The sequence below is a fragment of the Cnuibacter physcomitrellae genome, assembly GCF_014640535.1.
Lineage (GTDB): Bacteria > Actinomycetota > Actinomycetes > Actinomycetales > Microbacteriaceae > Cnuibacter > Cnuibacter physcomitrellae.
In genome coordinates this window covers 1,654,504-1,710,156 of sequence record NZ_BMHD01000001.1, presented here as the reverse complement: position 1 = coordinate 1,710,156, position 55,653 = coordinate 1,654,504, and the positions used below count along the sequence as shown (strand labels likewise).

The window sequence follows — 55,653 nt, the reverse complement described above, 5'->3', positions numbered from 1 at the left end:
CACCATCGCGATATCCGGATGCGCGACCAGCGCGGCTCCGGTGTCGGCGTCCCCGTCGACCGTGACGACCACATCCTCCGGCAGAGCGCCGGCGACGAGCTCGCCGAGCCTGCGACCGAGGTGCGGGCAACGCTCGCTGGGCTTGAAGACGACGGTGTTGCCCGTGACGACGGCGGCGCCGAGGAGGCCTGCGGCGACGGCGACCGGGTCGTTCCAGGGCGTGATGACCGCGACCACGCCGCGCGGCTCCGCGATCGTGTAGTCGACGGAGGTGACGGCCCCCCGCAGTGCGCGCCCGGTGTGCAGGGGACCGAGCTCGGCGTACTGCTCGAGGGTGGAGACGCCCGCCCTGATCCCCTCGAGGGCCTGCGTGAACGGCTTGCCCGTCTCGCGCTGGTTGAGGTCGGCGAGCTCGGCCTCGTGCTCGCGCAGCACGGCCGCGATCCCGTGGAGGGCGGTGCCACGCCGGGCGGGAGCCGTGGCAGCCCAGCCGGGGGCGGCGGCCCTCGCGCGGTCCACCGCCGCGGCCACCTCCTGCTGTCCGGCCGGCTCGATGGCGCCGACGAGGGCCCCGGTCCGGGGGTCGGTGATGACGATGGTCCCGTCGGCCGGGGTGAGGCCGGGGGAGTCGTCGAGCGGGGTGGTCGGTGGCAGCATGCCTGCCCCGTACCCACTCGGCGGGGCCCTCACACCCGACACGCCGGATCGGAGGGCACGGGTTTCGATCGGGGATGCGCGGGGAACAGATCAGGCGACCGAGAGGAACGATCGCATGCCCTCCAGACCCGCCCGGAGCCGCCGGGACCCCTTCGACGACGTCCTCCGCATCGCGGTGCTGAGGGGAGGCGGACTCGGCGACCTCCTGTTCGCGCTCCCGGCGATCGACGCACTCGCGGCCGCCTATCCGGAGGCGGAGATCGTGCTGCTGGGCACGAGGATGCACGAGGAGCTCCTCCAGGGCCGGCCCGGGAGCGTCTCCCGGGTGGAGGTGCTGCCCCGCGCGCGCGGCGTGAACAGCCCCGACGACTCCGAGGACCGCGGCGAGATCGCCGACTTCCTGACCCGGATGCGGGCCCGGCGCTTCGACCTGGCGTGCCAGCTGCACGGCGGCGGACGCCACTCGAACCCGTTCCTCGCCGAGCTGCGTGCCCGACACACGATCGGGACCGCCACGGACGACGCGCTCGCCCTCGAGCGGACGATGCCCTACGAGTACTACCAGCACGAGGTGCTGCGCTGGCTCGAGACGGTGGCGCTGGCCGGGGCGGATCCGGTCTCTCTCGACCCGCGCATCATCGTCACCGACGGCGAGCGGACGGCCGCCGCGGGACATCTGGCCCACGGCACGGCAGGCCGCGCCGTCATCCACCCCGGGGCGAGCGACCCGCGGCGGCGGTGGCCCGCCGAGCGGTTCGCGGAGGTCGCGGGACGGCTCGCCGGCGAGGGCATCCAGGTCCTCGTGGTCGGCGAGGGAGCGGACGCGCACGTGGCCGACGGGATCGCCGACCTGGCGTCGAGCTCGCTCGTGACCTCGCTCGGCGGCCGCCTGAGCCTCGGCGAGCTGGCCGGTCTGCTCGCCCAGGCCGACGTCTTCGTGGGCAACGACAGCGGACCGCGTCACCTCGCGCAGGCGGTCGGGTGCCCCACGGCGTCGGTCTTCTGGGTCGGCAACCTCATCAACGGCGGGCCGCTCACCCGCACCCACCACCGCGTGCAGCTCGCGTGGACCACTCGGTGCCCGGTCTGCGGGACGGACGCCACCCAGGTCGGCTGGACGGCTCCGCGCTGCGAGCACGACGACTCGTTCGTCGCCGACGTCTCGGTCGACGCCGTGTGGTCCGACGTGTCGTCGCTGCTCGACGCCCGGCCCGTCCATGCGGTCGTCGCGACGACGTTCCTGGGCGCCTGACGGCGACCGTCCGGCTCGCGACGGCCTCTCCACAGAAGGGAGGCCGTCGCCGTCAGGACGTCAGACGCGCCACCAGGTGTCGAACGGGGTGGCGGGCACGGTGCGCTTGTGCCGCGTGGCGAGGAAGCGCTGCTCGATCGCCTCGGCCACCGACTCCTCCACCTCGCGACCCTCGAGGAAGTCGTCGATGTCGGAGTAGGTGAGCCCGAGGTTCGCCTCGTCGGTCTGGCCGGGCTCGTGGTCGAGCAGGTCGGCGGTCGGCGCCTTCTCGTACAGCCGGGCCGGGGCGCCCAGGTACGCCAGGATCTGCTTGCCCTGGCGCTTGGTCAGCCCCGTGAGCGGGGTGATGTCGACGCCGCCGTCGCCGTACTTCGTGAAGAACCCGGTCACCGCCTCGGCCGCGTGGTCGGTGCCCACCACGAGCAGGCCCCGCTCGCCGGCGAGGGCGTACTGCGCCACCATCCGGGTGCGGGCCTTCACGTTGCCCTTGGTGAAGTCGGACATGTCGCCTCCGACGGCCTCGGCGTAGTCGCGAGCGACACCGTCGACGCCGTGCTGGATGTTGATCACCACACCCGGCCCGGCCTGGATGAAGCCGAGGGCGAGCTGAGCGTCGTCCTCGTCGGCCTGGACCCGGTACGGCATCCGGACGGTGACGAACTCGACCTCGCGTCCCTCCTCACGGAGGCGTTCGACCGCCAGCTGGCAGAGGCGACCGGTGAGGCTGGAGTCCTGGCCCCCGCTGACGGCGAGGACGAATCCCCGGGCGCCGCTGGCGCGGAGGTAGTCGCAGAGGAACGAGACGCGGTTCTCGACCTCCTGGGCCGGATCGATCTCGGGCTTGGCCTCGAGCTCGTCGATGATGGTCTTCTGAAGTGGGCGCACGTCTCCAGTATCGACGTCTCTGGCCGATAGTCGAGACCTCAGGGCCAGGACGGCTCCTGCTCGGGGGCGATCACCAGTTCGCGCACCTCGACTCCCTCGGGTCGGGTCAGCGCGAACACGACGGCGTCCGCCACCTCCGAGGCGTCGACGAGCTGCGCGTCCGCCCCGGGCTTGTACTGCTCGTCCCGTCCGTCGAAGAAGCGTGTGTTCATCCCGGCCGGGATGATCGTGGTGACGCCGAGCTGCCCCTTCGTCTCGGCGGCCAGGGAGCGCGAGAAGCCGAGGACGCCGAACTTGGACGCGCAGTACGCCGTGGCGTCCCCGAGGGCACGCAGGGCGAGGGACGACGCGATCGTGACGACGCGGCCATGGCTCGCCTTGAGGTGCGGCAGCGCGCCCCGGACCGCCGCGACGGTGCCGAGCAGGTTGACGCCTACGATGCGCTCCCAGTCGGTGCCGCTGATCCCGTCGAGCGGGGCGGGCCGGTCGACGCCCGCTGCGGTGACCACCGCATCCAGGCCGCCGAATCGGGTGGCGAGCTCGTCGACCAGCGCCTCGGTCGCTCGGGTGTCCGAGACGTCGCAGGCGAAGGCGTGCTCATCGGTCAGGGCGCTGACGTCGAGGTCGAGCACGAGGGCGGTGCCGCCCGCCGCGCGCACGGCGGCGGCGACGGCGGCCCCGAGTCCGGAGGCCCCTCCGGTGACGATGACGGTTCCGAGCTGTCGGGTGTCGGGCATGGCGGTCCTTTCGGGAGACGGATGGAGGAGCGGTGGGGAGGCGGCGAGGTCAGCCGACCCGGGAGAGCGCCCCGGCGAGGCGGGTGGTGGAGCGGCCGGGGACGTAGGGCACGGTCACGGTGCGACCGCCCCACTCGGCGATGACCGCGGTCTCCGGCAGCTGGTCGGCGGTGTAGTCCCCGCCCTTCACCCAGAGGTCGGGCTCGAGCCGGCGGAGCGCCTCGACGGGGGTGTCCTCGTCGAAGACCAGCACCGCGTCGACGCACTCGAGGGCGCTGAGCAGATCGCTGCGGTCCTCCTGGCCCATGATCGGGCGTTCGGCGCCCTTGAGCCGGCGCACGGAGTCGTCGCTGTTGAGGCAGACCACGAGGCAGTCGCCGAGGGCGCGTGCGGCGGCGAGCGTCCTCGCGTGGCCGGCGTGCAGCAGGTCGAAGCAGCCGCCCGTGGCGACGACCGTGCCGCCGCGAGCCCGGATGGCGCGCACCACCGTCAGGGCGGCATCCCCATCGCCCCCGAGGGGACGCGCGTTGTCGGGCAGCACGAGGGAGCTCACGCCGCCCTCGGCGAGGAAGCGGCCGACCGAGGCGACCGCGGACTGCACGGCGGAGGAGAGGTCCGCGCCGCGCGCCAGCGCCCCGGCGATCGAGGCCGCGAGCCTGTCGCCGGCGCCGCAGGTGTCCGCTCCGCGCACCTCGGTGGTGGGGACGAGGTGCGGGGGAGCGTCGGGACGGTGCAGCAGGGCTCCCTCGTGTCCGAGCGTGACCAGGACCGCGCCGGCTCCCCACTCGTCCGACAGCCTCGCGGCAGCCTCGGCGGCGGCGCGGCGGTCGTCTCCGGCGATGCCGGAGAAGCCGCGGGCCTCCGCGAGGTTCGGCGTCACGACCGCCGCCGAGCGGACCGGTCTGCTCCCTCTCGGATGCGGGTCCCAGACCAGCGGGATGCGGCGGCCCGCGTCGTCCAGGGCGGTCCTCAGCCGCTCGTCGGCGGTGAGGCCGCGGCCGTAGTCGGCCACCACGATCGCGTCGGCGCCGCCGATCGCGGCGAGCATGTCCGCGGTCACGGGGGGCGGGGTCGTGAGCCCGCAGTCCTCGTCGAGGCGCGCGACGACGTGCCCGGAGCTGCGGATGCGCGACTTCGACGGCGTCGGCGCCCCGCTCCTCGCGGCGATGACCCGCACGCGCCCAGTCCTTGCGAGGTCCTCCTCGATGTCCGCGGTCCGGTCGTCGTCGCCGAGCACGGTGACGAGGTCGACGTCGTGCCCGTCGCGCGCGAGCAGCGATGCCACGAGCCCGGCTCCGCCCGCTCGCGAGAGACGCTCGCTGACGGTCACGACGGGAGCGGGGGCGTCGGGGGCGAGGCGATCGGAGGAGCCCTCGACGTCGACGTCGAGCAGCGTGTCGCCCACCACCACGATCCTCATGAGCGGCCTCCCTCGAGCAGCGATCCGCACGATCCGCTTGTCGCCGACGGAGGCGCACCCGCGTCGTGCGCGTGGACCCGGGCGTCGAACACGCGGCAGAGCAGGTGGAGCACGACGAGCTGGGCCTCCTGCACGGCGGCCCCCGTGCCGGGCAGCGCGATGTGCTCGTCGCACGCGAGGCAGAGGGCGTTCGGTCCCGAGCCGGTCAGGGCCCAGGTGGCGGCCCCCACCTTCCGGGCGGCCTCGGCCGCGGCCAGGAGGTTGGGGCTCGTCCCGCTGGTCGAGAACAGCATCACGACGTCCCCGGCGCGGGCGTGCGCCAGCACCTGACGGGCGAAGACCTGGTCGTAGCCGTAGTCGTTGCCGATCGCGGTGAGGCTCGACGACTCGGCGTGGAGCGAGATCGCGGAGAACGGCCTGCGCTCGCCGTCGAACCGTCCGACCAGCTCGGCGGTGAGGTGCTGGGCCTCGGCGGCCGAGCCGCCGTTGCCCGCCGCGAGGAGCCGCTGGCCGTGGAGGAGCCGGTCGGCGAGCCGCTCGCCCCAGGCGGTGATGTCGGGGAGGCGGTCGCGGAGCGCCTCGATCGTCTCGAGGTGGTGCTGGAGATGCTCCTCCAGCAGGGCCCCGGCGGTCAGCTGCTCCCGGGTCTCGACGATGGTCACGAGTGGGCCTCCTTCCGTCGGCGGCTCCGCGCCGATCGGGCTCCGGTGAGCTGGTCGTAGACGGACTCCGTGTCGCGAGCGACCCGCTGCCACGAGTACCGGGAGACGGTGCGGGCGTGCCCCGCCAGCCCCAGTCGCCGCAGGCGTGCCGGGTCGTCGAGGAGCGCGCCGAGGGCGGAGGCGATGGCCTCCGCGTCGCGCGGGGGCACGTGGACGCCGGTGACGCCGTCGACGACGCTGTCGATCAGCCCGCCGACCGCGGCGGCGACGACCGGGGTCCCGGTCGCCATGGCCTCGAGGGGCACGATGCCGAACGGCTCGTACCACGGAGCGCAGACCACCACATCCGCCGAGCGCAGCGCCGCGGGCAGATCGGCCTGCCGGATCTGGCCCCGGAAGGTGACGAGGTGCTCCACGCCCAAGGCCCTGGCGTGCGTGCGCAGCCGCTGCACGTCCGCATCCTCGTCGACCTGGCCCGGCGGTCGCGATCCGCCGAGGACCACCAGCTCGACGTCGTCGCGGCCCTCGTCGACCAGCTGCCTGAGCGCGGAGATCGTCAGTCCCACGCCCTTCCGCTGCACGAGCCGCCCCACGGTCATGATGCGGTGCTTCGGTCCCCGGGGCTCGGTCGGCCCCTCCGGGCTGAAGAGGTCGAGGTCCACGCCGCAGGGCACCACGGAGATGTGCGAGGTGTCGACGCCCATCGCCTTCAGCTCGAAGGCCTCGTCAGAGCAGGTGGCGATGACCACGTCGGCGGCGGTGCCGACCATCGGCTCGAGGACCGCGCGCTCGGCCGGGGAGGTGTCCTCCAGCCCCTGGTGGCGGCGCTTCACGGTCCCCAGCGCGTGGAATGTGTGCACCACCGGCACCGGGCGCGGGAGGCGCCGCACCGCGCCCTCTGCGGCGAGGCCCGACATCCAGAAGTGGCTGTGCACCACATCCGGCGTCTCCTCCCGCCAGTGCTCGACGAGGTGGTCGGCGAAGACGTCCATGAACGGCAGCAGCTCGTCCTTCGAGATGCGTTCGGGCGGCCCGGCGTCGACGTGCACCACCTCGACGCCGGGGCACAGCTCCACCCGGTCGGGCAGGGTCGCGTCCTCGCGCCTCGTGAACACCGTGACGGTGTGGCCGCGTGCGGCGAGCTCCCGGGAGAGCGCCGCGACGTGGACGTTCTGGCCGCCCGCGTCCACTCCGCCCAGCGTCGCCAGCGGGCTGGCGTGCTCCGAGACCATCGAGATCCTCATCGGGACTCCCTTCCAGATGAGCCGGTCGCCCGCAGGCTCCGGCGATGCGCGTGTTCGTCGATCAGGTCGGCCAGCACCGCGTCCCACCGGGCGTGGAACGCGGCGAGCCCGTAGTGCGCGAGAGCGTGCGCTCTCGCGGCGTCGCCCTTGCGTCGGGCGAGGTCCGGATCCTGCATCAGCGCCCGGGCCTCCGCGTGGAGGGCGTCGAGGTCGGCGGAGACCAGGCCGGCCTCCGGGGGCACGGCACGCGAGGCCTCCGTGGCGTCGAGTGCGACCACCGGCATCCCCGCGTGCATCGCCTCGAGGAGGGAGAGCCCCAGGCTCGTCCACCGCATCGGATGCAGGTAGAGACGACGCCGGGCGAGCTCGCGGTGCAGCCTCGACGTCGGGACGTCGCCCTCGATCCGGAGGCGGTCGCGGTCGAGCTCGAGCGCCTCCGGCAGCGCCTCCGCGCCCATGCCGAACACGTCGAGCGGCGCGACGTCGGCGAAGCCGGGGAGGAGATCGGTGCCGGTGACCCGCCAGCGGCGGACCGGTTCGTTCACGACCACCCCGATCCGCTCCAGCTCGCCCGTGTAGAGGTGCCCCGGATCCGCCACCCCGTGCTCGACGACGAGCGTCGGCGCCCGACCGCCGTCCCACAGCATCCGGTTCACGTGCGTCACGTGCACGATCGGGATGTCGCGCTGGTCGGCGAGGGGATGCACGCTGTTCGGCACGTCGCCCCGGGGGGTGTTGTGCTCGACGAAGACCGCGGGGACGTCGATGCCGGCGCGGCGACCGGTGAGGCGCTCGACCGCGTCGAGCTCGTCGGTGCGCTGCAGCAGGACGGCGTCGAGGTCGGCGCTGCGCAGCTCCTCGAGAGGCACCTCGACGGCGTTCGGCGGCCAGTCCCGGCCTCCGCGGCCAAGTCCCCAGCCGTCCCGATCGGGGCTCGTCGGCAGGAGGTACTGGTGCTCGCCGCGGACGAAGGCGTCCGTCCATCCGCCGTGCACGTGCCAGAGCAGGATCCTCATACGCCGCTCCTCTCCCGCGTCCGGCGCTCCGACAGCGCCGGCGCCAGCGCGAGCACCGCCTCGCGCACGGCCGCCGGGGTCACCGAGGTCAGGCACGGATGCCCGGGCACCGGGCACTCGGTCGCCCGCGTGCCGCGGCACGCGGCGTGCTGGTCGCCCAGCAGCACGTGGGGCACGCCGTACGGCGCCCAGCGCTCCGGTGGGACGACCGGCGAGAACAGGCTGACGACCGGTGTGCCCACCGCGGCGGCCAGGTGCGCGGGACCGGTGTTGCCGCAGACCAGCACCGCGGCGCGGCGGACCACGTCGGCGAGCACTCCGAGATCCGTGTCGCCACCGAGGTCGACGCCGTCGCGTCCCGCGACGCGGGCGGTCAGTTCGCGTTCACCGGAGCCGCCGGTCACGACGCAGCGCACGCCGTCCTCGGCGAGCAGGCGCACGAGCTCCCGATGGTGCTCGGCCGGCCACCGGCGGGCGGACGCGGAGGCGCCGGGGTGGACGACGACGAAGGGATCCGGCGCGCGGAACAGCTCCTCGCCACGCGGGTCGGTCCGCATCCGCAGCTCGCCGTCGTCGCCGGGCGGCAGGTCGAAGCCCGCGGCGCGGGCGAGGGTGAGCGCGCGCACCGGTTCGGGCTGGTCCTCGGGGAAGTCCTCGCCGGGCTTCAGCCGCACGTCGAGGAGCGAGCCGGCGAAGTCGACCGACGCGCCCGCGATGCGGCGCACGCCCGCGAGTCGCAGCTCCAGCGCGAGCGGGAGCGGGGACTGATGGAAGGAGGTGAGGATGACTGCCACGTCGGGTCGAGCCTCGGCCAGCAGCGAGCGGAGGTCGGCCATCGTCTCCGGGGTCGCCGCGGGGGTGCTCGCGGTGATCCACGGGCAGTCCCAGACGAGCACCCGGTCGACCCCGGGGAGCAGTCGCGCCGCCGGCGCGCCGACGGCGCTGCAGAGCAGCCATACCTCGTCGACCTCGTCCGAGGCGGCGATCGCGCGGATCGCCGGCCCGCAGAGGAGGACGTCGCCGACGCTGTCGAGCCGGGCGACCAGGGCGCGCCGGGTCATGCGGCCGCCTCCGGGTGGTCCTCCCGGCCGGCGTCGGACTGCGGCGCCCCGAGGAGCAGGTCGAGGGCGCCCGCGAGATCGTCCGCCACGAGGGGAGCCGCGTCGATCTCCTCCTGCCGGGTGAGCGGCGTGGGGACGAGCACCGCGCGGGCCCCGGCGGAGGTCGCCGCACCCACGTCCGCTCCGATGTCGCCGATCACCGCCGTCTCCGTCGGGTCGACGCCGAGAGCGCGCGCGGCCCTCAGCACGAGTCCCGGCTGCGGCTTGCGGCAGGTGCACCGCGCCTCCGGCGCGTGCGGACAGCACTGCCAGGTGTCGAACGGGCCGACGAGCTCGTCGACCCGCTCGTTGACGGCGTCGACCTCCTCGAGCGTCAGCAGGCCGCGCGCCACACCCGACTGGTTCGAGACCACGCCGACGGCGATGCCCTCCGCGCGCAACCGCGCGATCGCCGCGGCGGCCCCGGGCATCGGGACCACCGCCTCCGGGTCGCCGTTGTAGGGCACGTCGACCACGAGGGTGCCGTCGCGGTCGAAGAGCACGGCGCGGAGGAGAGCGGTCATACTCCTGCTCGTCCCCACTTCTCCTGCTTCTCAAACCTCGCGAGGGAACTCCTTCTGCTCGGGGGCCACCTCGGGCCCCGGGGTGGCTGAGCCGGGCGATGTGGCCATGCTGGAGGGGTGACCTCTCCGCGGTGGCCTGACGATCGGCCCGTCCTCCTCGCCCTCCGGACCCTGAAGCTCGGCGACCTCCTCGTCGCCGTGCCCGCGGTGAAGGGGCTGGCCCGGGCGTTCCCCGCGCACCGGATCGTCCTGGCCGTCCCGGGCTGGCTCGAACCGATCGTCCGCCTCGTCGACGGCGTCGACGAGCTGCTGCCCACGCCCGGTCTCGACGATCCGCTGCCTCTCGCGCCCGGCGAGGTCGACATCGCGGTTAACCTCCACGGGAGCGGTCCGGAGTCGCGGACCCTCATCGACCTGCTGCAGGCGCGGTCGTCGATCGTCCACCGCGTCCCGGAGATCGACGACCTCGTGGCGGGCGACCCGAGGATGCCCGACTGGCAGCCTGAGCTGGGCGAGCGCGATCGGTGGGTGCGGCTGCTCGCCGCGTACGGGATCCCGGCCGACGCCGACGACGTGGCGCTGCTCTCTCCGGCCGAGCGGGTCGACGTCGTGGGGGCCGCGGTGGTCCACGTCGGGGCGTTCTACCCCTCCCGGCAGTGGCCCGTGGAGCGATTCGGTGTGGTGGCCCGCGCCCTCGAGGCACGCGGTGAACGCGTCGTCCTGACCGGCAGTTCAGGGGAGCGCGAGCGGGCGCTCGCGGTCGCCGCCGCCGCCGGGCTGCCTGCCTCGCGGGTGCTGGCGGGAGAGCTCGGACTGGCGGAGTTCGCCGGGGTGATCGAGGACGCCCGCGTGGTGGTCTCGGCCGACACCGGTGCGGCCCACCTGGCGTCCGCCTACGGCCGCCCGTCCGTCGTCCTGTTCGGTCCGGCGTCCCCGCAGAACTGGGGGCCGCCGCCCGGCCCGCACGTGGTGCTCACCGACGAGTCGAAGCGGCGCGGCGACGCCTTCGCGCTCGACCCGGACCCGGCGATCCTCGCCGTGACGCCCGACGACGTCCTCGCCGCGGTCGGACGCCTGCTCGCCTAGCGCCCGCGACGCCCGGCGCGCTCACGCCGTGCGGGCGGTCTGCTCGTCGGCCCCGACGCCGATGGCGACGCGGAGGCGGTCGAGGGTCTTCGACAGGATGCGCGACACCTGCATCTGGGTCACCCCGATCTCGCGGGCGATCTCCTGCTGCGTGCGGTCCTCGAACCACCGCAGCTGCATCACCCGGCGCTCCCGCGGGGTCAGGGCGCGACTGCCCGACCAGAGGATCGCCGCCGCCTCGCTGCGCTGCGCGTCGTCGTGCTCGTCGGCGATCAGGTCGCCGAGCGTGTCGTTCTGGTCGGCTCCCACCCGCACGTCGAGCGACGCGGCGGTGATGTTCTGCTGGCAGGCCACCGCCTCCTCGACCTGCGCCGTCGTGACACCCAGCTCGACCGCCATCTCCGCGGCGCCCGGGGCGCGTCCGAGGCGCTGGACCAGCTCCGGAGTGGCGTCCCGGACCCGGGCCCGCAGCTCCTGCACCGCGCGCGGCGGGCGGATGAACCAGCCGTTGTCGCGCAGATGCCGCTTGATCTCGCCCGAGATCGTCGGCACCGCGAACGCGGCGAAGGCGTCGCCCTTGGCGGGGTCGTACCGGCGCGCGGCCTTCACCAGACCGATGTAGGCGACCTGCAGCAGGTCCTCGTCCCGGGCGGCGTCGTGGCGGTAGTACCGCCGGGCGACGGATTCCGCGAGCGACAGGTTCCTCAGGGCGAGCTCATCACTCGACCGTGTCGTGCTCGTGGCCTGGGTCGAACGGCCGGATGACGACGTGTGTGCGCGGAGTGGGGTCACGCTCCCCATTCACATCCGCGGGGGATGCGGGCCCAGGGGGGTTGTGCGTGTGCCCCGTCTGAGGCACACTGCTCACGCTGCGGGCGGGGTCGGGCTCCGAGGTCAGACCCAGAAGCCCCGGTGGGGCTCCGCGGCCTCCTCCTCCAGGTGCGGCCCGGAGACGGCGATGGGCCGCTGGCCGCGGGCGAACACCTCGCGGCACGGCAGCGAGAACGTGGGGTTCTCGGGATGGTCGCCGGTCAGCTCGAGGAGCCGGCGCTCGCTGAGCGCGTAGACCACGCGATCCACCCCCGTCCAGTAGACGGCGCCCGCGCACATGGCGCAGGGCTCGGCGCTCGTGTAGAGCGTGGTGCCGCGCATCCCCTCGGCGCCGAGGGCGCGGAAGGCGGCGGCGACGGCCACGAGCTCGGCATGGCGGGTGGGATCGCCCTCCGGCGGGAGCGAGTCGTTGCCCGCCTCGGCGACGATCGTGCCCGACGCATCCGTCACCAGAGCCCCGAAGGGATGCGTGCCCGCGGCCCGCGACCGCTCGGCGACGCGGATGCTCTCGCGCAGCAGCGCGAGGTCGGCGTCGGAGAGCCCGGTGCTCGAGGGCTCCGCTCCGTCGCTCACGACAGCTGGTTCGCCTCGACCCAGGCGAGGTACTCGGGCGTGACGGTCCCCGTGACGTACTCGCCGGTGAAGCAGCTCATCTCGAGGCTCTCGACAGACGAGCCCTCGATGATGGCGGCCTCCAGGTCGGCCACCTCCTGGTAGATCAGGTTGTCGGCCCCCAGCGCGGCGGCGATCTCGGGGATCTTGCGGTCGTGGGCGACCAGCTCGTGCCGCGACGGCATGTTGATGCCGTAGACGTGCGGGAAGCGGACCGGGGGAGCGGCGGAGGCGAACGTCACCTTGTTCGCACCGGCCTGACGAGCCATCTCGACGATCTCCTTCGAGGTCGTGCCGCGCACGATCGAGTCGTCGACGATCAGGATGTTCTTGCCCTTGAACTCGGTCGACATCGCGTTGAGCTTCTGGCGCACCGACTTCTTGCGCGCCGCCTGGCCCGGCATGATGAAGGTGCGGCCGACGTAGCGGTTCTTGTAGAAGCCCTCCCGGTACTCGACGCCGAGCTTCTGGGCCACCTGCATGGCGGCCGGACGCGAGGAGTCGGGGATGGGCATCACGACGTCGATGTCGCCCATCGGCGTGTAGCGCGCCACGGTGTCGGCGAGGCGGTTGCCGAGCCTCAGCCGGGCCTCGTACACGGAGATGCCCGACATCACCGAGTCGGGGCGCGCGAGGTACACGTACTCGAACGAGCACGGGATCAGGGAATGCCGCGGGGCGCACTGGCGCGACACCATCTCGCCGTCCATCGCCACGAAGACCGCCTCGCCGGGCTCGACGTCGCGCACGATCTCGTAGCCGAGGCTCTCCATCACGAGCGACTCGGAGGCGACCACCCACTCGGTGGAGCCGTTCTCGAGCATCCGCCGACCGAGGGTCAGGGGGCGGATGCCGTACGGGTCGCGGAACGCGAGCAGTCCGTGGCCGGCGATCATCGCGATCGTGGCGTACGAGCCCTCGACCCGCTCGTGCACCCGCTCGACGGCGGTGAAGATCTGGTCGGGGTCGAGCGCGACGCCGGTGACCTGCTGCTGGAGCTCGTTCGCGAGGATGTTCAGCAGCAGCTCGGTGTCGGACGTGGTGTTGAGATGGCGGCGGTCGATGTCGAACAGCTCGCGCGTGAGCTCACGGGTGTTCGTGAGGTTCCCGTTGTGCACGAGGATGATGCCGTAGGGGGCGTTCACGTAGAACGGCTGCGCCTCCTGCTCGGCCGAGGCCTTGCCCTGCGTCGCGTAGCGGACGTGCCCGAGGCCCATGGTGCCGAGGAGGCTGCGCATGTCGCGGGTGCGGAACGCCTCGCGCACCTGCCCGCGGGCCTTGTGCATGTGGAACATGTTGCCCTCGGCGGTGGCGATGCCCGTCGAGTCCTGGCCGCGGTGCTGGAGGAGGAGGAGGCTGTCGTAGATCGACTGGTTGACGGGCTCGGCCGAAACGATGCCCACGATGCCGCACATTTCGCCCAGTCTACCGGCCGCCCGCATTGTGGGATCGGCTCCACGCGTCGCCACCGAGCGCGGGCGCGGGTTGTGGTGATCCGCAACGGATGATCGCGCATGGCTGTCGTTTCCCTACGATCGCGGTCGTGCACTTCCTGTTCCGCACCCTGCTGCAGCTCGTCCTCGGTCCGCGCCGACGCCGCGTGGGCGTCTGGGACGTGACACGGACGCCGTTCCACGTGCTGCCGACCGACCTCGACGTCAACAGGCACATGAACAACGGCGTCTACTTCTCCGTGCTCGACCTGGCGCGCATCGACTTCCTGCAGCGCTGCGGGCTGTGGCGCGACCTGCAGCGCCGCGGGTGGTATCCCGTGGTGGCGGCCGAGACGATCACGTTCCGCCGATCGCTCACGCTCTGGCAGCGCTTCGAGGTCGAGACGCGGCTGACCGGATACGGGCAGCGCTCCGTCTACATCGAGCAGCGCATGGTGGTCGACGGCGAGGTGTGGGCGAGCGCCCACATCCGCGGCCGCTTCCTGCGGAAGAGCGGTGGTGTGGTGCCGATGGAGGACCTCGTCGCGGTCACCGGTCCGGCGCCCGACGACGGTCGCATGCCGGAGTGGCTCGGCCGGTGGGGCGACGACACCGCGCTGCCGTCGACGAAGGCGCCCGCGCCGAGCGACTGGTGAGGCCCTAGCCCGCGGCCTCGGGCCCGGCGTCGTCGGATCGGGCGTCATCGGACCCGGCGTCGTCCGGCTCGTCCTCGACCACCGGATGCAGCGCGACCGGGATCCCCGGCGCGATGAGCAGCTCGACCGGCTGGGGTCGCCCCTCCCCGTGGTTCACCGTGATCCACGTCACCGTCCCGGTGCGGTGGGCCTCCTCGACCGTGCGCTTCAACGCCTCGTAGTCGCGGGCTCCTGCGGTGTACAGGACCCCGTCGTACCCGATGTGGATGCGCTTCACAGCTCTGCCCCTTCCTCGGCCGGCCGCTCGGGCGGCTCCGCGATGACCTGCAAGCCCTGAGGCGAGTTGGCCGTGGTCATCAGCGCGTCGATCCAGGTCCGGTTGATCGACGGGGGACGTCCTCCGGAGAACTTGAAGTAGACGGGCACGGTCGGGTAGATCCACAGGATGCTGCGGCCGTCTCCGATCTCCACGGGGTCCTTCCAGGAGAAGAAGAACGACTCGCCGCGCCGCAGCTTCGCGCCGATGACGAGCTGCAGGTGCGCGAGGGTGCGATCGTCGAAGTCGACGGTGAGCGTCGAGTCGTACGTGAACTTGCCCATGTCGGAATCGGCCCTCCGGGTCGGCGATGTCCGCCACCCTATGCCCCTTCCGACGTGTCGCAAGGAACGGACCGTCCTACGCTGAGCAGATGGCGCTGCACTGGGAAGAGGTCGTCGTCGACTCGCGGGATCCGATCGCCCTCGGCGGATGGTGGCTCCGAGCCCTGGGCTGGGTGGAGGTGGGCCGCGACGAGGACGGGTTCGAGATCGCGCCCGCGGAGGGCGCGCATCCGACCCTGTACTTCGGGCACACCGACGAGGAGAAGGTCGGGAAGAACCGCCTGCACCTCGACTTCGTGCCCGACGACCAGGCCGCCGAGGTCGACCGGCTGCTCGCCCTCGGTGCGAGCCGGGCCGACATCGGTCAGCACGACGTGCCGTGGGTGGTGCTCGCCGACCCCGAGGGCAACGAGTTCTGCGTGCTCTCCGCACGCTGAGGGGGTTGCATCCTGCGCCGGTCGGCGTTGGGTGGGAGCATGCACCGGGTCAGCTTCGCGAACGAGTCCTTCCGGATGGCTGATGACGCCGCCATCGCCCTCCTCGACTTCGCAGCGCTGGTCGCCCAGCACGGGGAGGCGCAGCAGGTCGTCCTGCCTGTGGTCGAGGTGAACGGCGTCGCCGGCGAGCGCCGGGCGGTCATCGGGCCGGCGAGCCAGATCATCGCGGAGCCGATCACCACGGACCTCCCCGAGCCCGACGTCTCCGACTTCCTCGCCGACCTCTGGCGCAGGTCCGCCCAGTACTCACCCGCCCGGGTGCTCCCCGACGACGAGACCCTGCCGGACCTCGACCCGGACCTGTGATCGCGGCGCGAGCCGCGCATCCGCGAGAATGGGTGGCATGAGCAGCAGCTACGCCGAGGCCGGGGTCGACACGCACGCGGGCGACCGCGCCGTGGAGCTGATGAAGTCGGCGGTGCAGCGCACGCACGGTCCCGAGGTGCTGGGTGGCGTCGGCGGGTTCGCGGGCCTCTTCGACGCCTCGGCCCTGCGCGACTTCCGTCGGCCGCTGCTCGCCACCTCGACCGACGGCGTGGGCACGAAGATCGCGATCGCGCAGGCCGTCGACCGTCACGACACCATCGGGCAGGACCTCGTCGGCATGGTGGTCGACGACATCGTGGTGGTCGGGGCGAGGCCGCTGTTCATGACCGACTACATCGCCTGCGGCCACGTGGTGCCCGAGCGCATCGCGGCGATCGTCGGCGGCATCGCCCGCGCGTGCGCCGAGACGGGCACGGCGCTCGTCGGCGGCGAGACCGCCGAGCATCCCGGGCTCATGGCGCCCGACGACTACGACGTCGCCGGCGCGGCCGTCGGCGCGGTCGAGGCGGATGCGCTGCTCGGCGCCGACCGCGTGCAGCACGGCGACGTCGTGCTGGCGCTGGAGTCGTCGGGACTGCACTCGAACGGCTACTCGCTGGTGCGGAAGATCGTGTCCGACCGCGGCGCCTCCTACACCGATGCGGTGCCCGAGCTGACCGGCTACGCCACCCTCGGCGACGCCCTGCTCGAGCCCACGCGGCTCTACACGGGCCCGCTGGTGCGGGTGCTCGCGTCGCCCTCCGGGGCCGGCATCCACGCACTCTCGCACGTCACGGGCGGCGGCATCGCGGCGAACCTCGCGCGCGTGCTGCCGCGTGGATCCTGGGCGGAGCTCGACCGCTCCACGTGGTCGCCCGCCCCGGTGTTCCGCGTGCTCTCCGACTGGGCGGGCACTCCGCTCACCGACGCCGAACCCACCTGGAACCTCGGGATCGGGTTCTTCGCGGTGGTCGACCCCGCGCAGGCCTCCGCCGTGACGTCGGCACTGGAGGCGGAGGGCATCCGCAGCTGGGCCGTCGGCGAGGTGTCGACGGCGCCGCTGCCGAACGGCGACTTCGAGCAGGGAGCGAAGGGAGTCGACGGCGGTGCCGTGCGGCTGACCGGCGCCTACCCCGCCTGAGTCCTTCGGTGCTTCCCCCGGTCGGGCCGTGCGTGGCAGGATCGGGCCATGGGGAGGTTCAACTCCGAGGACGCGGAGCGGGAGTTCGCGCGTCTGGCGGATGAGCTCCTCGACGCAGGTGTGCCCGTCGAGCGGGGCATGATGATGGGTCGCCCCATCCTCAAGCTCGGCGGCACGATGTTCGCCGCTCTCAGCCACGACGCCGTCGGATTCAAGCTGGGCGCGTCCACGCCTGAGCATGCCGCGGCGCTGGAGATCGAGGGGGCCGACCTGTTCGACCCGGGACTGAGCGGACGCTCCTTCAAGGACTGGGTCGCCGTCCCGCTCGACCGCTCCGACCTCTGGCCCGAGACCGCCGACGCAGCGCTGGCCCACGTCACCACCTGACCCTGAGCCGAGCCGACGTCGCGGCGCGTGCCGCGCATCCTCAGTAGGCTGAGGGGATGAGCACTCCCAAGCTTGCCCACCTCACCGGCGGCCCCCTCGACGCGCAGACCATCCCCCTCGAGGAGGGTGCCCCCGAGGAGCTCGTGCTGCCCTACAGTGAGGGCCAGGTCGTGTACCACTTGCAGTCGGTGACCGACGGTGACGGCCCCGCGACGGCGAACTACTCCTTCGACGAGGCCACCCAGATCCTCGTCGAGGACCAGTACAACCAGGCTGGCGACCGCATCCAGTCGGGCGTCGACACCGACGACGTCGAGGGCCGGTAACACCGCCGAAACGCGGCGCGCGTAGCCTCGGCGCATGACGTTCGAGGTTCCGGCGGTCGACATCACCGCGTACGTGCAGGACGGCACGGTCGAGGAGCGGGCCGCCGTGGCCCGCGCCATCGATGAGGCGTGCCGGACGGTCGGCTTCATCCAGATCCTCGGCCACGGCATCGCCCGGGAGACCCAGGAGGGCCTGGCCTCAGCGATGGACGACTTCTTCGCCCTGCCGCTCGAGCAGAAGAAGGAGTACCGCACCCCGCCCGGCATCAACCGCGGGTACGCGCCGCCGAAGTCGGAGAGCCTCAGCCTGAGCCTCGGCGTCGAGTCGGCCAGCCGGATGAACGACTTCTTCGAGGCGTTCAACATCGGCGCCTCCACGGCCGACTACCCCGAGGCGGCGGCGGCCGGCGTCATCGACGAGTCGGACTACTCGCCGAACACCTGGCCCGATCGGGTGCCGACGTTCGAGCCTCGCGTGCAGGCGTACTTCGTCGAGGCCAAGCGCGTCGCCGAGACCCTCACTACGATCTTCGCGGATGCGCTGGGCCTGCCGGCCGGGTTCTTCGACGCCTTCACCACGCACTCCCTCGACGTGCTGCGGATGAACAACTACGCCCTGCCGCCGGGCACCGTCGACCTCGATGGCGACCTCACAGGGATGGGGGAGCACACCGACTACGGGATCGTCACGGTGCTGTGGGCGGATCAGGTGGCGGGCCTCCAGGTCCTCGGATCGGACGGCGCGTGGCACGACGTGCAGCCCGCCGACGACGCGCTCCTGGTCAACCTGGGCGATCTCACCGGCCGGTGGACCAACGACCGGTGGATGTCGACGCTCCACCGCGTGAAGCCCCCGATCGTCGACGGCACCATCCAGCGGCGTCGCTCCGCCGCCTTCTTCCACGACGGCGACGTCGAGGCCGTGATCGCGACGCTGCCCTCGTGCGTCGATGAGGCGCATCCGAACCTCTACGACCCGGTCACCGTGGGCGAGCACATCGCCGCGAAGCTGGCGGGGTCGCGGGCCGGGGTGCGGAACGCGGCGGGTCGCGAGACCGCCCGCGTCCTCTCCGCCGGCACCTGACCCGCCCCGCTCGCCCGCGATCAGTGCGCCATCGTGACGATGGCGCGACCCGAGATCTCGCCGCGGTCGAGCGCCGCGTAGGCGTCGCCCGCGTGCTCGAGGGAGTAGCGCCTCGTGACCGCGCGGTCGACGTCGTAGCCGCCGGACGCCGCCATCTCGATCACCCGGGGGAGATCGCGGCGGGTGCGCGCCCCGAACGATCCCATGACGACCTGGCCGCGCCGCACCAGCGGCGTGATCGGCACGGCGGCGGTCGCCGCACCCGCGGCGATCCCGACCGCGACCATCCGTCCGCCCTCCCGGAGCAGCGACACCGCGAGCTCGAACGTCTGCGGCCGCCCCAGCGCCTCGAACGCGACGCTCACCCCCTTGCCGCCGGTCGCCTCCCGGACGCGGTCGAGCACGTCCTCGCGCGCGGAGTTGATGACCACGTCCGCGCCGAGGGCGCTCGCGGCGGCGAGCTTGTCGTCGTCGATGTCGATGGCGATGATGGGCGAGGCCCCGAGGTACCGGCCCACCTGGATGAGGCTCGACCCGACCCCGCCCGTGGCCACGATCGCCATCGACTCGTCGGCGGCGAGCTCCGCCTTCGCGGCGGCGCCGTACGCGGTGAACGCCGCGCATCCGAGGACCGCGGCCTCCTCGAAGCTCACCCCGGGCGGCAGCGGCGCCAGCGCGGACAGAGGAACGACGGCGTACTCGGCGAGCCCGGCCATCGAGTACATCGAGAGCCGGGTCCCGTCGGGCCGGTGGAGTCGTGTCGTGCCGTCGAAGAGGTTGCCCTTCAGCCGGTTCTGCTCGAAGAAGGCCTCGCACATGTCGTCGCGACCGGCGCGGCACGCCTCGCACTCCGTGCAGGGCATGATGAACGCGCCGACGACGCGCTGGCCGGGCCGGAGGTCGGTCGGCGCGCTGCCGGGGCCGATCTCGACGATCGTGCCGCTCACCTCGTGCCCCATCACGGCGGGAGGGGGGAACGCGACCTCCGCCTTCATCACGTGCAGGTCGGTGTGGCACACCCCGCACGCCGCGACGCGGAGGAGGGCCTCCCCGCGGGCAGGCGTCGGCACGGGGATCGTCTCGATCACGAGCTCGGGCGAGCCCCCGTTCCAGATCGCTGCGCGCATCGAGTCCGGCCGCCCGGCGGTCATCGAGTCGCGCCGATCTTCGACAGGAGCGCCTGCAGCGCGTGCCGATAGCCGAACCATCCCGCCCCGGCGAAGTAGACGGTCGCGATCTCGGCGAACACGTCGTGGCGGCGCCACTCCTCCCTGGCGTGCACGTTCGAGAGGTGGATGATCGCCACCGGGACCCCGCACTCGTTGAGCGCATCCCTCAGCGAGAGGCCGTAGTTGGTGAGCCCGGCGGGGTTGCAGACGACCCCGTCGATCTCACCCTCGAGCGACTGGAGCCAGTCGATCATCGCTCCCTCGTGGTTCGACTGGAAGTGCACGAGCTCGACCTCGATCTCGCCCGCGAGCACGTCCAGGTCGGCGACGATGTCCGGGAGCGTGACGGTCCCGTAGACCTCGGGCTTGCGCGTGCCGAGGCGGTTGAGGTTGGGCCCTTGGAGGACGGCGATCTTCATGAGTGGTCCTTTCGAGACGGCGTGATGACGGCGGCGCGGATGTCGGCCACGAGCTCCGCGGGCCGGTCTGCGGTGAAGAAGTCGGACGAGTAGGCGACCCCGGCTGCGCCGGCCGCGACCCCCGAGGCCGCACGCGCCACCGCGTCGGCGGGGGAGATCGGCGGGGTCGAGGCGAGGAGCACCGGCACGCCGGCCGCCCCGATCACTCCGGACTCGTCGCCGCCCAGGGGCTGCTCGACCTTCACGGCGTCGGCGCCCAGCTCCTCGGCGGTGCGGATGCCCCAGACCAGGTGCGCCGCATCCCGCTCCCGCCCGACGGCGTTGGACCCGCGGATGAGCGGCTCGAGGATGCACGGCAGGCCGACCGCGTGCGCCTCGCGTACGGCGCGAGCCGCGCGCTCGACGTAGTCCGCCTCCACGGCGGGATCACCGTGACCGAGGAGGCAGTAGTGGATGACGGCGTCCGCGCCGCTCGCGGCGGCCTCCTCTGCGGTGGAGACCGTGATCCCGACACCGTCGGAGACAGGACTCAGCTGCGGCCCGCGCCACTGGCTGCACCAGTCCAGGCGCACCACGAGGGTCAGGTCCGGGCGGCGGACGAGCGTCTCGGAGAACGTCGGCACCGCGGCCTGGGTCAGGACGATGCCGTCGACGTCGAGGTCGGCGAAGCGCCGCAGCTCGTCCAATCGGCGGGTGGCGCCGGGAGGACCGACCTGCAGACCGACATCGGCGCAGACGAGGACCGAGAAGTCGGCGTCCCCCAGCAGCCGTCGCCGCCGCCGGGACGCCGGCAGCGACGGGGCACCGCTCATGGCCGCGCGCCGATCAGTGCATCGGACGCGATCACGGGGTTGCGCAGCACGCCGATGCCGTCGACGTACGCCTCGACCTCGTCCCCGTCGCGGAGGAAGACCGGCGGGGTGCGGGTGAAGCCGACACCGGCCGGCGTCCCGGTGGCGATCACGTCGCCGGGTTCGACCGCCCAGAACTGCGACAGATGGCTGACCAGCTCGGCGACGCCGAAGATCATCTCGTCCGTCGACGAGTCCTGCAGGGTCCGGCCGTTCACGCGCAGTCCGATCCGCAGTCCGCGACCGTCGCCCAGCTCGTCGGCGGTGACCAGCGCGGGGCCCATCGGGCCGAACGTCGGGAAGGACTTCGCCGTCATCCACTGGCTGGTCCGGGCCTGCCAGTCGCGGGCGCTGACGTCGTTCATCACGGTGTAGCCCGCGACGGCCTCGAGGGCCTCCTCGGGCGTCACCCTGAAGGCCCTCCTCCCGATCACGACGGCCAGCTCGGCCTCGTAGTCGACCTCGGCCGACGACTCGGGCAGGACGATGGCCGCTCCGCTGCCGACCACCGTCGAGCTGTGCTTGGCGAACACCACGGGCAGGGTCGGGATGGCGGCGCCCGTCTCGGTGGCATGGTCGCGGTAGTTGAGGCCGATGCAGAGGAGGGAGCGGGGGTGCGGCACCGGGGCGAGCACCTCGAACTCCTCGATCGGGCGCCAGGCGTCCTCGGGCGCCTCGGCCTGCACGGTCCTCAGCCTCTCGCTCCAGTGCGGCCAGTCGTCGAGCAGGTCGTTCATCGAGAGGGGGGTCGAGGAGCCCGTGCCTGTGAGGGGCAGCACGAGGTCGCCGTCCCTGACGAGGGCGGCCGCGACGGCTCCGGGGCGGGCGATCGAGATGAGTCTCATGGTTCCTTCGTGGTCGTGGCGTGGTCGGTGACCCCGAGCAGTCGGCGGATCTCGCGGCTGACTCGATCGACCTCGGGATGCTCGTCGTCGTCGAGCAGCCGCGGTCGGGGGCGTGTCATCCCGTACTCGGCGAGGATCTGCCCCGGTCGGCTCGACATGACGATCACGCGATCGGAGAGCAGCGTCGCCTCGGAGATCGAGTGCGTGATGAACAGCACCGTCGGCCGTCGCTGCATCCACAGGTCCTGCAGGTCGTAGCACATCTGCTCTCGGGTGAGGGCGTCGAGCGCCCCGAACGGCTCGTCCATCATGATGAGCGGGGGATCGTGCAGCAGGGCACGGCAGATCCCGACCCTCTGCTGCATCCCACCCGACAGCTCGTGAGGTCGCCGATCCTCGAAGCCGCTGAGGCCGACCTGCGCCAGGAGGGCTCTGGCCTTCTCCGCCGCGGGCCTCTTGGGCATGGACCGCATCTCGGCCTGCAGGAGCACGTTCGAGAGCACGGACCGCCAGTCCATGAGCAGCGGGTTCTGGAAGACGATCCCGAGATCGCTGTGCGGCTTGGTGACGGGCTTCCCGCCGATCCGCACCTCTCCGGCCGTGGGGCGGACGAGCCCGGCGACCGCCTTGAGCAGGGTCGACTTGCCGCAGCCGGACGGTCCGACCACGGAGACGAACTCCCCGGCGCCGATGGTCAGATCGATCGGGCCGAGCGCGTGCACCCGGCCGCCGCTCGTCTGGTACTCGATCGCGAGCCCGGCCACGTCGATCCGCGTCCCGGAGGTCGTGGCAGGGGCCGTGGAGGTCGCGCCCTCCGTCGTGCTCATGCCCGCCTCCCGCTCACCGGATGTAGGCATCGGTGTAGTAGGCGTCGAGCGAGTCGGCCGGGGTGAGTCCCGAGTAGGTCGACAGGATGTCCTCGGTCGCCTTCCAGTCGCCCTCGGCCGTCTCGCAGATGGGGGAGCCCTCGGTCGCCGCGGTGTGCAGGAGCGGGACGGCGGCCTCGATCTGGGTGAGCGCGAGCTCCCGGTCGAAGCTCGGCACCCCGGCGACGAAGTCATCGGCCGCCTTCTCGGGGTTCTCGACGACGAACTGGGCCGCCTCCTGCGTCGCGGCGACGAAGCGGGTGAGGAGGTCCTGGTTCTTCTCCGCCCACGCCCGGTTGACGACGATGCCCATGCTCAGGGTGTCCACCCCGAGATCCGAGAAGGCGAGGTAGTCCATGTCCTCGCCCGACGTCTTCTCGACCGCGGGGAGCTGCAGGGTGTAGTAGCCGAGGAAGGCGTCGGATGCTCCGGTCAGCACCGAGCTCTGCTTGGCGGCGGGGTCGGAGAGTCCGACGAGGTTCACGTCGCCTTCGCTCATGCCGTTCGCCGCGAGCACGGCGGGGAAGATCTGCGAGAGGGAGTCGCCGGGGGTCACGGCGATCGTCTTCCCCTTGAGGTCCTCGAGACTCGAGATCCCCGCGGAGGCCGGGAAGATCGCCGACATCGGGTTCCGCTGGGCGAGCACGCAGACCGCCTGCACGGGCAGACCCTTGCCGAGCCCGCCCATCATCGTCCCCGCGTCGACGAGTCCGACGGGGTCGCTGCCCGATGCCACGAGCTGCAGGGTCGAGGCGGAGCCCGTGCCCTCCTGGGGTTGCAGCTCGATCCCGTGCGCGGCGTAGATGCCCTCGGCCATCCCGGCGAAGAACCACGGGTGATCGGCGGCCTCGAACGTCCAGTTGAGGCGGATCGGCAGGACGTCGAGGTCCTCGCCCCCGGCGGCGGGCGAGCCGGCGGGGGCGGCTCCCGAACACGCCGCCAGGGCGAGGACGGCGGAACCGGCGAGGGCGAGGGTCGCCAGCCGGGCTGATCGCTTGTTCACGGATCTCTCCTTCGAGTCGTGGTGCTGCTGAGGCGGGGTGCTGCAGGGGAGGCGGTGGTGCCGGGCTCGACGTCTCACACCGCGGGTCCGGTGGTCGTGGCGCCCTCGGCCCGCTGGGACACGTGCCACGGGATGACGAGCCGTTCGACCAGGGAGACGGCGTAGTAGAGGACGAGGCCGAGGACGGTGAGGATCGCGATCGCCGCGAACAGGACGGGGGTGTCGAGGTTCGCGTTCGCCCGGAGGAGCAGGTAGCCGAGTCCCTGGGTCGCGCCGACGAACTCGCCCACCACCGCACCGACCACCGCGAGGGTGATCGCCACCTTCACCCCCGCGAAGACGTGGGGCAGCGCAGCCGGCAGCTGCACCTTCCGGAAGATCGACCACTTCCCGCCGCCCATCGACCGCACGAGGCTCGCCATGTCGGGGTTGGACGACCGGAGCCCCGTCATCGTGTCGAGCAGGATCGGGAAGAAGCAGATCAGGAACGTGACGAGGACCTTCGGGAGGAACCCGAAGCCGAACCACACCACGAAGAGCGGGGCCAGGGCGATCTTCGGCACCGTCTGGAGCAGGACGAGGAACGGGTAGACCACCGTCTCGAACCAGCGGAACGAGACCAGCAGCATCGCGACCGGGATGCTGACGACGACGGCGATGCTGAAGCCGGCGAGCACCTCGCCCGTGGTCACCAGGGTCGCGGCCCACAGCTCCTGCCTGTTCGCCCAGAGCGCCTCCGCCGCATCGACGGGTGTCGGCAGGACGTAGGTCGGGAGGTCGAACAGCACGGCGACGAGCTGCCAGACGACGAGGACGAGCACCCCGACGAACAGGGTGATGATCCATCGGCTGTGGCGCGCGAACAGGCTCCTGCGTGCTCCGGGAGGGCGAGAGGCGGCTGAGCCGCCGTCGACGGCCAGCGAGGTGGCCGCGGTCGCGGTCTGAGTCATGGCGGAGCGCCTCAGAACTCGCCGTCGCGCTGCTGGAACTTCGTCGGCTTGCCGATCGTGGGGCCGGCGGATGCCACCCAGTCGCCCACGCGCTCGATCATCTGGGCGAGCGTCGTGGAGGGGAAGCCGTACTCGGACTGGAGAGCGGATCCGTCCATCACGTAGGCGGTCCCGGTCTCGACCCCGTCGAACACCGGTCGAACGCCGAAGCGCTCGCCGAAGCGCTCGGCCAGCCAGCGGATCGACACGATCTCGGGGCCCGTGATGTTGAGCCGACGCGGAGGGGTGGCCGCCAGGTGCAGTGAGCGGATGGCGTACTCCGCGACGTCCCGCTGCCAGATCACGCTGGCGTGTCCCATCGCCAGGGGGATCGGGGTGCCGTCGTGCACCGCCTGCGCGATCTCCTGCAGCACGCCGTACCTGGTCTCGATCGAGTACCCGAGCCGGAAGATCAGCAGCGGCGTCCCGTTCTTCAGCGAGAAGTGCTCGAAGATGCGCTCGCGGCCGAGGCAGGACATGGCGTACTCGCCGATGGGGCCCGAGGCGTCGGACTCACGGGAGCCGCCGGTGGAGACATCGGCGAGGGGGTAGGTGACGAGTGTGGAGAACGCCACGATGCGCGAGTCGCGGAAGCGCTGCGCCACCCGTCCCGGCAGGTAGGAGTTCATCATCCAGGTGTGGTGCTCGTTGCCGGTCGTGCCGAACTTGTTGCCCGCCATGAAGATCACGTTCCGGGCTTCGGGGAGGCCGTCGAGCTCGAGGTCGTCGGTCAGGTCGGCCGGCACGACGTCGACGCCCCAGCTCTCGAGCGAGCTGCGGGCGGCCGGGTCGCTGAACCGGGCCACGCCGTACACGCGCTTGTCGACGCCGGCCTCGACGATGGCGCGCCGAGCCATGATGGCGACGCTGGGCCCGACCTTGCCGCCGACCCCGAGGACGATGATGTCGCCGTCGAGCCGCGCGATGTCCTCGATCAGGGCGGGGGTGGGGACGGTGAGGTCCGCTTCGATCTGCTGTACTGCCGTCATGGGGGTTCTCCCGGGGATCTGAGGTGACTGCACTGTCACGCATCCAGCGTCGCAGGTGATATATCCCAAGACGACGGGACAATTCCCAACGATCGCCCTAGCATTTTGTGATGGAACCCCAATCGACGCGGTACGAGCCGAGCATCGATCTGCTGACGGCCCGGGCCGTCGACCTGATGTGGAACACCTACGAGGGCTACTCCGACGACGTCTTCGACAAGCGGGAGCTCATCCCCTCCGTCGCGGGCAACATCGACCTCGGCGTCCGTGTGCTGCAGCGGGGGACGCCTCCCCGGCCGGAGGAGCTGACCTCGGCTCAGCACCTGGGCGGCCGTCGCGCCGGTCAGGGCGTTCCGCTCGAGTCGGTCATCCAGGCCTACCGGTCGACGGAGCGGACCCTCCTCCTCGACCTCTTCTCCGGCTCGCAGGCCTGGCCGGTCGAGTTGACGAGCCACTACGCGGACCTCGTCATCACGACCTTCGACCTGCTCACGGAGGAGATGATCAACTCCTACCGGGAGACGGCATCGGCACTCGAGGCGGCGCAGCGCAGGGTGGAGAACGAGCTGGTCCTCGCGATCGCGAGCGGCCCGGCGCCGTCGGGCAGCGACCTCGACCACTGGGCGCAGGTGCTCGGGGTCGAGCAGTCCGGCCCGTGGATCGCGTTCGCGATCGGCAGTGCCGGGGATGCCGACCACACCGAGGTCCTGCGCCTGCGGCAGCGGATCGCGAAGGCGCTCCAGGGGTCGGTGTGGCAGCCGCTGCTCTTCGGCGACGTCGGCAGGTCGACCCTGGCGCTCGCCAGGCCCCGGGTGGCTGCCGACGAGATCCGAGAGACGCTGCACCAGGTGCTCGAGGACTTCGGGTCCACGGTCGAGTGGGCCGTCGGCGTGGGTGGGGTGAGCCCCGACCTCGTCGGTGCCCACGAGTCGTGCCAGGAGGCGCGGGACGCCGTCGCCGTCGCCATGAGCGGCGACCGCACGAGCCGAGTGGTGCCGTTCGACGACGTGCTCGTCGAGGTCCTGTTGGCCCGGGAGCCGAAGCTCGCGGCGCGTCTCGTCGAGAGCCGGCTCGGAGCGCTCAAGGGCCACCCGTACCTGATCGACACGCTCGAGGCCCTGGTCGCCTGCGACCATTCGCAGGCCGCCGTCGCCAAGGCGCTCTTCGTGCACCCCAACACGGTCACCTACCGGATCCGACGCATCCAGCAGCTCACCGGATTCGACCCGCTCGTCATGTCCGACTTCACCCAGATGGCCCTGGCCCTGCTGTGGCTGCGCAGCGGCCGCGCCTGACCGTTCGGGTCGAGTCCCCCTTGACGCCTCGAGGCGCCCGGGTCTACCGTGCCTGCGTATCCACTTTGTTTCTGCAACAGCGTGAAACAACGGCACAGTTCGATGAGGAGTCTCGTGCGCAGCGATCGCAATCCGCCCCCGTTCCCCGAACGTCCTGTCTCGCGACGGAGCCTGCTCCTCGGCGCGCTCGTCGGCGGCGCTGCGGTGGGAGCCGTCTCGCTGAGCCGGGGCTCCCTCCCCGCCATCGGCGAGGTCCCTGCGGCCGGTGGGCTCTTCGACCCCGATCTCAACGGCCAGCATCCCCGGATCATCCTCGGGACGAGGGTCTCCCTGACCGAGCTGCAGCGCCGTGCCGCGGCGCCGGCCTACGCCGGCTTCGTGAGCACGATGCTCGGCTACGCCACGGCCCGGGCCGCCCTGCCGACCATCACCGGCGCGGGCAACGACGCGCAGTGGCAGACCGTGTACTGGGGTCTGCCCGAACTGGCGATGTCGTACCTGATCACGGGCGACAGCGCCTACGCGACCAAGGTGCGCGCCTGGACCCTGTACGTCGCGGACCCCGCCAACTTCCCCGACTGGGGAGGGGAGAGCGGCGGTTCGATGTCGAACGCCGTCGGTCTCATCGCGGTCGCCGTGGCCTACGACTGGTGCTTCGAGCTCTTCTCGGAGAGCGAGCGCACCATGATCCGCAACAAGCTCGCCCTCCAGGCCGATCGGCTCATCGCGCAGTTCTCCAACACGTCGGTCGCGACCGAGGCGTACTGGAAGAACGATCCCCAGCCCAACCACCGCCACTTCCGCATCGACGGCGTGGTCACCGCCGCGGCCGCGATCCACGGCGACGGAGCCGACGACAGCAGGGAGAGCGACGACTACCGCCTGGAGTTCGGCCGCAGCCAGCTGCGCCAGGTGCTCAGCTGGATCTCGCCGGACGGATCGCAGCACGAGAGCATCACGTACGCGACCTACGGCAACGAGCACCTGGTTCGCGCGGTCGACGTCCTGGAGTCGGTCGGCGGCGGGGACCTCTGGGCGGATCCCGAGATCCCCGGCATGGGCTCGTTCAAGGTCGACGTGTCGCTGCCGAGGAACGTCGGGCAGTTCGCCTACGGCGACACCGACGGATCGCTCTACTACTTCAACCCCTACCTCTGGCACATCGCGTCGAAGTACCAGGACGGCGAGCTGCAGGAGTTCCTCCAGCGCCTCTACCAGTCCGGTCCGGCGGGGGTGAGCTCGTTCTACTACAACGCCTGGAACCTCCTCTGGCACGACGACTCGTTGGTGGCCGCGGGGCTGGACGATCGGCCGACCACCAGGCTGTATCCCGACCTGGGCGTGCTCGCGTCGCGCTCCACCTGGGGCGACGACGGGGTGTCGCTCCACCACAAGGCGGGGGTGATGGGCGGCGTGCGGCTCAACGAGTGGCGCGACCGGCTGGGTCCGAACACCCGCTACATCAACGTCGGTCACGACCACCCCGACGGCGGGCACTACAGCGTCTCGTTCGGCGGCGCCATCTTCGGCGCGTACGCACCCTACGGCGCCTATCTCACCAAGCAGACCAACAGCGTCGTCGCCGGGGCCGACCTCGGTCAGGCCGGCGAACGGGCGTCCGGGTTCACCCAGCCGTACACGGACATGCGGGGGCGCGCATCCATCCCTGCCGTCAGCGCCCTCGGCGCCGACATGGTCTCCGTGGCCGACGTCTCGGGACTGTACGCCGCGCCGAGCACGTCCGGGATCACGCGGTGCAGGCGCACCATCGCGTTCGTCGACCGGCAGGCGGCGATCGTCCTCGACGACGTCGTGGCCTCCTCCGCCAGGGACATCCACTCGCTGTTCCACAGCAAGGGCACGGCCTCGGCGGTCACCGGAGGGAGCGACATCGCCCAGACGGTCGGCTCGTCGACGGTCACGGCCCGGTACCTGCAGTCCTCTCCTGACAGCGGCGCGACCTTCACCAGTGGCGCGGGGCTGCTCCCGGAGCTCGGCACGACCTGGCGCACCACGGTCCCCACCGCGACGTCGGCGCGCATCGCGACCGCGCTCGTGCCCCAGCGCTCGGCAGCCGACGCCGCCACGCTGACCTCGGCGGCGAGCGGGAGCCAGTTCTCTGCCGACCTCACGAGACCGAACCGGGTCGACACAGTCGCCATCGCGACGTCGAGCGACGGCTACGGCGCCCTCTCGGCAGCCGGCGCCTCGGGCAACGCGCGTGCGCTTCTGATCCGGAGCGAGGGATCGACCCCGGTGCCCACGACCCTCACCGCGGTGGACGCGACGTTCGTGGAGTTCGTCGGCGCCCGGGTCGAGGTCGTCGGCACCCGACGCAACCTCCGGCTGACGAGCGACGGGACCTCGCTCACCGTGCAGGTCGACGCCGTGGTCCCCGGGGCGACTCCCGCGGCCGACCTCGTGCTCGGGAACCTCGCTCCCGGACCGTTCAGCGTGACCGTCGACGGCACGCTCCGCGACTACTACACGGTCAGCGCGAGCGGACGCATCACGGTCGCTCTCGAGCCCAGCGCCCCGCACACGCTCGTCTACACGCTGCCCTGAGTCGGCCACTCCGGGCCTGTCGGCACAGGCGCGTGTCGCCACTCCGCTGACCTTTCGCCACGTGCATGCGCCTGGCGAAAGGTCAGCGGAGTGGCGAAGCAGGGGCCCCGACCTCAGGCGAGGACGGGCAGCATCCGGTGGTCGATCGCACCCTCGAGCGGCTCACCCCGCGTGTACCGCCGGAGCTCGTCGATCATGAACGCCCCCAGCGAGGCGACCTCGGTGCCCTGCACCCCGGCCGCGTGGGGCGTGCAGAACACGTTCGGGAGTCGCAGCAGCAGGTCGTCCGGGGCGAGCGGCTCGGGGTCGGTCACGTCGAGGATGGCGTCCAGACGGCCGCTCCCGCACTCCACCCGGAGTGCGTCGTGATCGACCAGGGCCCCCCGGGCCGTGTTGATCAGCGTGGCTCCGTCGCGCATGAGTCCGAGCCGTCGCGCATCCATCATGCGACGGGTCGCGGCGACGTCCGGCGCGTGCAGCGACACGATGTCGCTCGCGGCGCACAGCTCGTCCAGCTCCACCTGACGCGCGCCGAGCTGCGCGATCACCGCCGGGTCGATGACCGGATCGTAGACCGAGACATCCCATCCGTCGTCGACCAGCCGTGTGATCACCCCGCGTCCGATCGCAGACGCTCCGACGATGCCGACCGTCGTCCCCGGACGGCCGCGCCGGCCGCGTACGGGGACGAACGATCCCTCGCGATACGTCTGAGCGAGCGAGAAGATCCGGTGCGCGGCGAGGGTGATCACCGCGACCGTGTACTCGATCACGGGTTGCGCGCCGAGCGCGGCCGCGGAGGTGACGACGAGGCCGGAGCGCCAGCCCGCGTCCAGGACGGTGCCCTTCACCGACCCCGCCGCGTGGAACACCGCCCGCAGGCGCGGAGCGCACGCGAGCAGGTCGGCGTCGATCGGCAGCGCGCCCCAACTGGTGACGAGCACCTCGGCTTCGGGCAGGCACCGGGCGACGGCGTCGTCGAGGCTCTTCAGCGGACGGGGATCGAGCAGCTCGACCACCTGTTCCAGCTCGGCGCGCAGCGCGGGCGGGAACACCTCGCCCACGACATCGCTCCACATCGACAGGAGGGCCTTGGGTCGCCGCTCGGCGGTCATGCTGTGCACCTCGAGCGGACCCACTCCACCGCGCGCCACGCCTGCTGGGCTGTCCCACCCTCGTGGCCGTTGTACGGGTAGACGACGATCTCCTTGTCCGACCCCCGGTACCGGTTGAAGGCGGCGAAGACCGTCCGCGGTGGGCACACGGTGTCCATCAGGGCGACCGAGACGAGCGCGGGCGCCTCCGCGAGGGTGACGAGGTTCGCCACGTCGAAAAAGGCGAGGGTGTCGAACACGGTGCGCTCCTCATCGCGGTGGACCATCAGGTACTGGATCACCTCCCCGTATCCCGTGGAGTTGTCGGAGGTGAGCGAGAGCGCCTCCGGGAAGTCGCAGAGGAACGGCACGTCTGCCGCCACGCCGGCGAGATCGCCGACCAGGCTCGCCGCGGCGAGCGCGATCCCCCCGCCCTGACTGCCTCCTGCGGCGAAGACGAGATCCGCCTTCACCTCCGGGAGGCTGCGCATCGCCTCCACCGCGCGCACGGCGTCGACGAAGACGCGGCGGTAGTAGTAGTCGGCGGGGGAGGAGATCCCGCGGGTGAGCCACCCCGCGGTCTCGGGGTTCGTGCCGCCGTGCGGGTCGGGTGTGGAGCCCGCCATCCAGGAGCCGCCCTGGCCGCGGGTGTCGACTGAGAGATGGGCGAATCCCGCCTGGGGCCAGAGCTGCGGTTCGTGCGCGAGCCCTCGTCCGCCGCGGTAGCCGTGGAACTGCACGAGGCCGGGCAGCGGCTCCTGGGAATGGGTCGGGATGCGCAGCCAGGCTCGGATGCGGTCGCCGCCGAATCCGGCGAACGAGAGGTCGAGCGTACGCAGACCGGGGAAGCCGAGCTCGACCTCCTCGCACTGCACGTCGAGGGGGATCTCGCGGGCCTGCGTCAGGGTGTCGCTCCAGAAGGACTCGAAGTCGGCGGGTCGCACGAGCTCCGGGGAGTGCACGTGGAGCTGTTCGAGTGGGAGGTCGAAGTGCATGGGTTCCTCGAGGATCGATGGGTCAGGGCGTCGACAGCGTGATCGACTGGGGGAGGTCGGCGGTCGAGAAGCCCACGTGGGCGGTGTGCTCGCCGGGTTCGACCAGCCAGGCGTGCTGCTCGGGAGACCAGTGGGCGAACTCCCGACGCGGCAGTCGGATGCGCACCTCGGCGCGCGCACCGGCGTCGAGCTCGATCGCCGCGAAGCCGGCGAGGCGGAGCGACGGCCCGGTCGCCGCGGACGGTGTCGGCGAGAGGTAGACCTGGATGACCTGCCTGCCGCGGCGCCGCCCGGTGTTGGAGATCGGCACGACGACGACGGTCTCGCCGTCGGTCTCGTCGATCTCGCCGGCGACGTCGCCGAGACGCCAGGAGGTGTATCCCAGGCCGTGGCCGAAGGCGAAGGCCGGTTCGCTCGTGCTCTCCGCCCACGCCCGGTATCCGATCGCGGTGCCCTCGTCGTACCGGAGGACCCCGTCGGTGGGGACGACGGTCTGGACCGGGGCGTCGGCGAGGCGGGCCGGCCAGGTGGTCGGCAGCCGCCCGCCGGGCTCCGCCCGTCCGGTCAGCAGCGCCGCGACGCCGTCGCCGAACTCCTGGCCGCCGAACCAGGTGAGGAGGATCGCGGAGACCCGGTCCCGCCAGGGGAGCTCGACGGGCGCTCCCGCACTCAGGACCACGACGGTCCGGGCGTTCGCGGCGGCGACCGCCTCGACGAGGGCGTCGTGCTCGGCAGGCAGCGCCAGATCGACGCGGTCGCGGCCCTCGGTCTCGATGCGCGCATCCGTGCCGACGAAGACGACCGCCACATCGGCGGCGGCCGCCGCCTCGACGGCCGCGGCGAGGGTCGCGGCGGCGTCGACCGGGAGCAGCCGTCCGATCCGCACGTCCAGGATCCGCAGCTCCAGGTCCTCGGGAGCCTGCGCGACCACCTCGACGCGGATGGCGCGGCCCGCCACCGCGTCGACCGTCGTCGCCAGCGGCGACTCGGCGGGCCCGCCTGCGACGCGGGTGCCGTCGACCGTCAGCGACCCGCCGGCCGGCAGCTCGACCACGATCTCGACCGGGCCGACGCGCTCCACCAGCACGTCGAACTCGGCGGTCATCTCCCGAGCGGCGGCCGGGAGGTCCCCGAGCCAGATCAGGCGCGAGGTCGAGCGGAGCTCGTCGCTCAGCACGCGGCCGGACGCGTCGGTGAGACGCACGTGCATCGCTCCCGGCGTCCCGTCGGGCGCGAGCAGCTCGTCGGGCGCGAACAGCTCGGGCTGCTCGGCGGCGATGCCCTCGTGCTCGGAGACCTCGAGACCGGGGATGGCGCGGAGCGCCTCCGCGGGAGTGCTGACGCGGTCGGGGACCACGGCCGCGCTGCCGCCGCCCTGCGTGCGGGGTCGGACGGCGCCGGGTCCGATCACGGCGACTCGGAGCGGCGTCTCGCCCACCGCGAGAGGGAGGACACCGTCGTTGGCGAGGAGCACCGATCCGCGCTCGAGCAGACGCCGGGCCGCCTCGGCGGTCTCGGCAGCGGAGGCGACGGCGACCCGGTGGTCGGGTCCGAGCGCGCCGACGCGTCGGGCGAGGGTCAGCAGGTGCGTCACCTTCTCGTCGAGCGTCTCCATCGGGACGTCCCCGGACCGGACCGCGGCGAGCAGGGCATCGTCCCAGACGCCGCCCTGCTGGCCGTCGGACCCGGGCATGGCGAGGTCCTGCCCGGCGGAGGCGGCGTCGAGCGACCGCACGGCCGACCAGTCCGAGACCACGACGCCGTCGAAGCCCCACTCCGAGCGAAGCGGATCCCGGAGCAGGTCGTTCTCCGTCATCCTCACGCCGTCGACCGAGTTGTAGGCGCTCATCACCGTCCAGACGCCGGCGGCCACCGCATCCTCGAACGGGCGCAGGTAGAGCTCGCGCAGGGTCGTCTCGTCCGCCTCGACGGAGACCGTCATCCGCTCGGTCTCCGAGTCGTTCAGCACGTAGTGCTTGGCGCAGGCGCCGACCCCGTCGTCCTGCAGTCCGGCGATGTAGCGCGTCGCGAGCGCCGAGGTGAGTAGGGGATCCTCGGAGAGGGACTCGAAGGACCGGCCTCCGAGGGGCGTGCGGTGGAGGTTCACGGTCGGGCCGAGCACGACGTCGACGCCGTGACGCGCGGCCTCGGAGGCCAGCTCGGAGCCGACCTGATACGCCAGTGCGGGATCCCAGCTCGCGGCGAGAGCGCCGGCCGAGGGCAGGTTGAGGGACGGCTGCCGCTCGTCCATCGACGGCCCGCGCACCCCGGCCGGGCCGTCCGAGAACACGATCGGACGAAGTCCGATGCGGGGGACCGCGGTGGTGGTCCAGAAGTCCCCTCCGCTGACCAGGGCGACCTTCTCCTCGAGCGTGAGGGCGGCCAGGGCGTCCGCGACGGTCTGCACGGGTGTTCGAGGCACGAGAGGATGGCGCGCGAGCCAGGAGTCGGCGGCGGCCAGGGCGTCCGTCAGCGGCGGGAGCTCCGGATGCCACCGCAGCTCCCACTCGAGGCCGAGATAGCCGTCGTATCCGCGCGCGTCGAGCTGGACGAGGATGTCCTGCAGCGGCAGCGAGCCCGTTCCCGGAAGGACGGGACGGGGGTCGCGGCGGCTCGCGATGTCCTTGATCTGCACGTGGCGGAGCCACGGCGCGAGGAGGGCAGCGGTCGTGCTGACCGGCTCGCCGGCCGCCCAGGGGTGCGCGATGTCCCAGATGGCGCCGATCCGCTCGTCGTCGACCGCGTCGAGCACGCGGGCGACCGAGAGCCCGGTGGAGTGGCTGTCGTGGGTCTCGAGCCAGATGTCCACTCCGGCGTGCCCGGCGGCCGCCCGGAGTCGGCGGACGATCGCGGTGTCGTCGTCGCCACCGGCGAAGACTCGGAGGGCGGTGAAGCCCAGGTCGCGGGCGAGCTCGGCCTCCGCGCGGAGGCTCGCGACCACCCGGGCGTCGTCGATCCCGGCGCCGTCGAGCGTCACGTAGGTCGCGAGGCAGACGCGGTCCAGATGCTCCAGGGCGGCGGCGACGGCGGTCCTCTGCGCCCGGTTGAGCCCGGTGTGGACGACGGAGTCGTCGCCGGAGCGCAGTTCGATCGCGGTCCAGCCGGAGGACTCCGCGAGCTCGACGATCTCGGCGATGCTCGCGCCGGGGCAGCCGAGGGTGGAGAGAGCACGCCGTCGTGTCATGAATCGGATCCTCACGAGATGTGATTGCAGTGGGGTGCACTGAGGAGAAACGCAATAGAGACACTACAGAAACAAACGGTAGAAACAAAGCGCAACAGCGCATCCGCGCACCGTGCGCTCCAAGCCCGGCGGAGCCGGAGAGCGGCGGAGCCGGGGAGGGGTCGAGCTGAAGAGAGGCGGAGCCGGAGAGGCTAGGCTCGCGGGGGAGCGACGGAGTCGCGGACGACGACGTGCGTACCCAGCTCGATCGTCGAGCCCGGCATCCCGGGCAGCGGCTTCTCGACGGCCAGCCGCGCCGCCTCCCAGCCGAGGTCGAAGACGGGCAGATGCACCGTCGTCAGGTTCGGGCGGACCTGCACGGCGACCTCGTTGTCGTCGTAGCCGACCACCGAGATGTCCCCCGGCACGTCGACGCCGGCGTCGTGTAGGGCGCGCACGACCTCGACCGCGTGGAAGTCGCTGTTCGCGACGATGCCCGTCACCTCGGGATGCTCCTCGAGGAGCCGCCGGGTGTTGGCGTAGGTGAGATCGACCGGGCGGACACGACGGTTGACGTTCGGCTGGAACTCGTCGGTGTAGACCGCCTCCAGCTCGAGTCCGTGGGAGGCGAGCGCGCGACGGACCCCGAGCACACGGCCCTCGGTCGTGGACTGGTTGCGGTAGCCGCCCACCCAGGCGATCTGCCGATGCCCCTTGGAGGTGAGGTAGCTCGCGATGGCGAACGCGCCGCCCTCGTTGTCGTACCCGACCCGGAGCGCCGCCGGATGCGTCCCGGTGTCGCCGGGGCGAGCACAGAGCACGAGCCGGGCATCGACGTCCTCGAGCATGGTGAGGTAGTCGCCGAGCCTCTCGGAGTAGTCGTCGACGCGCTGCATGCCGCCGACGAAGACGAGCGCATCGAGCTCACGCTGCCGTGCCGCGAGTCGCACGATGTCGCGCTCCCGGTCGAGGTCGCCCTCCGTAGGGAAGATCGTGCAGATCCGGCCGTTCTCGGCGGCGGCGGCATCGATGCCGGCGGTGACGCCGGACACCAGAGACGACCGGACGTCGGGCACGATCACGCCGATCGTCCGGGTGGCCTCGCGCCGTCGGGTGCGGGACTCGGAGTAGCCGAGCTCCCGCATGGCGCCCACCACCTTCTCGCGGGTGGCGCCCGAGATCGGATACGAGCCCGACAGGACCCGGGAGGCGGTCGACAGGGAGACTCCGGCGAGCGCCGCGACCTCGCGGAGGTTCGCGCGGCGCGCCGGGTTCTCGGGGGCTTGCTTCATCGCGACCTCCTCACGGGCTGCATCCCACCGACACTAGCTCAGCGGATTCGTCAGCGGCGTCAGCCCTTGATGCCGTTCGCCATGCCGACGCTCCTCAGGAACTGCCGCTGGAAGATCAGGAACAGCACGATGGGGATGATGAGCGAGAGGAACAGCGCGGCCATCATCGCCGAGTACTCGAGCGACGGCTCCACCCGGGGGAGTGCGACCGAGATGGGCTGCACGTTCGGGTCCTGCAGCACCAGCAGCGGCCACAGGTACTCCTTGTACGCCGAGACGCAGGCGAGCAGGGCCAGCACGCTCAGGATCGGGCGCGAGAGCGGGATCACCACCGACCAGAGCACACGGACCGGCCCCGCTCCGTCGATGCGAGCCGCTTCGACGAGCTCGCGCGGGATCGAGTCGAAGAACCGTTTCGCCAGCACGAGCGAGAAGGCGCTGGCGCCCGCGGGCAGCCACACCGCCCACATCGTGTTCAGCAGGCTGATGCCGAGCCCGGGCAGGTCGAGCACGGTGAGGTACAGCGGCACCAGGGAGATGACCCCCGGGATGAACAGGGTCGCCAGCACCGCCCAGTAGACCACCGCGCCCCAGCGTGGCCGGAGGATCGACAGGCAGTACGCGCCGGTCACGCACAGCACGAGCGTGACCGCGGCGCTCCCGAGTGCCAGCCAGAGGGTGTTCAGGAGGTACTTGGCGATGCCGAGCTCGTTCCAGACCACGTCGTAGTTCGAGAGGTCGATCCCGGACGGCCACCAGGCGAGGGGATCGCGGATGAGGTCGCCGGTCGTCGAGATCGACGCCTTGGCCAGCCAGACGATGGGGAACACGGCGGCGACGACGAGGCCGGCGAGCACGAGCAGCTGAGCGACCCGCAGCGTCCAGCGCACCCGCGGGTCCTTGCGATCGCCCCAGGACACCGCCGAGCGTCCGGCCTCGTCCTCCGAGCCGCGGGAGCGGCGCCAGAAACGACGGTCCTGCACGGTCGCCGTCGTCTCCTCGCGGATGTCCAGGTCAGTCATTGTCGCTCCATCTCCGGGTGGCGAACTGGTAGGCGACCGAGATCAGCGCCAGCGCGAGCGCGAGCATCACGCTGAGCGCCGCTGCCGCGCCGTAGTTGGAGTTCACGAAGCCGTACTGGTAGATGACCATCAGGATCGTGATCGAGGCGTTGTTGGGGCCGCCGCCGGTCAGCAGCTTGGGCTCGTTGAAGACCTGCAGTGTGCCGATGATCTGGAGCAGGAGGAGGATCAGCACGATGCCGCGGATCTGCGGGAGGGTGACGTGCCAGATGCGTCTCCAGACCCCGGCACCGTCGAGCTCGGCCGCCTCGTAGAGCTCCGGGCGCACGCCGCCCAGCGCCGCCAGGTAGATGATCACCGCGGTGCCGGCTCCGGCCCAGGTGCTGGCGACCACCATCGAGGGGATGACCATCTGCTCGGAGTTCAGCCAGGCGAACGGGCCGAGGCCGACGCTGCCGAGGATCGAGTTGAGCAGGCCCTCCTTCCCCGGGAGGTACATGACCTTCCACAGGAGGATCCCGACGACGGGCGGGATGACCACGGGGAGGTAGGCGAGCGCGCTGTACAGGCCCTTCCGCCGACGGAGCTCGGCCATCACCACGGCGAGGGCGAGGGGGAGGGGGGCGCCGATCAGGAGCGAGATCGCCGTGAACAGGAGGGTGTTGCCGACCGCCTTCGGCAGCACGGGGTCGGTCAGCACGAACTCGAAGTTCGACCAGCCCACCCAGGTGGTGGTGAGGAAGTTCGTCTTCTGCAGCGAGAGCACGACTCCGCTGATGATCGGACCCCAGGCGAAGTACCCGAAGATGATCAGCAGCGGCGCCCCGAAGACGATGGCCCAGATACCGCCGCCCTTCACCCAGCGGGAGAAGCGGACTCGAAGGGGACGACGGGGTGCCGCCCCGGCTCCCGAGCGGGTGAGGGCTCGGGAGTCGGGGGCGGCTTTGCGTTGCAGCGTCATGAGTGGGTGAGTGCTCCGGTCATCCCTGGGAGATGATGCGATCGATGCGGGAGGAGGCGTCGGAGATCAGCGCCTTGAGGTCCGCGTTCTCGTCGGTCAGCGCCTGTTGCACCGTGGGGGCGAGATCCGCATAGACCTCCTGGGCTCGCGTGGCGGGCTCGGGGATCAGCGGGATCTCGGCGAGGGAGTCGGTGTATCCCGTGAAGTGCGCGGGGTCGACGTTGATGTAGTCGGCGATCCACTTCCGGTACTGGTCGTACGCCTCAGGGCTCAGCGGCGACAGGCCGGGCAGGCCCACGACCCCGCCGTCGGCGACGACGGCCTTGGCGTTGGCGACGGCGGTCTCCTCGTCGGTGTACTTGCCGAAGTAGTAGTAGTCGACCCATTCCGCCGCGGCGTTGAGCTGCTCGGGCGTGGACTTCGGGTTGAACATCTGCACGTTGCCCGAGAGCAGGGCGCCGTACGGGCCCCCCTCGGCCTGCGGGACGTGGGTCGCGCCGATCGTCGACAGGTCGATGTCGTAGACGTTGTTCAGCCACTCGTAGGTCTGGACCGGCGCGATGAACATGCCGGCACGGTTCGCCGCGTACTCCTGCATCAGCGTCTTCAGGCTGAACAGCACGGTCGAGCCCATCGACTTGTCATCCCAGTACATGTCGTGCACGGTCTTCAGGGCATCGACGCTCTGATCGCTGTCCAGGGTGACCTCGCCGCCGGTCGGGTCCTCCACGGTGCCGCCCTGCGAGTACACGGTCGCGGTGTAGATCCAGCCACCCTGGCCCTCCTCGGTCATCTGGAGGTACCCGGGCACGCCGGTCTTCTCCGTGATCGTCTTGGCCGCCTCGCGCACCTCGTCCCAGGTCGAGGGCGGGTCGTCGGGGTCCAGGCCGGCCTGCTGGAAGAGCTCGCGGTTGTAGATCAGGCCCAGCGCGTCGACCGAGGTCGGGATGCCGTACGTGTTGCCCGCGTCGTCCTGGGCCTGCTTCAGCGTGTCCGGGTTCACCCGGTCGAGGATCCCGAGCGGGCCGGCGATGTTCGTGATGTCGGCGACCTGGCCGTTGTCGATCACCTGCTTCGTGTTGGTGAACGGGACGGACATGACGGTCGGCATCGTCCCTCCGGCCACCAGGGCGGAGAAGGAGCCGTTGTCCCAGCGCGTCTCGCTGGTCTCGATGGTGACGTTAGGGTGCGCCTTCTCGAACGCGTCGACGGAGTCGAGGAACGTCTTGCGGGCGGCCTCGGCCTGGGTGCTCGGCAGATCGCCGACCGTGATGGTCACGGGGGCGTTCGGGTCGAACTGAGGGGTGGCGGGGGCGGACGCGGTCGCGGAGCAGCCTGCTGCGGCCAGCGCGACGGTGCCGACCACAACGGCGGCGATGCCGTGTCGAACTCGGAGCTTCATCGTTGAGTCTCTATCTCTCTTGGGCACTGTTCGTGGCTTGCGGAGATCACCGAGGGACCCCCTGCGATTGGCGATGCTAGTTGAACTATTTCAAGTGTGCAAGGATGGGCTGAGCAACGATCATGTGCAGCAAGAAAGCGAGACGATGGCTGGAGATACAACGACGTCGATCGCCGATGTCGCGAAGCATGCCCGTGTCTCGGTGGGCACGGTGTCGAATGCTTTGAACCATCCTGAACGCGTGTCCACGTCCACTCTGCGCCGGGTGCGGGCCGCGATCGACGAGCTGGGATGGACCCCCTCCGGCCGGGCGCGCAAGGCTCCCGGGCGCCTCGAGACCATCGGGGTCGTGCTCGTCGACGCGTCATCCTCTCGTGCCGCCGTGCTGGAGGGCGTGCAGGAGCGCATCGGCAGGACGGGTGTCGAGGCGCTGACGGCCTTCACCGACGGGGACGACGAGCGCCTCCTCGGCGCGCTGAACGCCTTCGAGCGGCTGGGGATGCACAGCATCATCCTGGAGTCCGGGGAGGGCACCGACCAGCTCGCCGAGTCGCTCACCTCGCGGGGGATGGCTGTCGTCATCGCGGGCGCCTCCGCCTCGCGACGGCTGTCCGCGGCCGCCGCCGACGACGACGCTGCCAGCCGTCTGACGATCGAGCACCTCCTGGCGAACGGGCGACGGCGCATCGTGCTCGCCCAGGACGCGCGGGAGCCCGCTCGCTCCGCGCGGCGCACGTCCGCGTCCCGGAAGGCGGTCGTCGACGCCGGACTCGACCCCGACGCGGTGCTGATCGAGCACCTCCTCCCCGCCGGAGGGGCGGCCGGCGGGCGCGCGGGAAGCGACTTCCTGCTCGACCGCCGAGTGCAGTTCGACGCCCTCGTGCTCCCCGACGACTCCTCGGCGATCGGCGCGTGGCAGAGCCTCGTCGATCAGGGTCGGACGGTGCCCGGGGACGTCGCCGTCATCGGATGCGGCGACTCGGCCGAGAGCGCCGCGGTGGGCATCTCGACCGTCCGGATGCCGTTGCACGCGGTCGGCTACCAGTGCGCCGACATGCTGCTCACGCAACGGCGTGACCCCCGCTCCGCCCGCGTGAAGCAGGTCCTCCCGGTCGAGCTCGTCATCCGGGGATCCTCGCGATGACACTGCACCCGCTCCTCCATGAGGCGTTGGCTGGAGTCGGTGACTGGGACGACTATGAACGCGTCCTCGCCACTCTCACCGAAAGCTATCGTCCCCCTCCGGTCCGGATGGAGGCCCTCTCGGTCCCTGGTCCGGCCGGCGACGTCCCCCTGCGCCTCTACCATCCGGAACGGTCGCCCTCGCCGAAGCCCGGGCTGCTCTGGGTGCACGGCGGCGGCTTCAGCGGCGGCTCGGTCGACATGCCGGAGGCCGACGTCGTCGCCCGCGAGCTCGCCGATCGCGCGGGTGCCCTGGTGGTCACCGTCGACTATCGACTCGCCGGACCGGACACGCGCTTCCCCGCCGGCCTCGACGACGTGCAGGCGGCATGGAGCTGGTTCACCGACCGGGCGGACGACTACGGGGTCGACCGGTCACGACTGCAGCTGGGAGGCTGCTCCGCCGGGGGCAACCTCGCCGTCGCCGCGGCCCGGCGCGAGGTCGATGCAGGGCGTCCGGGTCCGGCCGGGCTGCTGCTCGGCTATCCCGCGCTGCACTTCCCGACGCCGGCGGTCGAGGGCCTCCGCGTGGACGAGCTGCCGGAGATCCTGCGCTTCACCGCCGACCACATGCTGGGCGTGCTCGAGGGTTACCTCGGGCGCATCCACGACATCCCCGTCGAGGCCATGCCGGGGCTGGGGTCGGTGGAGGGACTGCCGCCGACCCGTCTGGAGCTCAGCGGGATCGACGAGCTGCGCGGGTCCGGCGAGCTCTTCGCGCGGCAGCTGAGATCGGTCGGGGTCCCCGTCGTCACGGACATCGCCGACGGTCTCCCGCACGGGCACCTCAACATCCCGCCCGTGCCCGCGCTGCCGGAGATCGACCGCAGCCTCGCCAGGCTCGCCGAGGCGCTCCGCTCCGGACCGTCGGCATGAGCCTCCTGGCCGTCGAGGAGACCCGCGACGTCCGCATCCCCTCGGCGTCGGGCACGCTCTCCGCCGACGTCATCCGACCGGCCGACGTGGCTGCTGTCCCGACCCTGCTCACCGTCCTGCCGTATCGCAAGGACCTCGACCTCTTCTGGCACGACCTGATGCGCTGGTTCGCCGCACGCGGGTACGCCTGCGTCCTCGTCGACCTCAGCGGGACGGGCCGATCCGACGGCGTCGCCGCGCCGAAGATGAGCCCCGAGGAGGCGCGCGACTCCAGCGCGGCGCTCGACTGGATCGTCGCCCAGCCCTGGTCGGACGGCGGGGTGGGCATGTGGGGCATGTCCTCCGGCGGCTTCACGACGCTGCGCGCCGCGGAGGTCGGTCATCCCGCGCTGCGCGCCGTCATCCCGATGCTCTCCCCGCTCCGGCCCGACGCCGACGCCGGAGATCCGGAGCTCTCCCGGCGCGCCATCGACGTCTCGCGGATCAGGGTGCCGGCGCTGTGCATCGGCGGATGGCGGGACCTCTACGCGCGATCGATGGTGGAGCTGTACGAGCGGCTGGATGTGCCGAAGCGGCTGATCATGGGCCCGTGGTTCCACCGCGGGCCTCGGCTCGAAGAGGGCCTCCCGGAGATCGCCTTGGAGTGGTGGGATCACTGGCTGCTCGGAGGTCCGGCCCTGTCCGGGAGCCCCGTGCAGTGCGCGATCCTCGGCGGGGGATGGGGCGGCTTCGACGCGTGGCCGCCTCCGCGGGCGTCGCGGCTGAGGCTCGCCGCCGTCGGCGGTGCCGCGGGCGATGCGGGCGCTCTCGCGCGGGGCGAGACGGTGGTCTCCGCGTCGGTCTCCCACGTCGTCCCGTCGAACGCCACGGTCGGTGCGCAGAGCGGATCCTGGGGCATGCCCTCGGCCGGGGAGGTGCCGCCCGCCGATCAGACCGTCGACGACCGGCACTGCCTCCGCCTCGACAGTGCGGGCGTCGGACGGGATGCGGTGCTCGCGGGCGCCGCTGCCGTCGAGTTCGAGGTCGCGGCCGACGGGCCGCTTCCCGCGAGGATCGTGGCCCGACTCTGCCGGGTGCGCGACGACGGCGTGTCGGAGCTCATCACGACCGGCACCTGCCTGCCGACCCGGGCCGGGCGGCAGGTCCTCCGGCTCCGCCCGACCCTCGTCGCCCTCGCCGCGACCGACCGACTGCGCCTCGCGCTCGGCGATGCGGACTTCCCCCGGTTGGTGCCTCTTCCCTCGGTGAGGTCGCACCGCCTCTCGAACCTCTCGGTCGAGATCCCGATCCTCGATCCGGCGACGCTCGACCCCGTCGACCCCTTCCCCTCGCCCGAGGCGTCCGGTGCGCCTCTCCGCGCCGATGCCGCGGGGCCGCGATGGCGTGTCGATCGAGCACCCGACGACGACCTCGTCTCGGTGCGGTTCGCCGGGGGCGGGAGCTACGCGCTCGCGGACGGCACCTGCGTGGGGACGACCTCCGACGTCCGCGCGACCGTCTCCGCATCCCGACCGCACGAGTCCGAGCTCGTGGCGGTCGTCGGAGGCACGCTCGAGCATCCTTCGGGGAGCACCGCCGCGGTGGAGGTCACGCTCAGCGCCCGGCAGACGCGGTTCGAGGCGGAGGCCGTGCTCACCGTCGACGGTGAGGTCGCGATGTCGGCGACCTGGAGCGAACCTCTCAGACCGGAGGGGGTCAGCGCATGAGCTGGACGGCACGCTTCATCTCACCGCGGGTGGACGGGCTCGGGGCGCCGCTGTTCCGACGGGAGGTCGAGCTGCCCACGGGACACGGCGAGGTCGTCGGCGCCCGGCTGCGGATCTCGGCGCACGGGGTCTACGAGGCAAGCATCAACGGACGGCCGGTCTCGGACGAGCTCCTCGCTCCCGGATGGACGAGCTACGAGTGGCGCACCCGCTTCGCTGAGCACGACGTGACCGAGCTGGTGAGGGCAGGCGCGGTGGCGATCGGCATCCGCGTCGGCAACGGCTGGTATCGGGGCCGCCTCGGCTGGACCGGCAGGAGTGCCGTCTACGGGAGCCGACTCGCTGCGATCGCCGAGCTGCGCATCCGCTTCGCCGACGGCCACGAGCACCTCGTCGCGACCGACTCCCGGTGGCGCGCGTCGACGGGGGAGACCACCGCGGACGACCTCTACGACGGTCAGCACATCGATGCTCGCCGCGCTCAGCCCGGATGGGACTCGCCGGGCTTCGACGACTCCGGGTGGATGCCCGTGGAGGAGCTCGAGTCCGACACGGACCGGCTCGTCGCCTCGTCGGTCCCGCCGGTCCGGCGGCTCCGCGAGATCTCGCCCGTGTCGATCGGGTCGAGCCCCAGCGGGCGCGTGATCGTCGACTACGGCGAGAACCTCGTCGGATGGGTGCGGCTGACGGTCTCGGGCCAGGCGGGAACGCGCATCACGGTCAGGCATGCGGAGGTGCTCGAGGGGGACGAGCTCGCGATCCGGCCCCTCCGCTCCGCCCGCGCCGAGGACGTGTACACGCTGAGCGGAGGTGTCGACACGTTCGAGCCCACGTTCACCTTCCACGGCTTCCGCTACGCCGAGATCGAGGGATGGCCGGGCGGCTCGGCCGCGCTGACCGCCGCCGACCCGGCCGACGCCGGTCTGACGGCCGTCGTCGTCGGCTCCGACCTGCGGCGCATCGGGTCGTTCGCCTGCTCCGACCCCCTGCTCACGCGGCTGCACGAGAACGTGGTGCGGAGCATGCAGGGCAACGTCGTCGCGCTGCCGACCGACTGCCCGCAGCGTGACGAGCGGCTCGGCTGGACGGGCGACATCGCCGTCTTCGCCCCGACGGCCGCGTTCGTGTTCGACTCGGGGTCGTTCCTCGCCGACTGGCTCCGCGACCTCGCTCTCGAGCAGCGGGCCCACGGCGGAGCGGTGCCCTACGTCGTGCCCGACCTGCTGAAGCACATCGGCATCCCGCCGGAGCTGCAGCCCTTCGACGCCACGGCGCTCTGGGCGGACGCGGCGGCGTGGGTCCCCTGGGCGCTGTGGTGGGCGTACGGTGACCCGGCGACCCTGCGTGAGGCGTATCCCTCGATGGCGGCGCATGCCCGCCGGGTCCGGTCGCTCCTCTCGGCCGACGGCGTCTGGGATGCGGGGTTCCAGTTCGGCGACTGGCTCGATCCGACCGCTCCGGCCGATGACCCGGCAGCGGCGGCGGCCGACCCCGGGGTGGTCGCGACGGCGGCGGCCTACCGGACCGCCCGCATCCTCGCCGACACGGCGGCGGTGCTCGGATACTCGGACGACGCGGTGGAGTTCGAGGGGCTCGCGGCGTCGCTGCGGGCCGCGTTCCACACGGTCTACGTGCGCGACCGCAGGATCCGCAGCGACTGCGCCACGGTCTACTCGCTCGCGCTCGTCTTCGGCCTGCTTGGCGAGGAGGACCGGGGGTGGGCGGGTGACCGCCTCGCCGAGATCGTGGCCGCCTCGGGCCACCGCATCTCGACGGGCTTCGCGGGCACGCCCTTCGTGCTCGACGCCCTCACCCGGACCGGGCACCTCGAGGACGCCTACGCCCTGCTGCTCCAGCGGGAGTGCCCGTCGTGGCTGTACCCGGTGACGATGGGGGCGACCACGATCTGGGAGCGCTGGGACAGCATGCTCCCCGACGGCACGGTGAACCCCGGCGAGATGACGAGCTTCAACCACTACGCGCTCGGTGCCGTCGCCGACTGGATGCACCGGTCGATCGGCGGCCTGGCCCCCGCGGAGCCCGGCTACCGCCGCATCCTCGTCGAACCGCGGTTCGGCGGCGGGCTCATCTGGGCCTCCGCCCGTCTCGACACGCCCCACGGGCCGGCATCCGTCCACTGGGAGCGGGATGGCGACCGGGTGCGGATCACGATCGTCGTGCCGTCGGGCTCGTCGGCGGTCCTGCGCCTCGAGGACGACGAGCGCGAGCTGCCCGCCGGAGAGCACGATCTGACGGTGCGGCTGTCGGCGCACCCCGGGAGGCGATGATGCGGCCTGAGCCTCCGCTCGCGATCTTCGACCTCGACGGCACCCTCGTCGACTCGGGGGCGAACATCCTCGCCGGTCTCCGCGCGACCTTCGAGGAGCTCGGTCTGGCGGTGCCCGACGATGCCGAGCTGACGCACTACATCGGGCCGCCTGTGCGACAGTCCTTCCTCGCACGGGCCGGCCTCGACCGCGACGGGGCCGAGGAGGCCGGCCGGGTGTATGCGCGCCTCTCCGACGAGCGCTTCCGCGACGGGGTGACCGTCTACCCGGGCATCCGCACCGCCCTCGACACGCTCACCGACGGCGGAGCGCTGCTCGCGGTGGCCACGTCGAAGCCCGAGCTCCAGGCCTTCGCCCTGCTCGACGAGCTCGGCCTTCGCGAGTCCTTCGCCTGCGTCGTGGGCTACCTGCCCACGGGTGAGCGCGAGTCGAAGGCGGCGATCATCGGCGAGGTGCTCCGGGGTGTGCCCGCGCCACCCCTGCGGGCGGTCATGGTCGGCGACAGGTCGCACGACATCGCGGGCGCCGAGGCGAACGGCCTCGCGTCGGTGTGGGTGGGATGGGGGTACGGCTCCGCGGACGAGGCGGCGACGGCCACCCGCACCGCGCTGCGCCCCGACCACCTCGCCCGCTCGGTCCTCGAGCTCCTCGACGCCCCCGCCCGCGCCTGAGCCCGCCGCGTGGCGTGGCTTCCCGCGTCTCGTCGGCGCCGCGTCACGGGAGTGCTCCGCGGGTTCCGCCCGCCCCGAGCGCGCGGGTGCCCGTCACGGCGGCAACGGCGACCCCGGAGGGCAAAACCCGCATCGCGCGGCGCCGCCGAGCGGCCCCTGCGTCTTCGCCACCGCCCCCGCCGAGCTCAGCCCGAGGACGGGGAGAGGCGCGGGGCGAGGGAGCCCTCGAGGTCGGCGAGGCGCTCGAGCCCCTCGTCGAAGCGCGTGAGGGCGGCGACGAGGTCGGCGTGCTGCGCCTCGACGTCGTCGGGCGAGGCGCCGTGCCGCTCCAGGTCGGAGCCGGCGTTCGCCCGGGCCCCGGCCAGCGCCGCGCGCGCCGCGGCGACCGCCACGGCCACGTCGGCGATGAGGACGTCGTCGGAGGCGCCCGCGATCGCCGCCAGGTCGTCGAGCGAGGCGAGCACGAGGTCGCCCAGAGCCACCGACGACTCCGTCGCGGCCAGCGAGGCCTCCCTCACGGCCGCGTCGCGGTCGGAACCGGACGGCATCCGCAGGGCCGCACCGAGCCGGCGAGAGGCGGTCGCGTCCGCGTCCGCGGCCTCGAGCGCGGCGTGCCTGCGCTCGACCGCGCGCTCGCGCAGCCGCTCCGCCCGGCGGACCCCGAGCGGGATCGGCCGCTCCGCCCGCTCGCTGCCCTCGGCGGCGGTCGACGCTCGACGCTCGGCGGTCCGCCCCTCGTACCCGGCGACCATCGAGGTGAGGGCGGCGGACACGGCGAGCATCAGCCCGGCGGCGGCCCCTCCGCCGGGATCGCCCACGGGCTCGGCGAGGCGATCGAGCCACTCGGCGAGCGGCGAACGGCGGGTGGTGACTGTCGCGTCGGCCATGGGGACATCCAACCGTGCCGAGTCGCGTTGCGCGAGCCGCATCGCTGGTGGCCCGGCCTTCGGCCCCGCCCGTGTGAGGTGTGCATCACGCATGCGTTCGTGGTCGATCCGATCGACCTCGCCCTTCTCACGGGTGCCGGTCGCGTAGTACAAAGGATCCACTCGGGCCCCGGGGTCCGAGCCGCGCCGGGGGACGCGCGACGAGAAGGGGACACGTGACGTCGGCTGGAGCTGCTGCGTGCTGGGTTCGGCGACCCGGGCAGCTCGCCCGGGCGTCGACGAGGGTGCCTGGCGCAGCGGCCGGGGGCGCGTGATCACCATGCCTGCTTCCGATGACCGGTTCGACGCCGACCGAGATGCCCGGCCCGTCCGCCAGGGCGAGGCCGACGCCGCGGTGGCCGCTCTGGAGGGCGGGCGGAGCGTCATCCTGATCGGCCCTCCCGGCTCGGGCCGGACGTGGCTGGCGGACGAGGTCCGGCGACGGCGCGGCGGGTCCGTTCGCGTGATCGAGGATGCGGGGCGGATCGACGGGGACCCGCTGGCGACCGTCATCCGCGGTCTCGAGGCGGGCGAGCGCGTCGTGCTCACGAGCGACAGCCGACCGGGTCTGTCCCGACCCCTCCGCCAGGCGATGTCCGCCGGGCTGCTGGTCGAGGTGGCGCTCGACCCCCTGCCGCCCTCGGACCTCCGACGGGTCCTCGTCGCCCAGCTCGGCGAGGTCGACACCGCCGATCTCCGGTGGATCCTGCCGCCTCGACCGGGCCGCGACCTCCGCGCGATGGTCGCGGCGGCCCGGGAGATCGCCTCGTCGGCGCCGAACGCAGAGCCGTCGCCCACCGCAGACCCGAGGGGGGACATCGGCCGACCTCGGCTCTCCCCGGCCCTGCGCGAGATGATGCTCTCCCACCTCGGCAGCGCCGGCGCCACCGACGAGACGCTCCTCGACCTGATCGCCCTCGTCCCGGATGCGGGGGCTCCGCTCATCGTCCGGCTGGCTGCTGGGCAGGTCACCGGAGACGACGTCGAGCACAGGCTCGAGCGGCTCGAGGAGCACGGCACCGTCACCGCGACCCTCGGCGAGCCTCCGCGGATCCGTCTGACCGACGGCGTCGTCGAGCTGCTGCTCCCGCAGACGCTCGCGGCCCCGCGACGGCGACGGCTGGCCGAGGCGATCGTCGACGCCCTCACCACGATCCCCGAGACGGTGCTCTCCCCGACGGAGCAGATCGCCCTGGCCTCGCTCTCGAGGGAGCTCGGGCGCGACGTTCCGCCGACCCTCCTCACGGCGGCGGCGCGCGCATCGCTCCGTGAGGACGATCCCCTGCTGTCGATCCAGTTGGCCGTCGCGGCCACGGAGGCCGGGGGCGGCCTGGAAGCGGAGACCGCGCTCGCGGCGGCCCGGATCCGGGCCGGACGGGTCGACGAGGTCCTCGGCCGGATGCAGTCGTTGACCTCGGGCGACGACGACGCCCACCTCCTCGGCATCGTCTCCGACCTCATGCTGCTCGCGAGCGATCGGCTCGAGCTCCCCGGCGGACTCGACCGCCACTCCGCGCTCGCCACGACCGACGACGTCCGGCGCGTGGCGCTCGACGCGTTCCTGCTCTTCGCCCTGGGCGACTGGGGTGGCGCGTCGCGTCGGGTGGCGCCGATCCTCGACCAGGTCGACGGCCCCCTCGCCGCGCGTGCGCACTTCGTCTTCGCCGGCGGCGCGCTCCTCACCGGGTGGTTCGGCGCCGCCGAGCGCTCACTCGATCGCGCGGAGGAGATCCTGACCGCCGTCGGCGACGACATCACCCACATCCGACTCGCACGACTGACGATCGGGCGGTACACGGGACGGCTCGAGGAGAGCCTCCGTCAGTCCAGGGACATCCGCGACCTCGTCCTCCGGTTCGGCCCCTCCCGCACCTCGGCGACCGCGACATGGACCCTCGGGACCCTGCTGCTCATCAGCGGTCGCGTCCGAGAGGCCGTCGGAGAGCTGGAACAGGCCATCCGGGGTCTCACCGAGTCGGGGATGGACCGGATGGCCCTGATCGCCCGCTGCGAGCTCGCCGAGGCCCACGCCGGACTCGGCGCCCACCAGGAGGCGCTCGCCGCGTGGGCACCCGTCGAGGCGTCCGTCGGCGCCGAGGGGGTCGTGGCGGAGCAGTTCCGGGGGAAGCTGACGGAGACCCGAGCGTGGACGCTCGCGGCCGAAGGGCGCATCGGAGAGGCGGCCGATGCCTTCATCGCCGCGGCGGAGGCGTTCACCCTCAGCGGGAACTCCGTCGGCGTGCTCGCGGCGCTGGCCTCCGCGGCCCGCTGCGGCGCCGCGGAACGGGTGCTCCCGTGGCTCGAGGCAGCGGCGGATGAGGTGGACGACCCGTACGGTTCGCTGCTGCGCGACCTGGGTCGTGCGCTGGCCGACCTGGAGAGGTACGAGCGCGATCGGGGGCAGGCGGACGAGGAGGTCCGTCGTGCGCCGACGGAGCGCCTGCTCGAGGTCGGGGGACGGGCGAGAACGCTCGGCTTCCACCTGCTGTCGGCCGAGGCGTTCGCGCGGGTCGCGCGAACGCTCCTGGTCGCGGGAGACGAGCGCGGCGCCGCGAGCGCGGCCCTGCAGCGCGAGGAGCAGATGCGCCTCTGCGGGTTCGAACGCCTCATCCTCGTGCCGCACTCGGACGTCCGACCGCTCTCGCTGCGGGAGGCGGAGATCGGCGACCTCGCCGCGGCCGGACTCAGCAACCGCGAGATCTCGGAGAGGCTCGTGGTGTCCATCCGGACGGTGGAGACCCACCTGCTTCGGGTGTACAAGAAGCTCGGCATCCGGCGACGGGGCGAGCTCGTCGACGCCCTGCGGAGCGCGCCGCGCACGGCCGCGGAGGAGCACTAGCGCACCCCGCCGGCGGGGGTGGAGTCGCTCAGCCCGGGTTCGCGCTGGCACCATGGGGGAGACCCCGAAGGAGACCGAAGGATGCGCGACCTCGTCGGCTACGGACGCAACCGCCCGAATCCGCTCTGGCCCGGCGACGCGCGCGTGGCCGTGAACATCACGATCACCGTGGAGGAGGGGGCGGAGGAGTCGCTGCTCGACGGGTTCGAGCAGAGCGAGGCGCCACTGACGGATGCGGGCGGCGCCGCGGACGAGGTGCCCGGTCGCGATCTGACCGCGGAGTCGGCGATGGCGTACGGCAGCCGGGTGGGCTTCTGGCGACTGCAGCGCCTGCTCGAGGAGCGAGGGGTGCCGGCGACGATCGCGGCCTGCGCGGTGGCGCTGGAGCGGAACCCGCAGATCGCCGTGCACTCGCGGTTCGCCGGCTACGACCTCCTCGGTCACGGGTGGCGCCACACGCGCCAGTACCTGCTCGACGAGGAGAGCGAGCGCGAGCAGCTGGCGCTCGCTTTCGCCAGCTTCCGGTCGACGTGGGGCGAGACCCCGCAGGGCTGGCTCTCGCGGTACGCACCGAGCGAGCGGACGCGGGAGATCCTCGCCGAGAACGGGTTCCTCTACGACTCCGACGCCTATGACGACGAGCTGCCCTACTGGACGGAGGCCGCCGGGCGCCGGCACCTCGTCATCCCGCACACGCTCGCCAACGACGACGCCGCCTACGCCACGGGTCGATGGGCGACCGGCGATCACGCCTTCACGCACCTGCGCGACGCGTTCGACACGATGTACGCCGAGGGGGAGCGGTCGCCGGGCCTGCTCGTCGTGAGCCTGCATCCGCGTCTGTCCGGGCATCCATCCAGGTCCGGGGCGATCGCCCGCTTCCTCGACCACGTGCTCGCCCATGAGCGGGTCTGGGTCGCGCGGCGCATCGACGTCGCCCGGCACTGGTTCTCGACGTTCCCGCCGGAAATGAGCCGCAGCATGCGCTGACACCCGGACGGCGCGCGGCCTCGCGCCGCTACTTCGCCAGCACGCCCTGGAGGAGATCCTCGTAGTACTCGGGCGTGATGTTGATCGCGCCCGAATAGGGATGGTCGAACCCGGCGATGGTGTAGATGAGCAGTGCCACGAAGACGGCGATCAGCCCGGACATGATGATGTGCACGCGGAGGTTCCGCACCTCGATCAGCCCGACGAGCACGGCGTTGAGGATGGCGCCGACCCCGACGACGATCCACATCATGCCCGGCAGCGCGAGCGTGGTGGCCGAGATGCGCGAGCGCCGTGCCTCCACGAAGTCGTTGAACTGGGCGATCGCCTCCTGCTGCAGGGACGCCTGCGCCTGGGTCGACGGCTCGAACGCGAACAGCACAGTCTGGATGCGGCTCACCTCGTCGGCGGAGTCCTCCGGCACGATGCCCTGCGCCTGCTGGGGCCAGTCGGTCTCGATCACGAAGCGCGTGTAGTCACGGATCGCCGTGTGGAGGTCCTCAGCGGCCGGTGCGGGGAAGCCGGACGCGTCGCGGTAGAGCACGGCCAGCGACGACGACTCGTGCAGGACGAGGGTGTCGACCGAGGTGAAGTTCGCGTACGCGCCCGCGGCGATGAGGGCGACCGTGACGCCGTAGAAGACGCCGTACGTGGCCATCGCATAGCCGAGGATGCGGTCCCACTCGGCGTTGCCCTTCGACACGCGCAGCACCCAGCGCCGCAGCACGAGCAGGATCGCCCACGACAGCAGGAGGAACCCGAGGACGAAGCCCGGCAGCGAGAGCCAGACGGGCAGGTCGTAGAACCACATGGGATGACGTTAGCGGGACCGGGACCCGGGGCGCGCGGTGGCCGGCGAGCGGTGACGGGCGCGTGGTGGCGGGCGTGCGGTGGCGGGCGCGTCAGCGGGCCAGCTCGTCGACGAGGATCCTCCCCAGCTCGACCGGCCGGGTGAACTGCGGCCAGTGCCCGGTGGGCAGCTCGACCACGGTGACGTCCCGGATGCGCGGCACCTCCGCGAAGTACGGCACGCCCGCGGCGATGGCCTGCTCCATCTCGGCACGGGTGAAGGTCGTGCCGACGATGGTGATGGGCACGTCGAAGCGCCGGTCGTCGACGAGCCGCGGGCCGTCGTTCGCCGCGCCCCAGGGAGTGGGCACAGCATGCTCGCGGAAGCGCTGGAGCTGGTCGTCGGTGAGGTCGCGGAGGTCGGTCTCGTCGAACTCCGACCACGGCGGGAGGGGGACGCCCGTCTCGTCGCCGGCCAGCGAGCTGTTCACGGGCACGCCGTCGGGCTGCGGGCCGCTGTCGACGTAGACCACCCGTCGGATGCGCGTGGGGCGTCGATCGGCGACCGAGTGCACGACGGCGCCCCCGCCCGAGTGCCCCACGAGCACGATCGGCCCGTCGAGCGCGTCGACGAGCTCGATGATCTGCTGCACGTGGTCGGCGAGGCCGATCTGCCGTCGATCGGCGTCCGTCGACTCCAGACCGCGCAGGGTCGGCGTGTGCACCGTGTGGCCGGCGTCGACGAGCGGCGGTGTCACGTCGCTCCAGGAGGAGCCGTCCAGCCAGAAGCCGGGAACCAGGATGACGTCCATGGGCGGGACGCTACCGTCGCCCACCGACATCCGTCCCCGGCTCAGCCGCGAGGCGCGGGCGTGGCCGTGAGCAGCTCGAACAGCTCCCGGTAGCGCGCGGCCGTGCGCTCCACGATCTCGTGAGGCAGGCGGGGCGGGACGCCCGATCCGTCCCAGTTCGCGGCCAGCCAGTCGCGCACGATCTGCTTGTCGAAGCTGACGCCGCGCCGGCCGGCGGCGTACTCGGCGGCATCCCAGTAGCGGCTCGAGTCGCTGGTGAGCACCTCGTCGGCGAGCACGATCCGGCCGGAGGCGTCCCGTCCGAACTCGAACTTCGTGTCGGCGAGGATCACGCCGCGCGACTCGGCCACCGCGGCGGCGCGCGAGTACACGGAGAGCGAGAGGTCGCGCAGCGCCCCCGCGGCCTCCTGCCCTACGAGCTCGACCGTGCGCTCGAACGTGATGTTCTCGTCGTGCTCTCCGAGCGGCGCCTTGTAGGCCGGCGTGTAGATCGGCGCCGGCAGGCGGTCGCCGTCGGAGAGGCCCGAGGGGAGCGCCACGCCGCACACGCTCTGCGTGGCCTGGTACTCCTTCCACCCGCTCCCTGAGAGGTAGCCGCGCACCACGCACTCGATCGGGAACATGTCGAGGGAGCGCACGATCATCGCCCGGTCGGAGACGTCGGCGGGGACGGGCGGCAGCTCCTCCGTGTCGACCACGCGGTGGTCGGGCACGGCGAGCTGGTCGAACCACCAGGCGCTCAGCTGCGTGAGCACCGCACCCTTGCCGTGGATGCCCGGCTCGAGCACGTGGTCGAACGCGCTCACCCGGTCGCTGGCGACGATGAGCATCGCGCCGTCGGTGCTGTCGCGGGTGCTGCCGGCGTCGTCCGCGTCGCTCGTCTGAGGGTCGTCGGCGTCGCTCGTCTGACGGTCGTCGGCCGGCACGTACAGGTCGCGCACCTTGCCGCTGTAGACGTGCCGCCATCCGGGCAGGTCGAGCGCCGTCGAGGTCATGCGAGGCTCCCGTCGTTCGAGGCGACGGCCCGGTCGGGGTCGGCGACGCGGGCGGCGATGTCGGTGCGGTGCTGGGAGCCCTCGAGCCCGATCTGGTCGACCGCGGCGTACACGCGGTCGCGGGCGGTGGCGAAGTCGGCGCCGGTCGCGACCACCGACAGGACTCGGCCGCCCGTCGCGATGACCTCGCCGGCGGTCGCGCCCTCGGTCTCTCGCCGGGTGGCGGCGTGCATGATCGACACGCCCTCCACATCCGCCGCCTGGTCGAGGCCCGACACCACGCGGCCCGTCACCGGGGAGCCGGGGTACGCCTCGCTCGCGACGACCACCGTCACCGCCACGTCGTCCGAGAACTCGGGGCGGGGGGCGCCGCCCAGCGTGCCCGTGGCGGCGGCGTAGAGCAGCGTGCTGAGCGGCGTGGTGAGGCGGGGCAGCACGACCTGCGTCTCGGGGTCGCCGAACCGGGCGTTGAACTCGATCACGCGGATGCCCGCCTCCGTCACGATGAGTCCGCAGTACAGCAGCCCGATGAAGGGGGTGCCCGCCCGTTCGAGCGCGAGCACGGTCGGGCGCGCGATGGTCTCGACCACCTCGTCGACGAAGGCCTGCTCGCTGCCGAAGCGATCGGCGAGCCAGGGGAGCGGCGAGTAGGCGCCCATGCCGCCCGTGTTCGGACCCTCGTCGCCGTCGCCGAGGCGCTTGTAGTCCTGGGCGGGCGCGAGAGGTGCGACGTGGTGCCCGTCGCTGAGCACGAAGAGCGACACCTCGGGCCCGTCGAGGAACTCCTCGATGAGCACCTCGCCGTGCTGCAGCCAATGATCGGCGTGCGCCTGAGCGGCCGCGCGGTCGGACGTGACGAGAACGCCCTTGCCCGACGCGAGCCCATCGGCCTTCACCACGTACGGGGCGCCGAACTCGTCGAGCGTGCGCTCGGAGTCGGCCTTCGTGGCGACCGTGCGCGACCGACCGGTCGGGACGTCCGCCGCGTCCATGATCGTCTTCGCGAACGACTTGCTCCCCTCGAGCGCCGCCGCCTGCCGGCCCGGGCCGAACACGGGGATGCCGCGGGTGCGCAGCTCGTCGGCCACGCCCGCCACGAGCGGCGCCTCGGGGCCGACGACGACGAGCTGGATGCCGCGCGCGATCGCCAGGTTCGTCACGGCCTGCGGGTCGTTCTCGTCGAGATCGCGCAGCGTCTCGACGTCGGCCTGCGTGCCCGCGTTCCCCGGCGCCGCGATGATCTCGTGCGGGATCCGGCTCGCCGCGGGGTCGTCGCGGTGCGCCTCGTTCTCGCGCAGCAGGGCGGTGATGATGGCGTGCTCGCGCGCGCCCGAGCCGAGGACGAGGATCTTCACGGCGACCAGCCTACCGAGCCCGCGCCCGCGCCCCCGGTCGGGCCCCTTACCCGCGCTCCACCTCCTCCCCGATCGCCGCCCCGGACGGTGCGGTGCGGTCCGGCGCGAGGCGACACGGGCGCTGGGCGCTGGGTGCGGATGCGCGGCGCTTGCGCACCGATCCCGCCTCAGCGCGGCCCCATGGGGGAGGGCTTCGACGGATTCGGTGCGCTGGTGGTGCGGCCCCGGCACGACGCGCGGGGACTAGCGTGGAGGCATGGCACGGGCACGGATCGACGACGCGGCGGGCGCCGCGGCGCTCGCGGCGGCGTCCGACTTCGACGGGGCGTCGCGCGACGCGCGCGCCACCGCGGTCCGCTTCACCCTGCAGGTGCTCGCCGACTTCGCGCCCGGGAAGTCCGTCGAGGTCAGGGTGCCCCCGTTCGGAGCGGTGCAGTGCATCGAGGGTCCGGGGCACACCAGGGGGACGCCGCCCAACGTCATCGAGACGGATGCGCGCACCTGGCTCGAGCTCGCCACCGGCCGACTCGCTTGGGCCGACGCCGTCGCTGCCGCCCGCGTCACCGCGTCCGGACAGCGCGCGGACCTCTCCGCGCACCTCCCCCTCCGCCTCCCGTAGCCGCGCCGGGGCGCCGCCGCTGCGCTTCAGCACCGAATACGGCACACCCACCCCGGATAGGTCGCCGGTGTCGCGGATCCGGTGCTGAACCGACGTCGCTCGTCACGAGATTGGCGCAACCGGCCCCGTATGGGCGGGTGATGTGCCGGATTCCGTGACGAGCGACGGTCGTGCGGGCCAGTCGGCGGTGGGGCGCAGGGTCTTAGGCGGGGCGGGCGCGTCGTCGTCC

53 protein-coding genes (1 of these 53 only partly in view) are annotated in these 55,653 nt (G+C 72.3%); 19 read left to right on the top strand and 34 right to left on the bottom strand.

The window, feature by feature from the left end; translation table 11 throughout:
* Positions 1–657, bottom strand: partial view of an aldehyde dehydrogenase family protein gene (locus tag IEX69_RS07950; RefSeq protein WP_157127258.1) — the 5' end (the start) only. The gene continues 750 nt to the left of window position 1, outside the view; only the first 657 of its 1,407 coding nucleotides appear in the window; the start codon lies at positions 655–657; the stop codon falls past the left edge of the window.
* Between the two features lie 115 nt (positions 658–772).
* Between IEX69_RS07950 and IEX69_RS07945 the strand changes: the two genes are divergently transcribed.
* Positions 773–1,909, top strand: a complete 1,137-nt coding sequence (locus IEX69_RS07945) for a glycosyltransferase family 9 protein (RefSeq protein WP_085020496.1) — start codon at positions 773–775, stop codon at positions 1,907–1,909.
* A 60-nt stretch (positions 1,910–1,969) separates the two neighbouring features.
* Here IEX69_RS07945 and nadE read toward each other — a convergent pair whose 3' ends face one another.
* From nadE to IEX69_RS07905, 8 genes are read right to left on the bottom strand one after another with little or no spacing between them, the layout of a single operon-like run.
* Entirely contained in the window at positions 1,970–2,794 is an 825-nt protein-coding gene (gene nadE, locus IEX69_RS07940; RefSeq protein ID WP_085020495.1) for an NAD(+) synthase, read from the bottom strand.
* Positions 2,795–2,832: 38 nt separating this feature from the next.
* Positions 2,833–3,531: an SDR family oxidoreductase gene (locus tag IEX69_RS07935; protein ID WP_085020494.1), complete on the bottom strand. Its 699-nt coding sequence runs from the start codon at positions 3,529–3,531 to the stop codon at positions 2,833–2,835.
* 49 nt (positions 3,532–3,580) lie between these two features.
* The gene (locus tag IEX69_RS07930; protein ID WP_085020493.1) at positions 3,581–4,951 is read right to left on the bottom strand and encodes a PfkB family carbohydrate kinase; all 1,371 of its coding nucleotides are present in this window, start codon (positions 4,949–4,951) and stop codon (positions 3,581–3,583) included.
* Positions 4,948–5,613 carry a D-sedoheptulose-7-phosphate isomerase gene (locus IEX69_RS07925; RefSeq protein ID WP_229756280.1) on the bottom strand — a complete coding sequence of 222 codons (666 nt, stop codon included), beginning with the start codon at positions 5,611–5,613 and terminating at the stop codon, positions 4,948–4,950. Before IEX69_RS07925 ends, IEX69_RS07930 begins: the two co-directional genes overlap by 4 nt.
* Complete coding sequence (locus IEX69_RS07920; RefSeq protein ID WP_085020492.1) at positions 5,610–6,857, bottom strand: glycosyltransferase; 1,248 nt, start codon at positions 6,855–6,857, stop codon at positions 5,610–5,612. Before IEX69_RS07920 ends, IEX69_RS07925 begins: the two co-directional genes overlap by 4 nt.
* Entirely contained in the window at positions 6,854–7,873 is a 1,020-nt protein-coding gene (locus tag IEX69_RS07915) for a glycosyltransferase (RefSeq protein WP_085020491.1), read from the bottom strand. The genes IEX69_RS07920 and IEX69_RS07915 overlap by 4 nt, the downstream gene beginning before the upstream one ends.
* Positions 7,870–8,934: a glycosyltransferase family 9 protein gene (locus tag IEX69_RS07910; RefSeq protein WP_085020490.1), complete on the bottom strand. Its 1,065-nt coding sequence runs from the start codon at positions 8,932–8,934 to the stop codon at positions 7,870–7,872. The genes IEX69_RS07915 and IEX69_RS07910 overlap by 4 nt, the downstream gene beginning before the upstream one ends.
* Positions 8,931–9,497: a D-glycero-alpha-D-manno-heptose-1,7-bisphosphate 7-phosphatase gene (locus tag IEX69_RS07905; protein ID WP_085020489.1), complete on the bottom strand. Its 567-nt coding sequence runs from the start codon at positions 9,495–9,497 to the stop codon at positions 8,931–8,933. Before IEX69_RS07905 ends, IEX69_RS07910 begins: the two co-directional genes overlap by 4 nt.
* 117 nt (positions 9,498–9,614) lie before the next feature.
* Between IEX69_RS07905 and IEX69_RS07900 the strand changes: the two genes are divergently transcribed.
* Positions 9,615–10,583: a glycosyltransferase family 9 protein gene (locus IEX69_RS07900; protein WP_085020488.1), complete on the top strand. Its 969-nt coding sequence runs from the start codon at positions 9,615–9,617 to the stop codon at positions 10,581–10,583.
* A 21-nt stretch (positions 10,584–10,604) separates the two neighbouring features.
* On the opposite strand, the gene IEX69_RS07895 is transcribed toward IEX69_RS07900, so the two are convergent.
* The 3 genes from IEX69_RS07895 to purF all read right to left on the bottom strand — a co-directional run bounded on the left by IEX69_RS07895 (position 10,605) and on the right by purF (position 13,441).
* Entirely contained in the window at positions 10,605–11,375 is a 771-nt protein-coding gene (locus IEX69_RS07895; protein WP_174604491.1) for a sigma-70 family RNA polymerase sigma factor, read from the bottom strand.
* Between the two features lie 102 nt (positions 11,376–11,477).
* Positions 11,478–11,987: a nucleoside deaminase gene (locus IEX69_RS07890; RefSeq protein WP_085020486.1), complete on the bottom strand. Its 510-nt coding sequence runs from the start codon at positions 11,985–11,987 to the stop codon at positions 11,478–11,480.
* Complete coding sequence (gene purF / locus IEX69_RS07885) at positions 11,984–13,441, bottom strand: amidophosphoribosyltransferase (RefSeq protein WP_085020485.1); 1,458 nt, start codon at positions 13,439–13,441, stop codon at positions 11,984–11,986. The genes IEX69_RS07890 and purF overlap by 4 nt, the downstream gene beginning before the upstream one ends.
* A gap of 128 nt (positions 13,442–13,569) precedes the next feature.
* On the opposite strand from purF, the gene IEX69_RS07880 reads away from it, so the two are divergent.
* Entirely contained in the window at positions 13,570–14,115 is a 546-nt protein-coding gene (locus IEX69_RS07880; protein ID WP_229756279.1) for an acyl-CoA thioesterase, read from the top strand.
* 4 nt (positions 14,116–14,119) lie between these two features.
* Here IEX69_RS07880 and IEX69_RS07875 read toward each other — a convergent pair whose 3' ends face one another.
* Complete coding sequence (locus tag IEX69_RS07875; RefSeq protein ID WP_085020483.1) at positions 14,120–14,392, bottom strand: hypothetical protein; 273 nt, start codon at positions 14,390–14,392, stop codon at positions 14,120–14,122.
* Positions 14,389–14,715, bottom strand: a complete 327-nt coding sequence (locus tag IEX69_RS07870; protein WP_085020482.1) for a DUF7882 family protein — start codon at positions 14,713–14,715, stop codon at positions 14,389–14,391. The genes IEX69_RS07875 and IEX69_RS07870 overlap by 4 nt, the downstream gene beginning before the upstream one ends.
* An 89-nt stretch (positions 14,716–14,804) precedes the next feature.
* Between IEX69_RS07870 and IEX69_RS07865 the strand changes: the two genes are divergently transcribed.
* Genes IEX69_RS07865 through IEX69_RS07840 form a run of 6 tightly spaced genes read left to right on the top strand, consistent with a single transcriptional unit; the run spans position 14,805 to position 18,456 of the window.
* Positions 14,805–15,152 (top strand): VOC family protein, encoded by a 348-nt coding sequence (locus tag IEX69_RS07865; RefSeq protein ID WP_085020481.1) that lies wholly within the window; start codon positions 14,805–14,807, stop codon positions 15,150–15,152.
* Between the two features lie 39 nt (positions 15,153–15,191).
* Entirely contained in the window at positions 15,192–15,518 is a 327-nt protein-coding gene (locus tag IEX69_RS07860) for a hypothetical protein (protein ID WP_085020480.1), read from the top strand.
* Between the two features lie 37 nt (positions 15,519–15,555).
* Positions 15,556–16,659 carry a phosphoribosylformylglycinamidine cyclo-ligase gene (purM, locus tag IEX69_RS07855; protein ID WP_085020479.1) on the top strand — a complete coding sequence of 368 codons (1,104 nt, stop codon included), beginning with the start codon at positions 15,556–15,558 and terminating at the stop codon, positions 16,657–16,659.
* Between the two features lie 48 nt (positions 16,660–16,707).
* Positions 16,708–17,046 carry a hypothetical protein gene (locus IEX69_RS07850; protein WP_174604490.1) on the top strand — a complete coding sequence of 113 codons (339 nt, stop codon included), beginning with the start codon at positions 16,708–16,710 and terminating at the stop codon, positions 17,044–17,046.
* A gap of 56 nt (positions 17,047–17,102) precedes the next feature.
* Positions 17,103–17,372, top strand: a complete 270-nt coding sequence (locus tag IEX69_RS07845) for a response regulator (protein ID WP_174604489.1) — start codon at positions 17,103–17,105, stop codon at positions 17,370–17,372.
* Between the two features lie 34 nt (positions 17,373–17,406).
* On the top strand, positions 17,407–18,456 hold the full coding sequence (locus IEX69_RS07840) for an isopenicillin N synthase family dioxygenase (RefSeq protein WP_085020478.1): 1,050 nt from the start codon (positions 17,407–17,409) through the stop codon (positions 18,454–18,456).
* A 20-nt stretch (positions 18,457–18,476) separates the two neighbouring features.
* Here IEX69_RS07840 and IEX69_RS07835 read toward each other — a convergent pair whose 3' ends face one another.
* From IEX69_RS07835 to IEX69_RS07800, 8 genes are all read right to left on the bottom strand, one after another.
* Positions 18,477–19,607, bottom strand: coding sequence for a zinc-binding dehydrogenase (locus tag IEX69_RS07835; protein WP_229756278.1), 1,131 nt, complete (start codon positions 19,605–19,607; stop codon positions 18,477–18,479).
* Positions 19,604–20,044 (bottom strand): type II 3-dehydroquinate dehydratase, encoded by a 441-nt coding sequence (locus tag IEX69_RS07830; protein WP_085020477.1) that lies wholly within the window; start codon positions 20,042–20,044, stop codon positions 19,604–19,606. The genes IEX69_RS07835 and IEX69_RS07830 overlap by 4 nt, the downstream gene beginning before the upstream one ends.
* Positions 20,041–20,856: a class I fructose-bisphosphate aldolase gene (locus IEX69_RS07825; protein WP_085020476.1), complete on the bottom strand. Its 816-nt coding sequence runs from the start codon at positions 20,854–20,856 to the stop codon at positions 20,041–20,043. Before IEX69_RS07825 ends, IEX69_RS07830 begins: the two co-directional genes overlap by 4 nt.
* A complete protein-coding gene (locus tag IEX69_RS07820) occupies positions 20,853–21,740 on the bottom strand; it encodes a fumarylacetoacetate hydrolase family protein (protein WP_157127257.1) in 888 nt (295 codons plus the stop codon). Before IEX69_RS07820 ends, IEX69_RS07825 begins: the two co-directional genes overlap by 4 nt.
* Positions 21,737–22,567, bottom strand: coding sequence for an ABC transporter ATP-binding protein (locus IEX69_RS07815; protein WP_157127256.1), 831 nt, complete (start codon positions 22,565–22,567; stop codon positions 21,737–21,739). The genes IEX69_RS07820 and IEX69_RS07815 overlap by 4 nt, the downstream gene beginning before the upstream one ends.
* A 13-nt stretch (positions 22,568–22,580) precedes the next feature.
* On the bottom strand, positions 22,581–23,609 hold the full coding sequence (locus tag IEX69_RS07810) for an ABC transporter substrate-binding protein (RefSeq protein WP_085020474.1): 1,029 nt from the start codon (positions 23,607–23,609) through the stop codon (positions 22,581–22,583).
* A gap of 74 nt (positions 23,610–23,683) precedes the next feature.
* Positions 23,684–24,559 (bottom strand): ABC transporter permease, encoded by an 876-nt coding sequence (locus IEX69_RS07805; protein ID WP_085020473.1) that lies wholly within the window; start codon positions 24,557–24,559, stop codon positions 23,684–23,686.
* Between the two features lie 11 nt (positions 24,560–24,570).
* On the bottom strand, positions 24,571–25,587 hold the full coding sequence (locus IEX69_RS07800) for an NAD-dependent epimerase/dehydratase family protein (RefSeq protein ID WP_085020472.1): 1,017 nt from the start codon (positions 25,585–25,587) through the stop codon (positions 24,571–24,573).
* 110 nt (positions 25,588–25,697) lie between these two features.
* Here IEX69_RS07800 and IEX69_RS07795 point away from each other — a divergent pair, with 110 nt between their 5' ends.
* Both IEX69_RS07795 and IEX69_RS07790 read left to right on the top strand, forming a co-directional pair.
* Complete coding sequence (locus IEX69_RS07795; protein WP_085020471.1) at positions 25,698–26,882, top strand: PucR family transcriptional regulator; 1,185 nt, start codon at positions 25,698–25,700, stop codon at positions 26,880–26,882.
* A gap of 102 nt (positions 26,883–26,984) precedes the next feature.
* Complete coding sequence (locus tag IEX69_RS07790; protein ID WP_157127255.1) at positions 26,985–29,447, top strand: DUF4962 domain-containing protein; 2,463 nt, start codon at positions 26,985–26,987, stop codon at positions 29,445–29,447.
* Positions 29,448–29,560: 113 nt separating this feature from the next.
* Here IEX69_RS07790 and IEX69_RS07785 read toward each other — a convergent pair whose 3' ends face one another.
* The 7 genes from IEX69_RS07785 to IEX69_RS07755 all read right to left on the bottom strand — a co-directional run bounded on the left by IEX69_RS07785 (position 29,561) and on the right by IEX69_RS07755 (position 39,376).
* Positions 29,561–30,562: a hydroxyacid dehydrogenase gene (locus IEX69_RS07785; RefSeq protein WP_217348616.1), complete on the bottom strand. Its 1,002-nt coding sequence runs from the start codon at positions 30,560–30,562 to the stop codon at positions 29,561–29,563.
* Positions 30,559–31,536 (bottom strand): acetylxylan esterase, encoded by a 978-nt coding sequence (locus IEX69_RS07780; RefSeq protein WP_085020469.1) that lies wholly within the window; start codon positions 31,534–31,536, stop codon positions 30,559–30,561. Before IEX69_RS07780 ends, IEX69_RS07785 begins: the two co-directional genes overlap by 4 nt.
* A 22-nt stretch (positions 31,537–31,558) precedes the next feature.
* The gene (locus IEX69_RS07775; RefSeq protein WP_085020468.1) at positions 31,559–34,720 is read right to left on the bottom strand and encodes a glycoside hydrolase family 3 C-terminal domain-containing protein; all 3,162 of its coding nucleotides are present in this window, start codon (positions 34,718–34,720) and stop codon (positions 31,559–31,561) included.
* A gap of 191 nt (positions 34,721–34,911) precedes the next feature.
* Positions 34,912–35,991 (bottom strand): LacI family DNA-binding transcriptional regulator, encoded by a 1,080-nt coding sequence (locus IEX69_RS07770; protein WP_085020467.1) that lies wholly within the window; start codon positions 35,989–35,991, stop codon positions 34,912–34,914.
* Between the two features lie 59 nt (positions 35,992–36,050).
* Positions 36,051–37,013, bottom strand: a complete 963-nt coding sequence (locus tag IEX69_RS07765) for a carbohydrate ABC transporter permease (RefSeq protein ID WP_085020466.1) — start codon at positions 37,011–37,013, stop codon at positions 36,051–36,053.
* On the bottom strand, positions 37,006–37,974 hold the full coding sequence (locus IEX69_RS07760; RefSeq protein WP_085020465.1) for a carbohydrate ABC transporter permease: 969 nt from the start codon (positions 37,972–37,974) through the stop codon (positions 37,006–37,008). Before IEX69_RS07760 ends, IEX69_RS07765 begins: the two co-directional genes overlap by 8 nt.
* A gap of 19 nt (positions 37,975–37,993) precedes the next feature.
* Positions 37,994–39,376 carry an ABC transporter substrate-binding protein gene (locus IEX69_RS07755; RefSeq protein WP_085020464.1) on the bottom strand — a complete coding sequence of 461 codons (1,383 nt, stop codon included), beginning with the start codon at positions 39,374–39,376 and terminating at the stop codon, positions 37,994–37,996.
* Here IEX69_RS07755 and IEX69_RS07750 point away from each other — a divergent pair.
* From IEX69_RS07750 to IEX69_RS07730, 5 genes are read left to right on the top strand one after another with little or no spacing between them, the layout of a single operon-like run.
* Positions 39,351–40,520: a LacI family DNA-binding transcriptional regulator gene (locus tag IEX69_RS07750; RefSeq protein ID WP_085020463.1), complete on the top strand. Its 1,170-nt coding sequence runs from the start codon at positions 39,351–39,353 to the stop codon at positions 40,518–40,520. The genes IEX69_RS07755 and IEX69_RS07750 overlap by 26 nt on opposite strands.
* Positions 40,517–41,434 (top strand): alpha/beta hydrolase, encoded by a 918-nt coding sequence (locus tag IEX69_RS07745; RefSeq protein ID WP_085020462.1) that lies wholly within the window; start codon positions 40,517–40,519, stop codon positions 41,432–41,434. The genes IEX69_RS07750 and IEX69_RS07745 overlap by 4 nt, the downstream gene beginning before the upstream one ends.
* Positions 41,431–43,140 carry a CocE/NonD family hydrolase gene (locus IEX69_RS07740; protein ID WP_085020461.1) on the top strand — a complete coding sequence of 570 codons (1,710 nt, stop codon included), beginning with the start codon at positions 41,431–41,433 and terminating at the stop codon, positions 43,138–43,140. The genes IEX69_RS07745 and IEX69_RS07740 overlap by 4 nt, the downstream gene beginning before the upstream one ends.
* Entirely contained in the window at positions 43,137–45,428 is a 2,292-nt protein-coding gene (locus tag IEX69_RS07735; protein WP_085020460.1) for a family 78 glycoside hydrolase catalytic domain, read from the top strand. The genes IEX69_RS07740 and IEX69_RS07735 overlap by 4 nt, the downstream gene beginning before the upstream one ends.
* Positions 45,428–46,099 carry an HAD hydrolase-like protein gene (locus IEX69_RS07730; RefSeq protein ID WP_174604487.1) on the top strand — a complete coding sequence of 224 codons (672 nt, stop codon included), beginning with the start codon at positions 45,428–45,430 and terminating at the stop codon, positions 46,097–46,099. Before IEX69_RS07735 ends, IEX69_RS07730 begins: the two co-directional genes overlap by 1 nt.
* 185 nt (positions 46,100–46,284) lie before the next feature.
* Here the strand turns inward: IEX69_RS07730 and IEX69_RS07725 are convergent, their stop codons facing one another.
* Positions 46,285–46,986, bottom strand: coding sequence for a cyclodeaminase/cyclohydrolase family protein (locus tag IEX69_RS07725; protein ID WP_174604486.1), 702 nt, complete (start codon positions 46,984–46,986; stop codon positions 46,285–46,287).
* Between the two features lie 319 nt (positions 46,987–47,305).
* On the opposite strand from IEX69_RS07725, the gene IEX69_RS07720 reads away from it, so the two are divergent.
* The gene (locus IEX69_RS07720; protein ID WP_157127252.1) at positions 47,306–49,864 is read left to right on the top strand and encodes a helix-turn-helix transcriptional regulator; all 2,559 of its coding nucleotides are present in this window, start codon (positions 47,306–47,308) and stop codon (positions 49,862–49,864) included.
* Positions 49,865–49,945: 81 nt separating this feature from the next.
* Positions 49,946–50,854: a polysaccharide deacetylase family protein gene (locus IEX69_RS07715; protein WP_085020456.1), complete on the top strand. Its 909-nt coding sequence runs from the start codon at positions 49,946–49,948 to the stop codon at positions 50,852–50,854.
* A gap of 28 nt (positions 50,855–50,882) precedes the next feature.
* Here the strand turns inward: IEX69_RS07715 and IEX69_RS07710 are convergent, their stop codons facing one another.
* The 4 genes from IEX69_RS07710 to purD form a co-directional block, all read right to left on the bottom strand.
* Positions 50,883–51,665: a bestrophin-like domain gene (locus tag IEX69_RS07710; RefSeq protein WP_085020455.1), complete on the bottom strand. Its 783-nt coding sequence runs from the start codon at positions 51,663–51,665 to the stop codon at positions 50,883–50,885.
* A 91-nt stretch (positions 51,666–51,756) separates the two neighbouring features.
* Positions 51,757–52,455, bottom strand: coding sequence for an alpha/beta fold hydrolase (locus IEX69_RS07705; RefSeq protein WP_085020454.1), 699 nt, complete (start codon positions 52,453–52,455; stop codon positions 51,757–51,759).
* A gap of 41 nt (positions 52,456–52,496) precedes the next feature.
* The gene (locus IEX69_RS07700) at positions 52,497–53,450 is read right to left on the bottom strand and encodes a phosphoribosylaminoimidazolesuccinocarboxamide synthase (protein ID WP_085020453.1); all 954 of its coding nucleotides are present in this window, start codon (positions 53,448–53,450) and stop codon (positions 52,497–52,499) included.
* On the bottom strand, positions 53,447–54,805 hold the full coding sequence (gene purD, locus IEX69_RS07695) for a phosphoribosylamine--glycine ligase (protein WP_085020452.1): 1,359 nt from the start codon (positions 54,803–54,805) through the stop codon (positions 53,447–53,449). The genes IEX69_RS07700 and purD overlap by 4 nt, the downstream gene beginning before the upstream one ends.
* Positions 54,806–55,061: 256 nt before the next feature.
* Between purD and IEX69_RS07690 the strand changes: the two genes are divergently transcribed.
* A complete protein-coding gene (locus IEX69_RS07690) occupies positions 55,062–55,424 on the top strand; it encodes a sterol carrier family protein (protein ID WP_085020451.1) in 363 nt (120 codons plus the stop codon).
* The last annotated feature ends 229 nt before the right edge of the window (positions 55,425–55,653 follow it).

Bases quoted from the DNA above. Each gene is read 5' to 3' on its own strand.
- IEX69_RS07945 (WP_085020496.1), top strand. From the start codon at position 773: ATGCCCTCCAGACCCGCCCGGAGCCGCCGGGACCCCTTCGACGACGTC.
- IEX69_RS07935 (WP_085020494.1), bottom strand. From the start codon at position 3,531: ATGCCCGACACCCGACAGCTCGGAACCGTCATCGTCACCGGAGGGGCC.
- IEX69_RS07930 (WP_085020493.1), bottom strand. From the start codon at position 4,951: ATGAGGATCGTGGTGGTGGGCGACACGCTGCTCGACGTCGACGTCGAG.
- IEX69_RS07920 (WP_085020492.1), bottom strand. From the start codon at position 6,857: ATGAGGATCTCGATGGTCTCGGAGCACGCCAGCCCGCTGGCGACGCTG.
- IEX69_RS07915 (WP_085020491.1), bottom strand. From the start codon at position 7,873: ATGAGGATCCTGCTCTGGCACGTGCACGGCGGATGGACGGACGCCTTC.
- IEX69_RS07910 (WP_085020490.1), bottom strand. From the start codon at position 8,934: ATGACCCGGCGCGCCCTGGTCGCCCGGCTCGACAGCGTCGGCGACGTC.
- IEX69_RS07905 (WP_085020489.1), bottom strand. From the start codon at position 9,497: ATGACCGCTCTCCTCCGCGCCGTGCTCTTCGACCGCGACGGCACCCTC.
- purF (WP_085020485.1), bottom strand. From the start codon at position 13,441: ATGTGCGGCATCGTGGGCATCGTTTCGGCCGAGCCCGTCAACCAGTCG.
- IEX69_RS07870 (WP_085020482.1), bottom strand. From the start codon at position 14,715: ATGGGCAAGTTCACGTACGACTCGACGCTCACCGTCGACTTCGACGAT.
- IEX69_RS07865 (WP_085020481.1), top strand. From the start codon at position 14,805: ATGGCGCTGCACTGGGAAGAGGTCGTCGTCGACTCGCGGGATCCGATC.
- IEX69_RS07860 (WP_085020480.1), top strand. From the start codon at position 15,192: ATGCACCGGGTCAGCTTCGCGAACGAGTCCTTCCGGATGGCTGATGAC.
- purM (WP_085020479.1), top strand. From the start codon at position 15,556: ATGAGCAGCAGCTACGCCGAGGCCGGGGTCGACACGCACGCGGGCGAC.
- IEX69_RS07850 (WP_174604490.1), top strand. From the start codon at position 16,708: ATGGGGAGGTTCAACTCCGAGGACGCGGAGCGGGAGTTCGCGCGTCTG.
- IEX69_RS07845 (WP_174604489.1), top strand. From the start codon at position 17,103: ATGAGCACTCCCAAGCTTGCCCACCTCACCGGCGGCCCCCTCGACGCG.
- IEX69_RS07840 (WP_085020478.1), top strand. From the start codon at position 17,407: ATGACGTTCGAGGTTCCGGCGGTCGACATCACCGCGTACGTGCAGGAC.
- IEX69_RS07835 (WP_229756278.1), bottom strand. From the start codon at position 19,607: ATGACCGCCGGGCGGCCGGACTCGATGCGCGCAGCGATCTGGAACGGG.
- IEX69_RS07830 (WP_085020477.1), bottom strand. From the start codon at position 20,044: ATGAAGATCGCCGTCCTCCAAGGGCCCAACCTCAACCGCCTCGGCACG.
- IEX69_RS07825 (WP_085020476.1), bottom strand. From the start codon at position 20,856: ATGAGCGGTGCCCCGTCGCTGCCGGCGTCCCGGCGGCGGCGACGGCTG.
- IEX69_RS07820 (WP_157127257.1), bottom strand. From the start codon at position 21,740: ATGAGACTCATCTCGATCGCCCGCCCCGGAGCCGTCGCGGCCGCCCTC.
- IEX69_RS07815 (WP_157127256.1), bottom strand. From the start codon at position 22,567: ATGAGCACGACGGAGGGCGCGACCTCCACGGCCCCTGCCACGACCTCC.
- IEX69_RS07805 (WP_085020473.1), bottom strand. From the start codon at position 24,559: ATGACTCAGACCGCGACCGCGGCCACCTCGCTGGCCGTCGACGGCGGC.
- IEX69_RS07800 (WP_085020472.1), bottom strand. From the start codon at position 25,587: ATGACGGCAGTACAGCAGATCGAAGCGGACCTCACCGTCCCCACCCCC.
- IEX69_RS07795 (WP_085020471.1), top strand. From the start codon at position 25,698: ATGGAACCCCAATCGACGCGGTACGAGCCGAGCATCGATCTGCTGACG.
- IEX69_RS07790 (WP_157127255.1), top strand. From the start codon at position 26,985: ATGAGGAGTCTCGTGCGCAGCGATCGCAATCCGCCCCCGTTCCCCGAA.
- IEX69_RS07785 (WP_217348616.1), bottom strand. From the start codon at position 30,562: ATGACCGCCGAGCGGCGACCCAAGGCCCTCCTGTCGATGTGGAGCGAT.
- IEX69_RS07780 (WP_085020469.1), bottom strand. From the start codon at position 31,536: ATGCACTTCGACCTCCCACTCGAACAGCTCCACGTGCACTCCCCGGAG.
- IEX69_RS07775 (WP_085020468.1), bottom strand. From the start codon at position 34,720: ATGACACGACGGCGTGCTCTCTCCACCCTCGGCTGCCCCGGCGCGAGC.
- IEX69_RS07770 (WP_085020467.1), bottom strand. From the start codon at position 35,991: ATGAAGCAAGCCCCCGAGAACCCGGCGCGCCGCGCGAACCTCCGCGAG.
- IEX69_RS07765 (WP_085020466.1), bottom strand. From the start codon at position 37,013: ATGACTGACCTGGACATCCGCGAGGAGACGACGGCGACCGTGCAGGAC.
- IEX69_RS07760 (WP_085020465.1), bottom strand. From the start codon at position 37,974: ATGACGCTGCAACGCAAAGCCGCCCCCGACTCCCGAGCCCTCACCCGC.
- IEX69_RS07750 (WP_085020463.1), top strand. From the start codon at position 39,351: ATGCCGTGTCGAACTCGGAGCTTCATCGTTGAGTCTCTATCTCTCTTG.
- IEX69_RS07755 (WP_085020464.1), bottom strand. From the start codon at position 39,376: ATGAAGCTCCGAGTTCGACACGGCATCGCCGCCGTTGTGGTCGGCACC.
- IEX69_RS07745 (WP_085020462.1), top strand. From the start codon at position 40,517: ATGACACTGCACCCGCTCCTCCATGAGGCGTTGGCTGGAGTCGGTGAC.
- IEX69_RS07740 (WP_085020461.1), top strand. From the start codon at position 41,431: ATGAGCCTCCTGGCCGTCGAGGAGACCCGCGACGTCCGCATCCCCTCG.
- IEX69_RS07735 (WP_085020460.1), top strand. From the start codon at position 43,137: ATGAGCTGGACGGCACGCTTCATCTCACCGCGGGTGGACGGGCTCGGG.
- IEX69_RS07730 (WP_174604487.1), top strand. From the start codon at position 45,428: ATGCGGCCTGAGCCTCCGCTCGCGATCTTCGACCTCGACGGCACCCTC.
- IEX69_RS07725 (WP_174604486.1), bottom strand. From the start codon at position 46,986: ATGGCCGACGCGACAGTCACCACCCGCCGTTCGCCGCTCGCCGAGTGG.
- IEX69_RS07720 (WP_157127252.1), top strand. From the start codon at position 47,306: ATGCCTGCTTCCGATGACCGGTTCGACGCCGACCGAGATGCCCGGCCC.
- IEX69_RS07715 (WP_085020456.1), top strand. From the start codon at position 49,946: ATGCGCGACCTCGTCGGCTACGGACGCAACCGCCCGAATCCGCTCTGG.
- IEX69_RS07710 (WP_085020455.1), bottom strand. From the start codon at position 51,665: ATGTGGTTCTACGACCTGCCCGTCTGGCTCTCGCTGCCGGGCTTCGTC.
- IEX69_RS07705 (WP_085020454.1), bottom strand. From the start codon at position 52,455: ATGGACGTCATCCTGGTTCCCGGCTTCTGGCTGGACGGCTCCTCCTGG.
- IEX69_RS07700 (WP_085020453.1), bottom strand. From the start codon at position 53,450: ATGACCTCGACGGCGCTCGACCTGCCCGGATGGCGGCACGTCTACAGC.
- IEX69_RS07690 (WP_085020451.1), top strand. From the start codon at position 55,062: ATGGCACGGGCACGGATCGACGACGCGGCGGGCGCCGCGGCGCTCGCG.